Origin of the sequence: Psychrobacter sp. UBA3480 (assembly GCF_002377945.1) — a bacterium.
In the GTDB taxonomy this organism is placed as follows: Bacteria; Pseudomonadota; Gammaproteobacteria; order Pseudomonadales; family Moraxellaceae; genus Psychrobacter.
On sequence record NZ_DFQV01000008.1, the window covers coordinates 1 to 41312 of the forward strand.

Consider the following 41312-nt stretch of genomic DNA (forward strand, 5'->3'; position numbering starts at 1 on the left):
ATCGAGTACTACACCAATGACAAGCAGCAGCGCGCTAACATTGAGTCTGTTGTACTAGAAGACCAAGTAGTAGATTACTTGATCGCACGAGGTAAAGTAACTGACAAAGAAGTTAGCTACCAAGACTTGCTAGCTGCTCAGCAACAACAGCAGCAAGCAATGTAATTGATACGACAAGCTGTCTTTTTAGATATGCTGTAGTCGGTTATCAAAACTAAAATGCGCCCCCGACCTTTTGATCGGGGGCGCATTTTTTATGGCGTTCGCTAGCTAAGTAAGTTCAGCAACAAACATCGTACTTGTACTATAAAGCGCGCTTTACACCAAAACAGGTGCGAATACAGCACTCAATCCTAGCAGCACTAGCCCGCGCTGTAACCATAAGCTATCACTAAAGCGTTGCTGCAACTGCTGACTAATCAGCGTACCAACTGCATATAGTGCTAGCATCGTGACCATCATCCCTGTATAAAAACCTAGCTGACCGCTTACACCGACATTCGCTGGTACTTCCATCGCATGTGCCATGCCATGAAATACTGCCAGACCACCAAAGCCAAATAGTGACACCTGCTGAATACTTGGCGTGCGTGCTGTATGAGTCTGGGCAGAGAACGCTTCTTGTCTGCTTTTCTGGCTCATCAAGACCATAGCCAATACGACCACCGACAGTGATATGGCCACTTCAATCAACCCAGATGATGCAGCAAACCCAACACCGCCAATCAGCACGCCAGCCGTGCCCAATATCGCGCCTAATGACAATCCTGCCGTCAACGACATCATGCCTAAGCGCTGCTTTTGTAGCCCATAAAACAACATGCCCATACCGACTGCCAAAAACAGATGATCAAAGCCAGTCACTGGATGCATCAGTCCTGCTTGCAACGTGCCTAAAAACGATGGCGCTTGCGCGGTAGTTGAGTGAATATGACCTGAATGCGCCTGCGCCAGTGATGGTAGTATTAGTGAGGTCATCATCACAGCCAAACCAGACATGATATGACGAGCTGAGAGCACTTGTGAAAAGCGAGAGCTTTCGGTGTGAAGACCTTTTGTACACTGTGTCATGCGGATTTTCCTTATTTTTTATATTTTAATAGTAAAAGCTCAGCTGTTCTTTAGGCAAGCATGCCATGTTCTTTAATAAAGGCGATAATCTCGTCTAGCCCATCACCTGTTTTCATATTGCTAAAGACAAAAGGTTTGTCGCCACGCATTTTTTTGGCATCGCGTTCCATCACTTCCAGCGACGCACCAACCATTGGTGCAAGGTCAGTCTTATTAATAATCAACAAATCCGACTTGGTAATGCCGGGGCCACCTTTACGAGGTATCTTATCGCCTGCAGAGACATCAATGACGTACAAAGTCAAATCAGACAACTCTGGGCTAAATGTCGCGGCTAGATTGTCACCACCTGACTCAATGATAATCAACTCTAAACCTTCAAAAGTTGCTTGTAACTCAGCAATCGCAGTCAGATTAATAGAAGCATCTTCGCGGATAGCCGTATGCGGACAGCCGCCCGTCTCTACACCGCGGATACGCTCAGCAGGCATGGCATCATTGCGGGTTAAAAACTCTGAATCTTCTTTCGTATAGATGTCATTGGTCACCACTGCCATATTGACCGTATCGCGCAAGTTTTGGCATAGCCTTAACGTCAAAGCAGTCTTACCACTACCAACTGGCCCACCAATACCAAGGCGTAAGCACGATAAGGCAGAAGATGGTTTCTGGCTGTCGCTATCAGTCTGTGCGTCTAATGCAGCGTGAGAGTTTTTTGATTTGAGCGAAGTTAGAGACATATTAATTTCCTAAAACAGTTTGTATATTAACAATTATAAATAGAAATGAAGGTACGGTTACGAGCGGAACAACCGGCTGTATTGCTCCTCATGCATACTCGAGAGGATAGCCAAATTCGGTAAATTATTCGAGATATTAAGCGATTCATAGAGGTCTTGGCATAACTGCTGACAGTCCGACTCTTCACTCTTATCTAAGGTATTCATAGTATTTATCGATGTGATTAAAGCATCAAAAGCCTGTTGCACATTGTCACTTAGAGCATCGACCTGAGCACCTAGATCGCTTTGCAATTGCCAAAGAATACGCTGACCCGCCATCTGTCCTAACGGCACTGTCTTAACAGCAGCGAGCACCATGTTCTCTAATTGCGCAAATCCATAAGTAGTCATTGACTGCGCTAGTGGCAGCTGCCAATGCTGAGCAATATGTGCAAATAGCGGCAAAAATCCATCTTCAGGTATTTCGGCCGGTATGCCAAGACTCAATACTTCGTTGAGCCACGACACCATCGCCTGTGCCAACTGCTGCGACTCCAGAACAAACTCTTTACTCTCGAGGCCAGCGTGATAGTCGTGTGCTAGATTTGCCGCTATCGCTTCACGACCTTGGCTTAGTGCACACATTATTAGCCCTAATACGGGCAGCTCGTAGCCAACCACTGCAAGCGCTAGATAGTCCTGCATAAATGTAAGCGTACTGGCTTCATCAGATACAACCCCTGACTCAATCGCTGACTCCACACCTTGCGAATAGGTATAGCTACCAATCGGCAAATTGCTAGATGCCAGCATCAATAGCTGCCCAAGTTGGGCAGACTGAGTAGGCTGAGCACTGGTATCAACCATCATTTGAACGACCTACAGGCGCATCATGATGATTATGGCTATGTTGATGTCCGTGGCTATGACTTTCATCATGGCTATGACTTTTCTTATGACTATGAGAGTCACTATGCGAATGTGCATGGGAGTGAGAGTGTCCATGTGAATGCCCTTGGCCCTTTTGATAAGCGCCGGTTTCAGGCTCAAATGGCACTGAGGTAGACTCGATATGTAGACCGAGGTTTTCTAACATTTGTGCAAGTACATGATCGTTTTCAAAATACAAGGCATAGCCTGCATCGCCCTGATCAAAACTGTGGTCAAACATCAATGGCACATGACGGTTGCCCAAATGATAAGCGCCTTTCATTAGTAAAAAGTCATTAGCAGCAGTCACCTTAGTCACGGCTTGTGGCTTGGCGATGACTTGCATCAACTCCCCTGATTCATTGATAAGAACATCATCACCTTTCAATACGCCTGTACGAGGTAGGTCAACACCGACTGCCTCACCTGAGACAGTAATGGCTCTAAAGCGGGAATGCTGACGAGTATCAAAGTCTAACAACAGATAATCGTCGGCTTGATACTGTTCTGCCAATTGTGCTTTTTGGATATCGCTAAGCGTACTTAAACGGGTATTAAATATTTTCATAAAAATAAGGCTCTGTTTACTGTTGCTCAAACTATTAAGGTATAAAACTTAAAATTTTAGAATACTAAAACACTTAGAATAACAAAGTGTTTAGAATAAAAAGTAACGCTGTGCCATGGGTAATACATCAGCTGGCTCGCAGGTGAGTGTCTTACCATCAGCACGTACTTCATAGGTCTCAGGATTGATATCCATATCTGGGCAGTAGCTGTTAAAGCGCATATCGCTTTTACGAATTTTACGAATACCGTGTACTGGCTGAATGACTTTGGTCAGCCCGAGCTGCTTATCCACTTGTTTGTCGATCGCCGCTTGCGACATAAAGGTAATGCTAGTTTGGGCAACCGATTTTGGATATGTCGCAAACATAGGACGATAATGCACAGGCTGAGGAGTAGGAATAGAGGCATTGATATCACCCATCGGTACCGCAGCGATGAGCCCACCTTTTATAATGCACTCAGGTTTTACCCCGAAAAACTTGGGCGACCATAGCACCATATCTGCCCATTTACCCACTTCGATTGAGCCGACCATATCGCTGATACCGTGAGTAATCGCAGGGTTTATTGTATATTTTGCGATATAGCGTTTGATACGGAAGTTATCGTTGTCCGCGCTTTGGTCATAGTCTGTCAAAGTGATGTACTGTTGCTCATCTTCAATAGTCGCTGTTGCATCTGGCGCTAGATGGCCACGTTGAACTTTCATTTTGTGCGCGGTTTGCCATGTACGAATGACCACTTCACCCACTCGCCCCATCGCTTGTGAGTCACTACTCATCATCGAGATAGCACCCAAATCATGCAAGATGTCTTCTGCGGCGATGGTTTCTTGACGAATACGACTTTCAGCAAAGGCTACGTCTTCAGCAATAGCAGGACTTAGGTGATGACAAACCATCAGCATATCGAGATGCTCATCAATGGTATTTACAGTGTATGGGCGCGTTGGGTTGGTTGAGGAAGGCAGCACATGCGACTCGCCAATGGCCTTTAGAATATCGGGCGCATGGCCACCGCCTGCCCCTTCAGTATGAAAAGTATGGATACAGCGGTCTTTAAAAGCAGCGAGTGTGCTCTCGAGATAGCCACTTTCATTTAAAGTATCGGTATGAATAGCCACTTGCACATCATAGTCGTCAGCGACACTCAAGCAGTTATCGATGGCTTGCGGGGTTGTACCCCAATCTTCATGTAGCTTTAGCCCTACGGCACCTGCTTCGATTTGCTCAGCAACGGGTTCTGGTACACTTACATTGCCTTTACCCAATAGCCCAATATTCATAGGAATACTATCGGTAGACTTTAGCATCGAGGCAATGTGATACGCCCCCGGTGTACAAGTAGTAGCGAGCGTTCCTTGAGCTGGCCCTGTGCCGCCGCCTAGCATCGTCGTAACCCCTGACATAAGCGCCGTCTCACACTGCTGAGGCGCGATAAAGTGAATATGACTATCGACGCCACCTGCTGTCAGGATTTTGCCTTCACCAGAGATGATTTCGGTAGCTCCGCCAATAGGAATATCGATGGCAGGCTGGATATCAGGATTACCCGCTTTGCCAATGGCACTGATACGACCGTCTTTGATACCGATATCTGCTTTATAAATGCCTGTATAGTCAACGACCAATGCATTGGTAATAACTGTATCGGCAACTTCCGCGCCTAGCAATTGTCCTTGCCCCATGCCATCACGGATGACTTTACCACCGCCAAATTTAACTTCTTCACCTTTGATTTCAATAGGCTTGCTGCTACTTTCACCACTTTGTGACGTATTCGCTTGATCAACAGCAGTATCTTTATGACTGGTTAAATCTGCTTCAACCTGTAGCCAAAGCTCAGTATCGGCAAGACGGACTTTATCACCTGTGGTAGGACCAAAATGCTCAGCATAAATACGACGACTGACTCGCTTCTGCGAAGTAGCAGTTACCTTTTTATCAGTAGTGCTCTCTGATATTTTGTCTGGATGAGCGGCGCCCATAACACGCCCAGCAAAACCATATACATCTTGCTTGCCAGCGTATGCTACCAATTCGACTTCCCGCGATTGGCCCGGCTCAAAACGTACGGCGGTCCCAGAGATAATATTGAGACGAAACCCCCGAGTCTGCTCTCTGTCAAAACTCAAGGCATCATTGACTTCATAAAAGTGATAATGCGAGCCGATTTGGATAGGTCTATCACCAGTATTACTGACACTGATAGTCTGCACCTGTCGCCCTTGGTTTAAGATAATATCGCCATCTTGGATATGGTATTCGCCTGCTTGCATGGTAGCCGCCTTATTTTATAGTGAGCATTTCAGTGCTATAACAATGGTATACAGCGTTACACGATGGGATTATGTACTGTGACCAGTTTGGTGCCATCAGGAAAGGTCGCCTCGATTTGCACTTCATCTACCATCTCTGCAACACCTTCCATGACATCATCAGCAGACAAATACGTAGCACCTTCACTCATCAGCTCGGCAACTCTTTTGCCATCTCGTGCGCCTTCCATCAGCAGCATACTGATATAGGCGATGGCTTCGGGATAGTTAAGCTTAACACCGCGATTTTTACGACGCTCAGCCACCATACCAGCCGTAAATAGCATGAGTTTGTCTTTTTCTGTTGGGGTCAGGTGCATGATGATTCCTTGTTGTACTTATCATTATATTTATAGCAGATTAGAGGTTTTCAAAGCATATGATATCGATTAAAAATAGTCGCAATATATCTTAGTTTCACTATTAAAAGTGGCCGTATTAAGTGTCCCAAATACGTGGACGACAAGGCTCAAGTTGCCACCAATGATCTCGCAAAACTTCTCTCAACTGATAAAACGCTTCAAAACAACCACGTACATCTGAGCCGATGTAGCGGATATTGATCGCTTGGCAATTATGCGTGCAGTAAACAGGCAATTGTGCTTGAGCAATGACTTGGCGCAATACTGCTACGGTGTTATCTAGATAGCGGGTTAATGATTGCTTGATAGTTGCTTGGGCTGTTTCGGTCGATTGCGTAGTCTGTGACGCGGAGAGTGCAAGATTGTCATGTACGTCGCTTAAGCTAGGTACTGCCCAAAACGATCCATAAATATGCTGGTTCGCTAATCCTAAATTTGAGGTAAACCAGCGATTTTGCGCTGCCTGTGCCACTCGCTCAGCAACGATAACCTTACCATCTCGGTAGATGTTCAAACCAGTATGATAACGCCCTTGCAAAAACTGCTCGTCGTAAGCTTGCCGCCCAAATACGCTAATCTCCCATGTCAGTAAGCTAGATGAATCCGTCAAATCGAAGCGACTCACTGCATGCATATTGGCTTCGTTGTAAATAATACTCTCTTGGGGCAGCCATTCTAAACGGGTATGTGCTGCGAGTTTGGCCTGTACATGTTGGCTCGCATAGGCAGCTATTTCATTTTGACCCATACTTTGGTGAGCATCGTCGCTGCCTAGCGAAGATTTATATTTTTGACTGACACTGTCTTTGCCGTACCATTTACCTGCCCCTGGTGTGGTGATAACAGCGTGGCTACCACTATCCAAACTTAGGTCTATGGTCAGTGTATCGCCGCCTGCGATACCTGCTGGCGGGTACAACATCAGTATGTGACAAATACCCTGCTGTACGCTTGGCTCAGGATACAGAGCACGCTGTACCATTAAGGCACCCGTGTGCTTACGATGATAAAGCCGCGTTTTTGAGTTATCAGCCGTACCTTCTTTGGCCGTACTTGTACTGCTAACAGTGTCAAAGCTTAATGCTAAAGAAGAGGCCCAGCTCATTTTATATACTCATTTACCAATTAAATATGTTTCAGTATTTTATATAACAGCTATCATTTGCTAACCGTTAAAAACTCTCTTGCCAATCGTTAACTACAGTTCATTCGCTACAGCAATGTCAGAATAACAGCGAAGAAATACAGCGTACACCATTTGTCGTGCACAGCGCACCATGATAAATCAAAGCGTCAATATTTTTATTGATACAAGCATTGTGCCAACCCTTGATAGCAGATAATCAAATAAAAACCTTAGCAACTCAAAACCTTGATTTGTCTGCGCTTTTTTTTATTTAACTTAAATGATAAAAATAACCGTATATTTCTAGCTATTTTCTAAACGTTTTTTGAGCATTATCTATTTATAAAATCAGCAGATATTTGCACCAAAACAGTACATTTTGTCCATAACAGTGCATTTTTTAGCGTTATTGTTAGCGCAATACCCTCTGAAGACATTAGATAAGCAAAAATACTAAACGCATAACTATTTGCAGACTTAGTCAGTAAGATAGGTGGATTGTAGGGCTATTAATCAGGTATTCTATGTTAGAAAGTCAGGTTAAACATGATTTACGCTATTTGTATCGATACAGATACTGTCGATACAGGTACTATCAATATCTGTACGACTTGATAATAGATAAGATAGTATTTATCTACTTCTAGACGTATTTTTAGTATAAGTTTCAATATAAGCAATGAGTCCTAGACATATTGGAGGGTCACTTTTTCAGCTATTTTATGCACAAACCCGTTTTATAGGCTTGAATAGTGAGCGCAGCCCCCTTATAAACAACCCATTAGTCAAAAACTACTAGACAATAAAATCATTCAATCCATTTTTATTTTATACATTTATCGATAGGACTTTTCTATGACAGATTATGATCGCATCACTGCCAACCCGCATTTTGATATGCTGATGAGTGCGCACAAAGAAGTACAGACCACACAAGCGGCTTTAGTACCTATGGTGGTTGAACAGTCCTCACGCGGTGAACGCTCGTTTGATATTTTTTCACGTCTATTACGTGAGCGTGTTATCTTTTTAACCGGTCAGGTCGAAGACAACATGGCTAACCTTATCGTTGCCCAGTTGCTATTTTTAGAAGCTGAAAACCCTGACAAAGATATCCATTTGTATATCAATTCACCAGGTGGCTCAGTAAGCGCTGGCTTGGCTATTTTTGATACCATGAACTTCATCAAACCTGAAGTATCTACTATCTGTATGGGCGGTGCTTACAGCATGGGTTCATTCCTATTGGCCGCTGGTCAAAAAGGCAAGCGTTATTCACTTGCTAATGCTCGCGTTATGATTCACCAGCCTTCAGGCGGCGCGCAGGGTCAAGCAACAGATATCGAAATTAATGCTCGTGAAATCCTTAAAACTCGTGCACGTCTAAATAGTATCTTAGCTGAGCGCACTGGTCAGCCAGTAGAGAAAATCGAAAAAGACGTTGAGCGTGATTATTGGTTAGATGCACAAGAAGCCAAAGAGTATGGTTTGGTTGACGAAGTATTAGAGCGTCGTCCTGAATCTTTGTAATCTAAGCATTAAAGTGATGCCTCTTCATTGAGAGTGCAATCATAAGACCTTTTATAGTTTATTTGCCGTACAGTAAACCGTTATCAATGTCATACCTGATCTATTAAAAGGTATGACCATTGAATGAATACGATAGTTGACATACTACAAATAAACTAACCAGTTTTAAATTTTAGGAGCGCCTTTTATGGCAGAAGATAATACCCCGCAGTGTTCGTTTTGCGGTAAAGCCAAAAGCGATGTACAGCAACTGATTGCTGCTGACGATGCCAATATCTGTAATGAATGTATCGAGCTATGTACTGACTTAATCGCAGACAGCGCAGAGCACGGTGATGACGATAGCGAAGTAGACACTTCTTGGGTTAATAAAAAACTACCAACGCCAAAAGAGCTGCGTGCCAAGCTTGATGAATATGTCATCGGTCAGGACGCCGCCAAAAAAGCATTGGCTGTTGCCGTCTATAACCATTACAAACGTCTAAAAGTTAGCCAAACGCTAGCCAACGACAGCAAAAAAGCCAAAATTGGCGCTGACGATGCAATGGTAGAATTGGCTAAGAGTAATATCTTGCTAATCGGTCCGACTGGTTCTGGTAAGACGCTACTTGCACAAACCTTGGCTCGTCTGCTAGATGTACCTTTTGCGATGGCTGATGCCACGACCTTAACAGAAGCTGGTTATGTTGGTGAAGACGTTGAAAACATCGTACAAAAGCTACTTCAAGCTTCTGACTATGATGTAGCCAAAGCTGAGCAAGGTATCATCTATATTGATGAAATCGACAAAATCAGTAAAAAAGGCGACAACCCATCTATCACGCGTGATGTGTCAGGTGAAGGCGTGCAGCAAGCGTTGCTTAAGCTAATCGAAGGTACTGTGGCTGCTATCCCGCCGCACGGTGGTCGTAAGCATCCGCAGCAAGAGCTGATCCAAGTGGATACCAGCAACATCCTAATCATCGTTGGTGGTGCGTTTGCTGGACTTGATAAAGTCATTCAGCAGCGCACCGAAAAAGGCGGTATTGGCTTTAACGCTGATGTCAGCTCAAAAGACGACAGCCGTCGCAGCTCAGACTTGCTACAAGAAGTCGAGCCAGAAGATTTGATCAAGTTTGGTCTGATTCCTGAGCTAATCGGTCGTCTACCTGTACTTGCGGCACTGCAAGAGCTAGATGAAGCGGCCCTAGTACAAATCCTGACTGAACCTAAGAACGCACTGGTAAAACAGTACAAGTACTTGTTCGATATGGAAGGTGCTGAGATTAGCTTTACTCAAGAAGCCCTAGATGCCATCGCCAAAAAAGCAATGGAACGCAAGACAGGTGCTCGTGGTCTACGTTCTATCGTAGAAAATGCGCTGCTTGAGACTATGTATGAGCTACCTTCTATGGAAAATGCTAAAACTGTAATGGTTGATGCGGACGTTATCAATGAAGGTAAAGTACCTAAAATTGCTTAATTTATAATTAATATAAATAGTCCGTTATCATTAACGGACTACTAAAGAGCGTCTGGCTAAATTAGCTCAGGCGCTTTTTTTATGCCTATTATTTAACCAATTTGTCTGTTGGATAGCTTGCCTACCAGATAACTCGTCTACTGAAAATTAGGGACATTCATTACTTCTGTCCTGAAATGACAGCAGCGTTTATTAATCGCTAGCAGACATCAGCACAAACCATGCTAATGTAGATAGTCTGTCTTGACCTTTATACTTTATTTCTATATACCGCAAGATATAGTCCGTACAACCCATATGATTAATAAGACAAAGGATTGTTTATTATGTTCAACCATGTGACCGCTATGGCGACTTCATTACGCCAAAACCTACCGTTTTCTTCTAACCGTACCTCATTGGATGACTCAGACGTTGCATCCTACTATCGCAATCATGTCGCTGCCATTACGGGCGCAGGCTCTGGTATGGGGCGTGAGCTGGCCATTCATTTAGCAAAAATGGGCTGTCATGTTGCACTATCGGACATCAATCCTGAACAACTGGCAGCGACCAAACAGTTACTTGCCAATTATGATATCAACGTCACGATGACCGTACTCGATGTGTCAGACAATACAGCCGTAGAAGCATGGGCTGATAGCGTCATGAGCGATCATGGCAAAGTAAATTTTATCTTTAACAATGCAGGTGTCGCACTCTACTCTACCGTCGAAGGCAGTAGTATTAGTGAGCTTGAATGGGTAATGAACATTAACTTTTGGGGTGTGGTTTACGGTACTAAAGCGTTTTTACCGTTAATCAAAAACAGCGTTAAACAAAGCCAATTTGGCGAGCATGGACATATTATCAATATCTCAAGCCTGTTTGGTTTGACCGCTCAGCCATCACAGTCTGCCTATAACTCTAGCAAATTTGCCGTACGCGGCTTCACAGAGAGCTTACGCCAAGAGCTAAACATTCAAAATTGCGGGGTATCAGCGACTTGTATCCATCCGGGCGGGATCAAAACAAATATTGCCAACAGCGCGCGCGGCAATGAGAGCATCCATGATATTGGCATGAGTACTGGGCCCAAAGCTATCAGAAGTTTTAATAAGTTCTTAAAATTCGATGCCAATGAAGCGGCTTGGATTATCCTACAGGCAGCAGCGACCAACCAGCAGCGCTGCCTGATTGGTAACGATGCCAAGATGATTGATGCCATTCAGCGGGTATTTCCCTCACACTATAGCCAAGTGCTTAACGACTTTCATCAATTATCCCGCAAACTAAAACCACGTCGTCATAAGAAGCTAAAGACGGTTGAATAATATTTTCTAAGTATATTTTGCATCATGAAAAATTGATAAATTTATATATAAGAAGCCCAGCTATAGTCGTAGCTGGGCTTTTTGAAAGTTGCCATTATTGATGAAGGATAAGACTGAATTTTGAGACTGGTGATGATATTTTAACTCAATACTTCAAAGATTAAGGCAGCTTCATATCACCAGCGACTAACCAGCCCATACGGCGCATGATATAAGCCACTAACCCTGCAATCACTGCAGGCAATATAAACATCAATAGAATAATAGCTGCCCACAGCTGACCCGTGCTCATAATCTCTTGTGACGCCTCAATCACTCCAAACACACCGACCAAACCAGCAGTACCCATACCCGCGCCTGTCGCGGTACAAGCTAATCCAAAACCAACGGTCGCGATAGGCCCAACGATAGCACTAGCAATGACAGCAGGCAGTAAAACGATGGGCTTTTTAAGCACGTTAGGGATTTGCAGCATACTGGTACCCAAGCCCTGAGAGATGACACCACTAACGCCATTGTCTTTAAAACTTGCAACAGCAAAACCAATCATATGCGCGGCACAGCCTACTACTGCTGCCCCGCCCGCCAATCCACCAAGCCCAATAGCAATACAAATAGCTGCACTTGACGTTGGCAGAGTCAGTAAAATGCCAACTACTACAGCGATGACGATACCCATTAGCAGTGGTTGTAATTCAGTAGCAGCATGAATACCCTGACCGATAGCTGCGACCCCTGCTACGATAGGCGGGTTGAGCAGCGCACAGACTAATAGTGCGACGCCGCACACCACTAAGGGCACCAATAAAATATCAAGCTTCGTCTTCCCAGCGACCCAAGTGCCAGCACGATAAGCAAACACAGAGGTCAAATAAGCACCGATTGGATTACCTGGTAATGCTACAAAGGTTGCAGGCCCACCCACTTGCGGCGTAAAGAGCGTTCCTGCCATTAGTGCTTCAGAATGAGCACCAAGCATACCTGCTACGAGACAGCTAAGCATCACTAGCGTTGGCGCTTTGAGATAATAAGCGATACCTACACCGATGCCAGCACCCATCAATATCGAGGCAAGCTTTCCGACCGCGACTAATGCTGGCAAATCTAACCAACCACCGATTTGCGAGATAATCAGACCTGCGATCAATGTGACAAATAGCCCTAAAGCCATACCAGTAAAAGCATCGATAAAGTATTTTTGAAAGAACGCTTTAATGATGCTTGCTTGCGGTGTTACTGAGTTAGATACTGTCATAGCCATACTCTTAATGGATGTTTAATAGGGTAAAACAGCTAGAAAGCTTTTGATAAAATAAAGAGATAAAAAAAGCGTCATTACGACGCTTTTTTGATAAATACAATAACTATAAACGACTGAATCTAGCGACGCTGTTCAACGATAATAGAATCTATACCATTGTTTTGTAGGCGCTGCTGTGCTGTCGTTACTGCTTGACGGTTATTCAAAGGACGCGAGATGACTTGATAAATTGGCAAGCCATTACCCGTCGTGTTCTTGACCACGCGAGCATCAACACCCGCCATTAGTACTTGCGCACGGCGACGATCCGCTTCATCTGCATCACTAAAGCTATTAATCTGCAAGATATAGGTCGCTGCAGGTTTGGCAGCTTGGATGCTGGCCGTACCTGCTGCTGTATTATTATTGCGGGTTGTAGCGTTGCTAGTAGCAGGCGGCGTACCATCATAAGTTGCATCTTCTTCAACGACAACGATATCCTCACTAGACCCAGCATTATTACTACCAGCAGGTTCGACAGTCGCATTTTCCGAACCACCGAAGCTGCCGGTTTCTGTACTGCCTGCATTGCTCTCTGGTTGAGTAACGACGACGTCTGGTTCAAACGCACCGATATCACCTATTTGATCATTATCAATATCAGCGATATCTTCATCAGGGATGGTTGCCATCTCTTGATTTGGCAAAATATCGTAGAACTCATAATCGCCATTGTCGGTATCAGTATCCACACGTGGCTGTACTTGGCGATCAGGGTCATTCTCAGCACTACCATCAGCGGGGCTGAAATTGAATAATGGTGAGAGGTAGATAAACACCCCGATCATAAGGGTCAATACGGCCCCAACAAACATCCACAATAAGCCTGATACGCTACTTGATTTGCGCTTTTCTGTTGCGCCTTTAGGTTTTTTGGCTAGCATGGATCTCGTTCTCCCTACTGGATTTAACTATCATCATCGAATTAATGCTATCAGCTGTCTATACTCATGTCACATTTTAGAAAAGTACTACATGCTAGACGGTGCAGACAAGCCTAGCAGACTAAGGCCATTTGCTAATACCTGTCTAACGGCTTTTGACAGACGCAAACGTGCTTGCATTAAGTCTAGCTCATCCTGACTTGGCGTTTCACCTGACGTCAAGCTCATTGGCAAGATACGATTGGTGTCATACCAACCATGGAACAATGCCGCCAGCTCTTTTAGGTAGTTGGTCAAGACGTGCGGTTCATAACCAGTCGCTGCACGAAGTAACGTCGCTGGATATCCTGCTAACAGTTTAATCAGCTCGTCTTCGTTTGGCGCACTTAGCAAGTCTTGATGTGCCAAACCAATGGCATCATCTACGGTCAAATCGTAGGTTGCCAATTTTTCTAACACGCGGCAAACGCGCGCATGAGCATACTGAATATAATACACTTGATTGTCTTTGCTTTGTGATTTGGCAAGTTCTAAGTCAAAATCTACATGCACTTCAGGCTTACGCGCTACATAGTAGAATCGTGCAGCATCGTTACCGACTTCTGCACGTAGCTCACGCAAGGTCACAAACTGACCAGAACGCGAAGACATTTGTACTTTTTCACTACCGCGCCATAACGCCACAAACTGTACAAGCACCACGTCAAGGCGTTCTGCATCGATACCAAGGGCTAGTAGAGCGGCTTTTACGCGTGGGACATAACCATGGTGGTCTGCGCCCCAAACGTTAATGACTTTATCAAAGCCGCGATCAAACTTGTTTTTATGATAAGCGATGTCAGAAGCAAAATACGTCGACTGGCCATTGGCACGGCGTACCACACGGTCTTTTTCATCGCCAAAATCGGTCGATTTAAACCAGATGTTGCCGTCTTTTTCGTATAGATAGCCTTTGTCATCTAGTATCTGTAGGACAGGCTCAATCTCGCTATCGATAGATCTTTCGCTAAACCAGCACTCATAGCTCACACCAAAGTCATTTAAGTCATCTTTGATATCCGCCAAAATGCTGCTCAATGCTGCGTTTAAAAATAACGCATAGCTGTCACCTAGCAATGATTTGCTATTGGCAATCAAGCCATCAATATGTGCTTCTTTATCACCTGAGATAACGGTCTTTTCGCCGTCAGCATTAATCTCAAACTGAGCATCTTCTGGCACATCTTTGGCAACGTCTGCAAAACTATGTACATAGCTATCGCCATGTTGTGTTTTTAGCGTCTGGGCAATATCACTGACATAATCACCTTGATAGGCATTAACTGGGAAAGTTATCTCTTCACCATTTAGCTGTAGATAGCGCAAATATGTACTGGTGGCTAAGATGTCCATTTGACGACCAGCATCATTGACATAATATTCACGCGTGATGTCATAGCCAATAGCTTCTAACAAGTTAGCGACGCTCATGCCAAATGCAGCACCGCGACCGTGACCAACGTGCAGACTTGACGTTGGATTGGCAGAGACGAATTCAACTTGGACTTTTTGCCCATCGAACTGATTGCTCAAGCCAAAGCGATCTTGCAATGTAAAGATATCGTCCAATACAGAAAATTTAGCTTCCGAGTTTAAGAATACGTTGATAAACCCTGGTCCTGCGATTTCTACTTGGCGAATATCTTGATTGTCAGGCAATGCGCTGACGATTTTTTCAGCAAGTTGACGCGGGTTAGCCTTGGCCGCTTTCGCTGCCGTTAGCGCGATATTACTGGCAAAATCACCGTGACTTAAATCTTTTGTACGGGTGATTTGACTATTATTTTGCCAATCGCTTGGTAGCGTACCATCTGCTTGTAGGGTTTGAATTGCATCGTTAAATAGGGATGCAAGCGTATCAATTTGGGCTTGTGACATAGGAATTTGAACTCAATTAAATAAACAACAAAAACGGTGCGAATGCGAGCAATCGATAACTGCTTATTATAATAGCGACCGACATTGCAGGGATAGAATAATGTAAAAAGATAAGTAACCTGTAAATATAACAATCTTTGCGCTTTATTGCACCATTTGCGCCAAAATTAGCACTAAAATCTTACCGTTATCAGGATTTGGGCTGACTAATATCAATGATGCAAAACTGATAAATAACTCATAACGTGAATTGTAGCGTTACTGTTGCTCAATACTGGGCAGTCGTTTATACCTGACTGCTTCCACGTTATAATAATGGTTTGTACGGCTCTTCTAAAATATAGAAGACACGTTACTACTCTATTATAGGATTACGCCATGTTTGCTATTGCCGCCAGTACTGTCACCAGTTGGGGACTGTACGTCTTGTTGCCGATATTCATCGCTTTCTTGTTTTTTATTATGTGGGATATCTCTAAAAAGTCTGATGCTGGGCGCGCTGGTACTTTTTGGATCTTCTTAGCCCTAGGCGCAGGTTCTGTTGGTTTTATCCTAAAGATAGTTATGGAAGTCGCGTTCAAAAAATGGTTAATATAATTAGCCATTTTCATCACTATCTTTTGATATCACTTAGGACATGAATAGCAAAACTGAAAATGTAATATACAGCCTATGACTGCTGCGCTTGATAAGGTATCAGTCATTTAAATCAAGGCCTTTTAAATAAAGGCTTCTTAGATCAAAGCCTTTTAAATTAAAAAAGCTACTGAGCCTTAGCATTATTCTCTATGACCTGACTCACATACGTTGGTAGGTCCCACGCTCCACCAGCAAAACCTCGGCACATGCCCCTACTAGACTCTTCACTCTTAGCAAATGTCTCACCATTCCATATCCATGCAGTACGGCTCCAGCAATCACCAATGCCTCGATCTTTATGAGTGGCCGAAATCTCACCATCGAAATAATCATTTCCCGCTGTCGTGATAAGCGTAGGCTTGCTAGGTTTTGCATTATCAATGAGCCAATAGCCATTACTAAAATTGTAAGCGCCTAGCCAGCAACTATGAGTGGCTAACGTATAGCGATCATCAACCGGTATAAAGTCCCAACCAAGCATCGTAGAGCCATACTCTGACATCCGCTGATATGTCTCAGTTTTTGGGTTAATCAGCTCACAATCGCCCATCACGTCCTTGGACCCTATAAGCTGCTCGGCATTAATATCGACCCAGTTATCAATATTTTTCTGAAAATGCGCTAGCTTTGATGGAACAAGTGTTTTGTTGTCTTTTGCTGAATACGCAAATGCTTTTTTAATGATTGGTTTTGGTAGAGCTGCTTTAGGACGTTGACGATTTGGGTGGTTCTTACTAACCAATGCTATCGGCGTCCCTACCCGACCTTGCACATCGTCTAGTTTAAGCAATACGGCTGACATGCCTTTATCGCTGATCTGCCAGTGGTTGTCGCCCGCTCTAATCGCTATCTTGGTCGCTATACGAGCATGATCAAGCAGTGCTTGAGTCTGCTTGGCTGACAGGTCATATAGTAGACTGTCTTCTTTATTAGGTTGCAGCACACCATAGTTTTTGTTGTTCAGCCAAAGCTCAGCAAGCTTAAGATCATCTAGCGGCACTTCTGAGATAAACTGAATTTGCGCTTTTGACAGAGCTACTTTTGGCAACGCTGTGAGCAATATTGAGGCAGGCTCATCTATTAGTGCTTCACTAGCGTAACCAGCCGCTCGACAAGTCCGCGTATTATCACAAACCACTTGCCAGTCGTCTTGTACAAAGCCCCAGCCTTCGGATACAGTTCCATAACCTGCCATAGCAGGTAGCGATAGCAAGCTGATGGTAGCTACAATCAAAGTCTTTGATGTCTTCAATGTCTTCATAGTGCTTTCCTTATGTTAGCTACCACCATCAATGCTATTTTTTGGCAATCAAAGTCGCACGCATGGGAGCAGGATATCCTTCGACGGTCTGAGTAGAATCATTAGGATCCAAGAAATCTGCTAGCGAATGATAGGTCATCCATTCGGTTTTGCGCTGCTCTGCCGTCGAAGTCACTGCCACATCAACGCAGCGTACCTCTGAGAATCCTGCTTTCTCTAACCAGCCAATTAATGCTGCCACCGATGGCAAGAAATAGACGTTATTCATCTGCGCGTAGCGGTCGTGTGGTACCAGCACAGTATTGGCATCACCTTCAATCACCAACGTCTCAAGTACCAGCTCACCACCTTTGACTAACTGTCCTTTAAGTTGTTGTAAATGCTCAAACGGTGACTGGCGATGATAAAGTACGCCCATGCTAAATACGGTATCAAACAGTTGGCTGTGCTCAGGTAACGCTTCAAGCGGTACAGGAATATAATGCGTCCGATAGCTACCTGTAACACTAGCGTCTGCGGCACCAACGAAATGACGAATCGCCATAAACTGATGATAAAACAAACATGACGGATCAATAATAATAACCGTATCCGCGCCAGCCCCTGCCATGCGCCAACCATGATAACCGGAGCCACCGCCCACATCCAATACGCGGCGACCGTCCAATCTACTTAAATGCGGCGCAACACGTTTCCATTTCCAATCACTATGCCACTCGGTATCAATCTTAATACCTGACTCATCATCGCCGATTTGACCGCCAATCTGAAATGGCCCTTTGCGCCATGGCATCAACTGCTTTAATAACGCTGTTGTTTGTTTGCGCTGAGACTCATTTAGATCTGCCTCAATCGTCAATGTATCGCTGTTTAGATCGACATTATTGACGGCCAAGTTTGGCAAACGAGCGACTGATGCTTGGTAAGCAGGCGCGTGCGCATAGTTAGCTTTGTCTTTTATATCACCTAGCCACGTTGGTAATTGTTTGAGCCATTCATAAGCGCTCGGCTGCTGCTGTGCCAGCTCTAGTAGAGTTAGATACAATTCACGTTCGGCGTTGATGATAGTGTCGTTGAGCATAAAAGCAGGTTACCGTATTGATTGTTATTTAAATGAATAAAATTAAAAGGGTTAAAAGAAGAAGATGAGTCTAGATATATAAGTTCTTTGAAAGTCGTGAACTACGCATGTCCTTGCAGAATTTCCGCTTCACTACGAAAGTCCTCATATTCAAAAACACCATCACTATTATCCTGACTTTTGAAAACAATTTTGCCTTCTTCTAACCAATGTAAGACATTTTTAGCATCCTCAATAATCTCGGGATAAAACTCATTTAAGATACTATCCATACTACTGTTTGATACCGATGTATCGATGTCTGTTAGGCGAACTCCATATACCATCCCTAGCCTATTGAGAAAATTATAACCATCGTAATAGAGGTGGTACATCATATAAATCACATCACAACACTTATCATCTCTATCAATAATTGAGTTTAAGTACCCTTTTATGCGATCAGCTTCAAATTTATAAAAATGGACGTATTGCGCAAAACTATCATAAAAACGGTAATAAAAATTATCTTCAGAACTATAATTAAATGAAATCAGTTCAAGATACAAATCAGGGTTGCTAGACTCTAATACATCATCTTCATATAACCATTGCTCAAATGATTGTATGCTCATTTTTTGTGTTAATACTTGATGAATATTTTGTTCAGCTATAGATGGAATCATATTAGTGCCTTGTTAGCTCCCAAAATCAACTCTATTTAAACGCCACAATAGAAACGAAGTTCAAAAACTGAAACCATGTCAGATGACGCGCAAACCCAACTTGATCTAACCGTGCATGATGCTCATCTAATGTGTCAGTAATCAGCACATTTTCTAACGCATTACGCTTGCCACTGATTTCCATTTCGGTATAGCCATTGGCACGTTTGAAGTCGTAATAACGCTCCACCAACCACGCATCATATTGCTCATCAAACGCATGGGTTTTTTCAGTCAGTACCAATATGCCGCCTTCGCTCAATGCCGCATAAATCTTCTCTAGCACTGCTACCCTATCAGCAGCTGGCAAAAACTGTAGCGTCAAGTTCAAGATCACCATGTCGCACGGCTCAAGCTCAATATCGCGGATATCTGCTGTGATTACTTCGATGTCATGCTTAAGATAATTCTCACTCAATAACGTGGTCGCCTCTGTCGTCATCGCTGGTGAGATATCAATTGCTTTAATTTGCAAGTCTTGCGGGTCGAACTCACCAGCTAGCGTCATACTGGCTGCACCCAATGAACAGCCTAAATCATAAACACGACTAACACGCTGACCACTATCGCTCTGCTGGCGATACTTACAATGACGACGGGCAAATATGGGTAACATAGCTAGTACCTGACCATAACCAGGTACACTGCGACGAATCATGTCAGGAAAACAAGCCACCACTTGCTCATCAAATGAAAAGCGTGCGGCCTTATCCAGTGGCGTAGTAAACGGTTTATCAAATAGGGTGTCATGTTTGATAGCAGGCTGGGATTGGCTCATGGGATGACTCATTTTTTAGAATAGAACTGAAATTAAGAATTACTTGGTGAATTTTGCTTGGTAGTTCGCTTGTCATTATCAGTTGATAAAGAAGCAAGATAGCAAAAGCCCATTATAACATTACTGTTTGTTACTTATCGCCTTTGGCTTGCCTGCTAAGCTGAATAAATAGTGCTAAGGGTAATGAGACGTTTGAAAGAAGCATTGAAAAACGAGAGCATCACTACCAAATATAGCGCTTGACCCATATTTATAATAATAGGAAAAAATTATGCAAACGATCGTATTAGGTGGCGGCTGCTTCTGGTGCACCGAGTCTGTATTTTTATCGGTAAAAGGTGTGCAATCTGTCGTCTCAGGCTACATGGGCGGCGATGCTGTCTCTGCTAACTATGAAGCTGTCTGTAGTGGAACGACTGGCCATGTCGAAGTCATCAAAGTCGAATTTGATGACTCTATCGTCCCGTTAGAAGTAATACTCGATGTCTTTTTTGCCACGCATGATCCCACTACGATGGATCGTCAAGGCAATGACGTTGGTAGTCAATATCGCAGCGTGGTCTTTTACACTGAAGATAGTCAAAAACCGACTGTTGACCGTACCATTAACAAATTACGCGATATGGGTGTCAATGTGGTGACGGAAGTACATCCTGCCGTTGAATTCTATCAGGCAGAAGACTCACATCAAGATTTCTTCAACAGAAATCCAGGACAGGCTTATTGCAACTTTGCAATTCCACCAAAGCTCGCCAAACTGCGTAAAGAATTTAGCAAATATATGGTTAGTTAAATGAGGGTTCGCTAAATTGAATAAGACATTATTTATTCAAAAAGTTTCTTAGCCCAATGTTAGATATCAGCCAAACACTTATACTATAGGTGTTTGGCTTTTTATTAGTTATCCCTTTTATATATCAGATCAATATTAGAACCTTATATATAAAAACTTGCAAATAGAGGATCACAGCATGAACCCTGAGTTTTGGCACAAACGTTGGCAAGAAGGTCGCATTGGATTCAATCAATCTACGGTCAATCCATTGCTGACTGAGTACTTTAACCGCCTCAATCTAACTGCGGGTAGCCGCATTTTTGTGCCGCTTTGTGGTAAATCTATTGATATGGTTTGGCTAGCGACGCAAGGCTATGACGTGGTGGGCATTGAGTTGGTCGAAACAGCCGTACAAGAATTCTTTGCTGAGCAGAACATACAACCTACTGTCTATCAACAGGCAGACAACCCAATGATTAAATACTATCAGGGCCAATTGTCGGGACAAATCATCACTTTATGGGTTGCTGATATCTTTGCACTGACCGCTAAAGATATTGGCTCTATTGATGCAGTATATGATAAAGCGGCATTAATCGTCCTACCAGACGATATGCGTGTGAGATATAGTGAGCAAGTGCGGAAACTTAGTAACAATACCAGTAAAGTTGATGGTGCTAACAATGAAATAACACCGCAGCTTTTACTCACGCTAAATTACGATCAGCGTAAAAAGAATGGACCACCCTTCTCTATTAATGCCAACCAACTAGAGCAGTATTATAGCGATCACTACCAAATCTGTGAGCTAGCAAGCGTGCCTTCTTCTATAGGTTCTGCACCTGATATCACCGTCAAAGAAAATGTTTGGCTATTGAGCAGTAAATAAAAAACTCATATAACCTTTAACAAGCTGCTAAATCGCAATGGAGAAGTTGAATGAAAATGATAGTCGGTCTAATGAGTGTAATTGCTATTCTGCTAGTCGCTCTGGCAGGCCCAATGTACAAGTTTGGCATTGTAGAATTAAGCACTGCGTTTGCAGGGTTTAAATTTGGGTTATTTGCTGGTATCGCAGCATTGGTATTGTTAGCTATACAGCTATTATTTAAACGAAATACAGCCAGTATTGGAAGCGCATTAGCCTCAGCCGTACTTGCTGTCACTGCAATCGCTGTCCCGCTTGGCATGATGAATACGGCCAAAAATGTACCGCCTATTCACGATATTTCTACCGATCTGGTGAATCCGCCTGAGTTTGTCGCGATTGCGCCACTGCGTGCAGATGCACCGAATCCCGTAGCGTACGCAGGTGCAGAAGTGGCTGAACAACAACGTACTGCCTATCCTGATTTGCAGACATTGACCTATACTCAGTCAAAGCCTGAATTGGTTGAGGCATCTACCCAAGCCATTGAGAATTTAGGGTGGGAGCTAGTAAATGTTGATGCCGATAAAGGCATCATCGAAGCAACAGAGACGACTGCTTGGTTTGGTTTCAAAGATGATGTGATCATTCGTGTGACTGACAACGATAGCGAGTGCTTAGTTGATATTCGCAGTAAGTCACGAGTTGGACAGAGCGATTTGGGCAAAAATGCGACGCGTATTCAGAGCTTTATAGAAGAACTAGATAGTGTGCTAGCCAAATAAACAGGTTATACCTCTTAAGGATAGTCCTCGAGTTGAAATACTGTTTAACGCTTTGCATTTTCAGCCCTATGAAATCCTCTTCTAATCTCACGGCAGCGTCAATTTATCGTAACCATTTATAACCTTGGTACTTCGACAGCTTTTCTTTACTGTTTAGATTGGTTACTCTACGTTAATATCATTTTTTGCCTTTCGATAACTATTTTAACGTTTATAGGATATTTTCATGCGTTTGACTCCTTTTTCTACTTTGTCGCTGCTTAGTGTTGCTGTCGGCATCAGCCTTGCTACCACTGCTCAAGCCGCGCAGCCGCCAGCACCTGATTTATCCAATAGCGAGTTTCAGCAGTGCTTGGACAATCTAAAGAATTCTAGCAAGTTTAGCGGTGTTGATGGCTATACCTTTAATAACTATCGCCCAAGCCAGCCTGATCCTAGTGTCATTCAGTCACTCAACTACCAGCCAGAGTTTCAAAAAGACGTCTGGGACTATTTATCAGCATTGGTAGACAAAGAGCGTGTCGAGGACGGTATCCGAGCCAAGCGTCAATGGGGCTCGACGCTACGTCAAATCGAATCGCGTTATGGCGTAAAAGCTGAGCATGTGCTCGGTGTCTGGGGCGTAGAGTCTAACTTTGGTCAAACGCTAGGTAAAAAACCATTATTTGAGTCTTTAGCGACCCTATCTTGCTTTGATCGTCGTCAAAGCTACTTTCAGGGCGAGTATGCCAATGCTCTAAAAATCGTGCAAAACGGTGATATCGCACCAAATGATATGACAGGATCATGGGCAGGTGCTTTTGGACAGACACAGTTTATGCCGAGTACTTTCTTAGAGTTGGCAGTAGACTTCGATGGTGATGGACGTCGTGATTTGGTCAATAGCGTCCCTGATGCACTCGCTTCTACCGCAAACTTCTTAGACAATCGCGGCTATCGTACTGGTGAGCCTTGGGGTTATGAAGTCAAACTACCTGATGGGTTCTGGGCCGCATCTAATCGTAAAGACAAAAAATCGATAAGCCATTGGCGCGACCAAGGTCTGACATTGGCTAATGGCAGTCCGTTACCGTATGACTTGAGCAGTGCAGGTTTATTATTACCTGCTGGTATGGAAGGCCCTGCTTTCTTGGTGGGTAAAAATTTCGACACTTTTTACTCTTATAATGCCTCAGAGAACTACGCACTAGCGATTGCACACTTATCAGATCTAATCACTCGCGAAGACAGCAGCAAAACAGACTTTATCACTGCGTGGCCGACCGACGATCCTGGTATCAGCCGCCAGCAGGCCAAAGATATTCAACAAGCGTTGCTAAATGCCGGTTATGATATCGGCGGTGTAGATGGCATCATCGGAGACAATACCCGTACCGCTATCCAGCAATACCAGACTAGTCGCGGTATTTTCCCAGCTGACGGACGCGCAGGTCAAAAATTCTATCGCGCCATCGTTGGCAATGCGGCGCCGAGTCAAACTCAATACGGTCAGCCTGCAAACAGCCAGCCCCTGAATCCTGCACCTGCCGATCGCATGGGGCAATTGATTCAGCAGCAAACGACTGCTCCTAGTAGCTACTCATCTCAACCATCAGTGAGCTCATCGACTTCTGGCAATACACGTTATCGCCGTGTTACTGACGCCGATGGCACTATCAAACTTGTTCGTATAGACCAAGGTTCGTAGTAGCAATATAAATAACGCTATTTAGACGCATTAAAAAAGCCACGCTAACGATAGCGTGGCTTTCTTATTTATAAATAGTTATTAATAGAACTTATCTCATTTTCTCAAAATACGTATCTAGACAATAGGTGGTGGCTTAGGCTGACCATTGTCACCATTCCAATTTTCGCGAGCTTTGTCGTCTAAATCGGCAGCCGTTTTTGGCTCCCACTTACCGTTTTCTTTCCAAGTCGCATCGCCCCAATCTTCATCTTCGGCTTTACTGTCTAAATCTTTGTAGGCCTTGCTAGGATCTATACCGCGACGTTTCATATCTGCTACTTGCTCTTCTAACGTATGAAACTGATCAGCATCATGCATAGACTTTTCTAGACCATCAATCTCTCTTTTTAACTCGTCATTTTTAGCATTGCTCATCGTACGCTCTCCCTAATTATTAATATTATAGTTGTCATTCTAAAATAGTTAACGTTGTTAATACTGCTAACTAACTGACTTTATTATTACGGGTCTGAGGAAGATTCACAAGCATTGCACGTATGCTTTGTATTACAAAACGTAGTCGTGATGCCAAAATGGACGTTTTAGATGGCTATTATTGAGCACGCTAGCGAATAATTACTAGTCTTGTTTATTCGTATTTGAGGTATGATTTTGCAGTAGGTTTTTTGCGTAGAAGGTAAGCTTCCATAGCTCTTGTGATACCCGCGTGCCATAAGTCATCAGTTGTATCCAGTTTGCACCGACTAGCTTACGTTGCAAATTATTGATATCAGCTTGAGAAATTTGGCAGCGTGAGACAGCATGAACGTTTGGCATCTCTTTTTTGATATCTACTTCCGCTTTAGCGGTAATCAAACGATTGATGGCATTTTGCAAGCCATAGCTCGAAAAAGTAGACGGTATTCTCATGAGTGTCATGAGTATCTCGTGCCACGAGAGTGTTAGCGATCTGGTTACGTCCGTTAGATTGCCACCCTCATAAGCCTGAGCACTATATTGAATCTCAAAAAACTCTGTTAACTCAATTGGCTCACTAACCTTATCCGATATAAAATCTTCGTCATCAGGACTATTGTTCTCTACCTCGGTAGTACTAGGTAATATATCGACTGGCTTCTCATACACGACCTTTTTACTAGTCGTATTCTCTTCGTCATTCGCTCTGACCCAGCCACCTACCATTTTGTTATTGGCGACTGCATTATAATGAGCCTGTACTAGCAATGGCTCAATATCTTCTTCCGTATCATAGTAATGTAGCTGATTATCTTGCTTGGTGACTAACTTAATAAACTCTTGAAGCTGTCGGCTGATAACAGCGTCTGGAGAATGGTTTTTGACCAGCACAATTAGCGGCTTAAGCTTCGCTTTGGCATTTAGATAACTTAAGTGCATTTGGCTAACGCCGTTTTTTTGCACAGTCCCGTAGCTGTCGCCAACGATCATGACTGCGTAATCACAAGAGTCAATACACTGGCGGCCATAAAAAGAGGCTTTAGATAATTTACTAGAAACATCATAGGTCAGAAATGCGCGCGCCTGAAAAAATATCGCTAAGCTGTCTAGAACCAACAACTGGTCATTGTCAGCGCATATAATATGAATATGATAGCGACGATTCGGCACAATTACCTCTAAGCGTAGGTCGTGACATAAAAAGGATAGGGTGTGAGATAGAACACAAAAATCTTGTCTTGCTCAGCCTAGCATACTCTTAGCTTGAAAAGATGCACTCAATTTATTTTAACTGAGTCAGCGTTGCATACAGCGTATTGATATCACTAGCTTTGATAATAACTAGTGAGAGTAGTATTGCAATGCCATTTCTGTACCGAGTAAGCGCTCAACTAAAGCGCATAGTCTATCACTATATTTAGTGGCGTGAAAAGTTAATGGCGGTCTAGTAATGGTATTTTTATTACTGGTTTTTTGTGACAGATTTTCTTGTTTTTCACTCATTAATGATGCAGACAAGTTATTTGCAATCAATAGCTGTCTAACCCGCTCAGCAATCGCTTGACCAGAATCAATGACTTGTATTGATAGCTGCTGCTGTGCAATCTCATCTAACAAGAATGTCTTAAAAAACGGATAATGTGTACATCCCAGCACTAACTGATCGACACCTTCATTAGCAAATATCCGTACCTGTTGACGTAATCTCTCGGCTGTCTCGTCTTGTTCTGACATACCTGCTTCTACCCAAGGCACTAGTTGCGGATCAAAATACTTAGTGACTACTGTGTTATTAGGTTGAGCAAAATTGATAATAACATCGTTTAGCAAAGTGCCATTCAACGTCGCTTTGGTTGCTAGTACCGCTACATGAGCACTCTTACTGGCCAGTACCGCAGGCTTTAATGCAGGGACAAGTCCCACAATAGGTATATGTGGATAGCAGCGTCGGGCAGTATCTAGCGCATATGCTGAGGCACTGTTGCAAGCAATAACAATCAGCTTACAGCCTTGCTGATGTAACCACTCTACAGCCTTTAGCGTTAGCGCTTCAATATCTTCGCTGTCACGATTGCCATAAGGTACGTTCAGCGTATCGGCGTAATATACGTAACGCTCAGTAGGCAGCTGCTGTGCTAAATGCAAATAAACAGACAAACCGCCAACACCAGAATCAAACACTCCAATGGGTGCGCTACTGTTTTTATCGCTTACAACTGTATTACCAGCATGTTTATTGACATCTACTAGATCAATAGCTTTGAGACTCTGGTCAACAGATATATCGACACACGGTCTGAGTTTTTCGACTGTCTGGTTTTTGATATCCATCTTTATGCTAATGCCATTATCATATTATTCATCAATTTCATTACCCAGTTAAATGCGCTATATATATGTTGCATGTATGGCGTTACTTTATGTCGGCTCTCTATCGACTACCTTTATACGATAATAATTTTTCAGACTAATAAAATCGGGCGACATTATAAAATTATAGCACTCATCGGCATACAGCAATTAATAGATAAACATAATACCTAATCAGTAGGCATGGATAGTGAATAAGACTGGCTACCACTCTGTAACGTTAATATCGTCTTGCCATTTTCTTCTGATAATGCTCCAATTTCAGTCAGGTGATAAAAAGTATTGCGGCCGATAAGCGCAGTCAATCCATTTCTGACCATCATGTATGGGCGTACCTGTTCTGTAGATGCTAATTCCTGAGAATCTGCAACATCGTCAGCTTTACTCATTTGATTCGCTTGATCGCTTTCACTAAAGTCACTGTTATTAAAGTCGCTGTCATTAGAATCACTTTTATTAGAGTTATACGCCTTTAATACGATCGGATGCTCATCGTCTAAGCGAACCACATCTCCTGTCGTCGTTGTAAACTCCAACCAACTCATATCATCTTCATGGACAATACCAACATCATTGATCAGAAGTGGCGCATCTTCTACTTGGATACGGATTTTCTGTACAGGGGTCTTCAAAAAGTACTCAGTAATGCCATTATTTTCTTCTTTCCATAGTATCGTGGCAAACAAGCTGACCAGTGACTCACGGGTCATTTGCCCGCCTTCATGCCACCACTCTCCGTTTGCCTTGATAGTCAAATCCATATCAACAATATCTTCAGGATGCCATTTTTCAAGCGGTGGTATTGCACGTCCTTCGCGAGTCCCTTTCGTAGACTTAATATACTGGCTTAGCGCATCCAAATTATCTAAGTTATTTAGGCTAGAAGGCTTGCTGTTTGGGACTTCTGCTATTTTCTCACGGCTTTCTTTATTGCCATTATTATCGTTATTCATTATTAATCCCTTTATTTAGTATTCAAAGTTTGGCTTATCTATTATTACTATAAATTTTTGTTTCAGGTATGATGAAACTTTATCGTTATAACAACCTCATTTTCTTAACATTACCTTAGCATCGATACTCATAAATGCGTATCGTGTTTGTAGGACTTTTCTTTTATAATGAGTAACGATTTTTTATTGAAATGGTCAAGTGGGTGTTGTATTGATGACACATCTTACGTTATGCGTTGATATCCTTAGATAAATTGGTATTAACCATGACGAGTCAATTGATGCCGCAAAGACAGTTTTATCGGGCAGCCATATGTCTGAGTGACGTTAGCGCCGCAAGTCTATTATTCAGTTGTTAAGCTAATGATGCCCTGAGATAAGCCACTAAAAGTTTAGGAGTAGGTATGCAAGAGCAAGACAATCAAACGCCAGTTATCGATGGTAATACTGTGAATGCTGACGCACCAGTAGCAACAGAGACCGCAACGCTAGATAAAGCAGAACCAGTCGTAGCGCCAGTTGCCGCGGAACCTGAAGTCGAACGCGAATCAATGGAGTTCGATGTCATCATCGTTGGTGGTGGACCTGCAGGTCTGTCTGCTGCCATCCGTTTGCGCCAGCTCGCTATTGAAGCTGGTAATGATGAGTTTATGGTTTGTGTGGTCGAAAAAGGCTCTGAGTTTGGTGCCCATACGTTGTCTGGTGCAGTCATCGAGCCACGTGCTCTAAATGAGCTGATTCCTGACTGGAAAGAAAAAGGCGCACCGCTTAACGTGCTAGCGACAGAAGATCGTTTTTATTATCTAAACTCTGCCACACGCTCAACTAAAGTGCCTGACTCTTTAATTCCAGGTCCGATGCACAACGATGGCAACTATATTGTCTCCCTAGGTAATGTCGTTCGTTGGTTAGCCGTACAAGCAGAAGAGCTTGAAGTCATGATGTTCCCAGGCTTCCCTGCCGATGACATCTTATACAATGACGACGGTTCGGTCAGAGGTGTGTTAACGGGTGATATGGGTGTGGCCGCCAATGGTGAAGCCAAGCCAAGTTTTGAGCCTGGTTATGAGCTCCTTGCCAAATACACTATTTTTGCCGAAGGTAGCCGTGGACATTTAGGCAAACGCTTAATCAGCCGTTTTGATCTAGATAAAGACTCTGATCCTCAGCATTATGGTATCGGTCTAAAAGAGTTATGGGAAGTTGAACCTGGAAAGCATGAGCAAGGCGTAGTCATGCATGGTCTTGGTTGGCCATTGACTGAAACCGGCTCTACTGGCGGCTGGTGGTTATACTTTGATGAAAACAATCAAGTAAGCTTTGGTCTTGTGGCTGATTTGTCTTACCACAATCCTTACATGTCTCCATTTGATGAAATGCAGCGCTTGAAAACGCACCCTGTTATCAAAAATGTTTTAGAAGGCGGTAAGCGTATTTCTTACGGTGCCCGTGCGTTGACCAAAGGTGGTCTAAACTCACTACCGAAGTTCACATTCCCCGGTGGCGTGTTGGTAGGTGATGACGCTGGTTTCTTAAACCCAGCAAAAATCAAAGGCACGCATACCTCGATGAAGTCAGGCATGCTCGCAGCCGAAGCTATCTTTGAGGCGCTGCAAGCTGACCGTCAGCATGATGAAGTGGTTGCTTATAGCACAATGTACAAAGAGTCATGGTTGTATCAAGATAACTATGAGTCGCGCAACTTCTCACCTGCGATTCACCGTATGGGTCTGTTCATGGGCGGCGCTTTCACCTTTATCGAGCACAACTTGTTGAAAGGTAAAATGCCGTTCACTTTGCATGACAATATCCCAGATTACGATCAGTTAGAGCGTGCTAATCATGCTTATCAACCAACTTATCTTAAGCCTGATGGTAAGTTGGTATTTGATAAATTGTCGTCGGTATTTATCTCTAATACCAACCATGCAGAAGATCAGCCAACGCATCTAAAACTTACTGATCCAACGGTACCTATTTCAATCAACTTACCGTTGTACGCTGAGCCTGCACGTTTATACTGCCCAGCGGGTGTGTATGAAGTGGTTAAAGACGCTGAAGGTGCTAAGTTTGTCATCAATGCTCAGAACTGTGTGCATTGTAAGACCTGTGATATTAAAGACCCTTCACAGAACATCACTTGGGTAACGCCAGAAGGTGGCGGTGGTCCTAACTATCCAAACATGTAAATCAGGATAATTCTGATTTGAGCTGGTACAGTTAATATCATTAAAACTGCGCTCCAATAAAAACCGCCCTTCTCTTTGTAAAAGAAGGGCGGTTTTTTAATGCTTAGAACAAGCTATTTTTACCAATCAATTCTGCTTAATCTGTCCAAGCATCACGGTTGGCTTCATCTCTGAGTTTCACAAAGTTATCAGGATCAAACTTAATCTGATCGCCTGTTTTACCCTCTTTTACCTGACGCTCATAGTCCCGTAGTATTCTTAGCGCTACAGGAGACAAGAGCAAAATAGCCACTAAGTTGACTAAGGCCATCAGGCCCATAGATAAGTCAGCGAAGTTCCATATAGCAGGTAGGCTAGCAACAGAGCCGATAAATACCATACCTAATACCAAAAAGCGGAAAATCATGATCATCACTTTGGCGTTTTTGGCACCAGAGATAAACTCAAGATTTGACTCACCGTAGCTATAGTTGGCGATGATAGACGTAAATGAGAAGAAGAAAATCGCAATCGCCACGAACACCACACCTAGGTCCCCCACATACTGTGATAAAGCTAGCTGAGTTAACTGAATACCTTCTTGCTCGACATTAGGGTCGACCACACCAGACAAGATAATAATCGACGCCGTCGCGGTACAAATGATAAGGGTATCCATAAATACGCCAAGCATTTGCATAAAGCCTTGTACTGCTGGGTGATCAGGATGACTCTTCGCCGTTGCTGCAGCATTCGGCGCTGAACCCATACCTGCTTCGTTAGAGAACAATCCGCGTTTGATACCGTTAATCATTGCCTGCGCAATACCATAACCGATGACACCGCCTGCCGCCTGCTCAAAACCAAATGCTGATTTTACAATCAACGCGATCGCTGCTGGGAATTGACTAAAATTAGTCACGATAATGAATAGTGCTAGCAAGATGTACAAGATGGCCATCACTGGTACGATTTTACCCGCGATACGAGCTACTGAGCGCAAACCACCGAATACCACTGGCGCTACCAGTACTACCAATACCAAACCTGTCATCCACGTTGGCACACCAAAGGCTTCATTGGTCGCTTGAGCGATGGTATTGGACTGTACGCCATTGAACGCCAAACCAAAGGCCACTAACAAACATAATGAGAAAAACACAGCAAGCCAGCGTTTACCTAGACCTTTTTCAATGTAATAAGCAGGGCCACCGCGGTACACATTGTCATTGTGCGGTACTTTGTACGCCTGTGCTAAGGTTGACTCGATAAAGCTGGTCGACATACCGACCAGTGCTGTCATCCACATCCAGAATACAGCACCTGGTCCACCTAGATAGATTGCAATTGCCACACCTGCCAAGTTACCAGTACCAACACGTGCGGCCAACGACGTCATCAATGCTTCAAATGAGCTGATACCACCATCTTTGCGGCCTTGATTGGACACGCGTAGCAACTTCCACATATGACCAAAATGACGAAACTGAATAAAACGTGTCACGACGGTAAAGTAAAGACCCGCACCAATTAGTAAGAACATCAGTAATCCATACCAAGGGTTGCTAGCAATCAGCCAGTCATTGTTACCCCAGATAATACCGACACCATAATTTACGATGTTATTAAACCAACCTACTATCCCTTCGTTCATATGGGCTCCTTATTCATTCTTTATATGCGTTACTTAAATTTCATATCGATATCATATTTTGATTGCCATGGACTATATAAGCCTCTGTGCAAAATACCTGATACCAAAAAGACACGTGCATGATATAGATATTGAGCGACATGTGACCATCACGTTTACTTATCGATTTCATATAATTATTTTTAAAATAAATAATGCTTATGTTTCAGCTTATATAGAATAGATTAAGTGATAATTTAATCGCACAAATTACACGGTTGCCGTACCATTTGCGTAACGTTAGGTTTTTTAATGAATGCCAAACAAACTAATTTTTAGTAATTTCCTTATTACTCATGCGCAGTAGTTTGCAATTATATTTATTAAACCGTGCTAATATAAATTCTATATCCGTTTAGACTGTTTTATGGTTATCGAAGCTATTAAGCAGTACAAGAAGCTATCAAGCAGTACAATAGGTTAGCGTGTTAAAAAGATTAAAACTCTTGTCAGGAAGACGAGATTGTTAAAAAGACACTGGATAGTCCACCCTTCTGTCTTCCTCAAGAAATGTTATTTTTGCCATTCGATGGTTTAAGTCAATACGATGCTTAAATAGTTAACTACTTTTATTTGAAGTAAAGAACTACCGAGCATTCAACGTACTATCACGCATCATCGTTTTCACTATATAAAGCAGTACCTGATTATTTTTTATACTTTTTGTAGTAAGAAATAATCGCAGTTCTTTTTATATTGTTGGTATTTTTTAGGGAAGACAAAAGGAGTTGTCCTATGAAAGATCATAACGATCCATCCGGTTATTGGCGTGCCAATGTCCGTCTCATCTTAGGTAGCCTAGTAGTTTGGGCACTATGTTCTTATGGTTTTGCTATTTTATTGCGTCCTCTTTTAGCCGGCATCAAAGTCGGCGGCACTGACTTGGGCTTTTGGTTTGCTCAGCAAGGCTCTATAGGGGTGTTTATCATTTTAATTTTCTTCTACGCATGGCGTATGAATAAGTTAGATAAACAATATGGCGTAGATGAGGAATAGACCATGAGTCAGTATTTAGTTAATATTATTTTCGTAGGCCTATCTTTCGCTCTGTATTTTGGTATTGCGATTTGGGCTCGGGCTGGGACAACCAGTGAATTTTATGTGGCGGGCGGCGGTGTACATCCAGTAGTTAACGGTATGGCGACAGCTGCTGACTGGATGAGTGCAGCATCTTTTATTTCTATGGCAGGTTTGCTTGCTGCTGGCGGTTATGGCGCATCAACCTATTTGATGGGTTGGACAGGTGGTTATGTTCTACTAGCCATGCTACTGGCGCCTTACTTACGTAAATTTGGCAAGTTCACTGTGCCGGACTTTATTGGAGATCGCTTTTATTCAAAAACGGCTGCAATGATTGCCGTGGTTTGTTTGATTATTGCCTCTACCACGTACGTTATCGGTCAGATGACAGGTGCTGGTGTCGCATTTTCACGCTTCTTAGAAGTAGATAACAACACAGGTCTTATTATTGCGGCGGTTGTCGTATTCTTTTATGCAGTTCTTGGCGGTATGAAAGGGATTACCTACACGCAGGTTGCGCAGTATGTGGTTCTGATGATTGCTTATACCATTCCTGCTGTCTTTATTTCACTTGAATTAACCGGCAATCCAATTCCAGGTTTGGGCCTATTTTCAAACCATATCGAATCTGGTGTGCCTATCCTAACCAAGCTTGATCAAGTCGTGACCGATTTGGGATTCACAGCGTATACGGCTGACGTACCTAACAAGCTAAACATGGTGCTGTTCACCTTATCACTTATGATTGGTACGGCTGGTCTACCTCACGTTATTATTCGCTTTTTCACAGTTCCTAAAGTCGCTGATGCACGTTGGACTGCTGGTTGGACATTAGTATTTATCTCGTTATTGTACTTCACAGCACCTGCTGTTGGCGCAATGGCACGTTTAAACCTTATCGATACTATCTATCCACAAGGCGTTGCAGAGCCTGCTATCGACTATGATCAACGTCCAGACTGGATGAGAACTTGGGAAGATACTGGCCTGATCAAATATACTGACCTTAACAATGATGGTCGTATTCAGATGTATAACGATAGTGGACTGGGCGCTGCAGAAGTTGCTCTAACCAATGCACAGACTGAAGGCGGTGATGTAGGCGCTGCGACGACTGCGGTTGAAACAGCACGTGCTGCACATGACCTCGAACTTGATGGTCGCTTCGCAGATGCCGGCTGGGCTGGTAACGAGCTCGACGTCAATGCTGATATCTTGGTATTGGCTAACCCAGAGATTGCACAACTGCCATCTTGGGTAATTGGTTTGATCGCCGCAGGTGGTCTAGCCGCTGCACTATCAACTGCTGCTGGCTTATTGCTCGCTATCTCGTCAGCGATTAGTCATGATTTAATCAAACGAAACCTCAATCCAAACATTACTGACAAAGGAGAGCTCAAGGTCGCACGTATTACGATGGGTATTGCGATTGTAGTTGCTACTTATTTAGGTATGAATCCACCAGGGTTTGCAGCACAGGTAGTTGCATTGGCATTTGGTATCGCTGGTGCGTCCCTCTTCCCTGCACTAATGATGGGTATCTTCTCAAAACGTATTAACAACCTTGGCGCTATCGCTGGTATGTTGACAGGTTTGATCAGTATCTTGGTTTACATCTTCGTCTTCAAAGGTTGGTTCTTCATCAGCGGTACTGCCAACTTCCCTGATACAGCGGAGTACTGGCTATTTGGTATCTCACCACTATCATTCGGTGTGATTGGTGCCCTGCTTAACTTTATCGTTGCATTCATTGTTTCTTATGCGACCAAAGCGCCACCGCTACATATTCAAGAATTGGTTGAAAGCGTTCGCTCACCACGCGGTGCAGGCGGTGCGGTCGACCATTAACCTGACGAATGATGATATGTCTTCTGTTACTATATATCACTCACAGGCAGTAGCTGCTTGTGGGTGATTTTTTTATCCTATAGCTATAATAACTAAATTTTAGATTTTTACTTTATCTAATAGGTTCAATTAGACACATCTAACGCATTAAGGAATATTTTATGCTTTTTGAGTTTATCGCTACCATCGCTGCCGCATTTGGTATGGCTGGACTAGCACTTATCATAACTCACCTCAGCAAACTGGCAGGCAAACGTGCACCTAAATGGCTGATTCCCTTATTTGCTGCTATTGGGATGTTTGCATTTCAGATAAACCAGGAATACAGCTGGTATGGTCAACAAGTGCGAGATTTGCCAGAAGGCGTAGAAGTTGTCAAAACAGCAGAAAGCACGAAATGGTTCCGTCCATGGTCTTATGCTAAACCACAAATATTACGTTTTATCGCTGCCGATACTGGAAATGCTAGTGTGCATGCTGACAATCCAGATATGCACTTAGTTAATTTGTATTTGTTTGAAAGACGCAGAAGCGTGCAGAAGATTTTACAGGTAATAGATTGCACTACTCCTGCACGAGCGGACTACGTAATACCAGAAAAAGGTAACACACTGACGGTGAATGAACACGTTAAACAGACCACTGCGTGGCGAGAGCTGACTACAGACGATCCTTTATTTATCAAAATCTGTACTGATACAAACGTCTAATCCAATAACGCTTAGTACAACGATGCTGGTTTATTAAACACTGATAGTACTTCGCTTTTAATAGCGTTGAGAAGCGGCTGAATAAGTATGCTTTGAATTGGCTCCTAACAATAGCCCAGCGCACAAACCACCAAAATGTGCCGCAAACGAGATACCTTGTTGCGGCATCAACCCTTGCTTAATGGTCAGCCAATAGCCAGTTCCCATGACGATACAAGCAATCAGATAACCCCAGCGCCGCGCAAATATAGCCCCGCCTATCATATAACCTAACATTGCAAAGCAAAGCCCTGATGCGCCAATATGAATGGAAGATGGCGACCCGATAACCCAAGTGACCAGTCCTGAGGCAACCACCAGTTTAATCACTGTGCGATAAGCATTCTTCTCAAATAGTCCAAACAAAAACAAAATCTGTAATAGCGTCACCGTATTGCCAGTCAAATGCGACAAATTGCCATGCATGGTCCATGAAGCAAATACCCCTATCATACTACCCACATCTAAAGCACGCGGTACAATACCAAAGATATTCCACATACCAAATAAGGCCACTTCATTTAGAAAAAACATGCCCCACATCGGTATAAGTACAAAAGCATATAGTCCGATGACCTGCTTTATCCGTACGACAATTAAGTGAAGCAACTGCTGCCAATTCATATACCATCCTATTCTTATTACCTAGATTTTTTATACCTACTTAATGGTTTACAGCAAACAATGGATGCACAGCAGGTTTGAATAATAACAAAGATGCATCCTCATCAGCAGTGAGATAGTTGTCACCATGCAATAATGACGTCGAATGATACGGAACCAAAGCCGTAGGAATAAAGCGACGTGCTGCATCAATGTGCTTGATTGAATCGTCAAAGAAGATATGCGGCGCAAATGTTCTGAGTACCGCTGTTTTCTCTAATCCTCCCAAAAAAAATGCCATATCAACGTTCACGCCCCACTCTCGCAACGTCTTGATAGCACGCAAGTCAGCTGGTGCATTGCGCGCCGTCACCAGCGCAATTTTTATTGGCGAGTATTTTAAACCAGCAGGAAGGCGCTCTTGCAGATTTGACAATTTAATTAACAATTCAGCATAAGGGCCTTTTTCAATTGGCAAATCACGCATTTGTACTTCACGATCATGAAAGGCTCGTAGCCCTTTTTGTTTGTATAGCAGTTCACCTGAATCATCAAAAAGTACCGCATCTCCATCAAAGGCAATGCGCAGCTGCTCAGTATCCAGCTCATAAGTATTCACAGGCGTCGCATCTAATATGGCACAGGCACAGATATTGGCATCCGCAACTTGCTGGGCATCGTCGCGATTGGTGGTCAAGAACAGATCAACGTTGAAGTCTTTGATATAAGGCGCAACAGGGCTACCTGAAACAAAAGCAGAACGGGAGATATTAATACCATGTTCTAAAATTGCATTAAGCACCTGAATACCTGTATCTGGACTACTTTTTGAAACAATAACGACTTCGACCAATGGTGTTTCAATGTCTGAATCTTGTCCGTCACTATTATCAGAATACTTATTTAGGTTTAGTAACGCTTTAATTAGCGGATAACCTGCACCAATATTCAAGGGATCATTTTCACGTTCGGTCATGTACTCCCTAAACTCTTTTATAGCACTTGTAGGTCGTTGCTCTAGCAGCTCTAGCAAATAGTTTTCCGATTCAGTCAAATCAAAAAGTGCCGTCGCAGAAATTGCGACGATAAGCGTATTACTAAAATCGACAGCCATGACTATCTCTACTTATAAAGTTATATAGGAAAATGAATGAAAACCAGTTTACTACACTCACATGCCTTTATAACATTAAGAAAAGTTATCACCATGCAGCGTCATAGATTGTGAGTTTGTAAAACTGCCCTCTCTTAATTCTTAGTCAAAATATCAGTCAATAAAAAAGCCACACTGCTTTATTAGCAATATGGCTTCATACAATAACGTTATAAGCTATGGTTTAGATTCAGTTTATATTCCGCCTACCCGAGCAACACAAGCGAGATAGCAGGGAACATCACCAAAATAACCAAGCGAATCACATCAGAGACAATGAATGGTGCCACCCCTCGGAACATATCACTCAGCTTAATGTGCGGTGCCATCGCCTTAATCACAAAGATATTCATCCCCATTGGCGGCGTAATCAAACCAAGCTCCACCGTCAATACCGCAATAATGCCAAACCAGACCGGATCAAACCCTAACGCTAGAATGATGGGATATACCACGGGAATGGTGATTACCAGCATTGCTAAGGCATCCATGAACAGCCCTAATAGGAAGTACATGAACAGGATACAGATCAAGACAATCATTGGACTGACCGCTAGCCCACCGATCCAAGATGCTAAGGTATAAGACAAGCGTGAGACTGAGATAAAATACCCCAATGCCTCTGCACCCAGTAGCATAAAGAATACCACTGCAGAGAGGGCTAGCGTCTCAATCAATGACTGCTTAAGACCATCTAAACGCATGCCTTTAGCAAAAGCATAAGCCCATGAGACAAACGCCCCTACTGCGGCGCCTTCTGTTGGGGTAAATAGCCCAAAGAAGATACCGGCAATAATCACAATAAAGATAAAGCTAAACGGTATCAGACCAGTCAGCGACAGTAGCTTGGCTTTCCACGTGGTTTTCTCACCACGTTTTGCCAAGTGTGGTTTCCAGCGTACCATCACCATGACCGTGAGTGAGTACATCACCATACCGAGCATACCCGGTAAGAAACCAGCGATGAACATGTCACCTACCGACTGCTGGGTTAAGATGGCATAGACCAGTAAGGCAATACTGGGCGGAATCATAATACCAAGCGTACCACCAGCGGCTAAGATACCGCAGGCAAAGCCTGGCTGATAACCGTACTTCTCCATTTGCGGTAACGCCACTTTGGTCATGGTAGAGGCAGTAGCAAGTGATGAGCCTGAGATAGAGGCAAAGATACCGGATGAACCGATACCGGCAATACCAAGACTCCCTCTTACCCCACCAAATATGGTTCGGGTGGCTTCAAAGAGTTTACCTGCCATACCGGAGTGAGTCGCAAACACGCCCATCAGAATAAACAAAGGAATGGCACTAAAGTCATACTTTGCTAAGACATCAACTGGAATGTCTTTGAGCATTTGCAGCGCACCACTAGGCGCGGTAACCGCACCAAAACCGACTAAGCCTACCCCTAACATGGCAAGTGCAACAGGTACTCGTAAGACGACAAGCAGGATCATGACAACTAGGCCAATTGCACCGATAATTTCTGGACTCATGCGCCTGTCTCCTCGGCGTCAAAGAATTCGCCTGTCTTAAAGATGTTGATGGATTCGATCAATGAGCGAATGGCGAGTAGGATGCTTAAGAATGCACTAACCATATAGATAGGCATCATAGATATCCGAAGATCCTGGGTGACTTTGCCATACTCTAGAGCATCAATGGCGCTCTCGTAGAGTCCCCATGAGAAGACGATGCCGATGACAAAAAAGCCCATCATAAAGATACCCATAAGGTAGCCTTTGATAGACTGTGGCATTTTCTGGGTGAAGACGTCGACGATGATTTGTGAACGTTCGACAAATGCGGCAAAGGCAGCTAACAATGCAAATAGCATGAAGTAGGAGACAATCTCTACACTGCCTTTGACGGTAAAGCCAAACTCACCACCGGTAAGTTTGAATATGTAGCGTGCGACGACGTCGAGCATGGTGGTTAGGACGATGATGATGAGACTGATCCCACCGATAAACTGGCATAATCTAGAGATTAAGACGCTGAGCTTGACTAAAAATGCCATGTGACACCTCCAATTAGGTTAGACCTTACAGGCAGCACTGACAGCTTTTGCTTTTTCATAGACGCCATCAGCATCTAAACCCAAAGCGTTAACATCACTTAGATATTTTTGGGTCCCTCTTTCAAGTGGCCCTTTCCAATCTGGATCATTGAGCGGATCAGGAATTTCGACAATTTCATCACCTTTATCTTTAGCAGCTTGAATTGCCATCTGATCATGCTTATCAAATACCTCACCAACTTTACTAGCTAACGCCATTCCTGAGTTTTTATCCAAAACTTGTTTTAGATCGTCAGGTAAATTGTCATATTTGTCCTTGTTCATGGTGACCATAAGCGCTGAACTATAGAAAGGAATGTTGGTATGATATTTGGTAATCTCATCAATTTTAAATGCTGTTACCGCCTCCCAAGGGAAACTCAAACCATCAACGACGCCGCGCTGTAGAGAGGTATACATATCGTTTGCAGGTAGACCTACTGGTGAAGCGCCTGCACTTTCGATAATGTCACCTGCCACAGCTGAAGGACGGCGAATACGCATACCTTTCATATCTGCAGGCGTACGAATTAACTTATCCGTTGTATGAAGTGCACCAGGTCCGCCGCCGTACATAAACAGTAAATGCGTATCTTCGTACTCACTCGCCAAAGTACCATCATCATATAGGGTCTGTAGCATACAGCCCATTTGAGTTGCTGAATTTGATAAACCTGGAAGCTCAGTAATCTGAGTCAAAGGAAAGCGACCGTTGGTATAACCATGCGCTTGTGAACCGATATCGATCGTACCTTTGGCAGCAGATTCGTAAGTAACGTCTGCTTTAGCAAGGCCCGCCGATGGATACAGCTCAACCTTTAGGCGGCCGTCAGAATCTGTTTCTATCTGTTTTGCCCAAGGCTCAAAGACTTCTTTACTGATAGATGAGGTTGCTGGCCAAAAATGCGAAAACCGTAGCACGGTAGTTTCTTGAGAAGTGGCTGATGAGCCATCAGTCGTATCAGCAGATTGGTTAGAACAGCCAAGAAGACTAATAGCTGCTAAAGCACCAATTGAAAAAAGAGGAGCTAACTTCATTATCAATTCCTTTTGATAATTATGAGAATAGGAGTAAGGTATTACGAGCAGACAATCTGATTCATCCTAGATTAAATTATCTACAAGATTTAGATATATTTTTTACATACCTGTAATAAAAATACAGTTTAAAATTAGCAGCTATAATGATAGAAGTCAAATCATTTTGAGCATATTATGAAGGATATATTCATATTATAGATGTATTTCTGACACTTGAAATTTCTATATAGATGATAGTAAAAGTAAGCAGAATAAAATAATTCTTCATAAAAAAAGCTCTCAGCCTGTTATCCAGTTGAGGGCTTTTTATATAGATACTATATGAATTCATAGAAGCTACTCTAGGCAGTTATATAAATCATAATATTAAAGCGCTACTCTTCCATCTGCCACTTATCATCTACCCACACAGCATCGTTATCATCTAGATGTAAATGCCACTCTGCATCAGTTACCGCAAGGCGAATCTGGGTCAAACACTGTAGCCAATGCTCTAGGGTATGCATAAGATCTTCTACATCCATACTAGCAGGTAGCTTTGTAGCGCCTGCTAATATGACCTCAGACTCACTATCATCATATGCATAGAGATCGAAAGTCTCTGCATCATCTGCATGCTCGAAATTTTCATTATATTCATCGACTATTGACGCGATCTTTTCTTGCTCCTGTTGAGTCAAGAGAGTAGAACGTTCAGCAGTATAGTAGAGTGAAACGCCCATAGTGTGCTCCAAAATAAATGACAGATTGTAGATTCTAGAAGTGAATAAATAATATCACATCAAAATGGTACATAGGAAAGTTTGAATTCTTGAGCGAAGCAGCTAGCGCTAAACTTTCTTACATCAAGCACTGTCACCAAACCGCACACAAAGAAAAGCCCCCTCCGCGTTAGCGAAGGGGGCTTTATCTAGAATAGAGAGCTGACGATGACCTACTCTCACATGGGCGAACCACACTACCATTGGCGCTACGATGTTTCACTTCTGAGTTCGGGAAGGGATCAGGTGGGGCCATCGCGCTATTGTCGTCAGCAAAGGGGGTTAGATATGAGTCTGTTGTTTTTATTGTTTGACTATAAATGTTTAGTTTATGGTCGATCAACTTGTAACCT

The 41312-nt window shown here is 43.3% G+C and carries 37 protein-coding genes, 1 rRNA gene and 1 pseudogene; 13 read left to right on the forward strand and 26 right to left on the reverse strand.

The features are described 5' to 3' along the window. A pseudogene (locus tag B2863_RS02515) lies at positions 1–165 on the forward strand (trigger factor); the annotation flags it as partial. 153 nt (positions 166–318) lie between these two features. Here B2863_RS02515 and B2863_RS02520 read toward each other — a convergent pair. The 7 genes from B2863_RS02520 to B2863_RS02550 all read right to left on the reverse strand — a co-directional run bounded on the left by B2863_RS02520 (position 319) and on the right by B2863_RS02550 (position 7077). Then, the gene (locus B2863_RS02520) at positions 319–1071 is read right to left on the reverse strand and encodes a HupE/UreJ family protein (RefSeq protein ID WP_296207282.1); all 753 of its coding nucleotides are present in this window, start codon (positions 1069–1071) and stop codon (positions 319–321) included. Positions 1072–1121: 50 nt separating this feature from the next. After that, positions 1122–1811 carry an urease accessory protein UreG gene (gene ureG / locus B2863_RS02525; RefSeq protein WP_296207283.1) on the reverse strand — a complete coding sequence of 230 codons (690 nt, stop codon included), beginning with the start codon at positions 1809–1811 and terminating at the stop codon, positions 1122–1124. 57 nt (positions 1812–1868) lie between these two features. Next, positions 1869–2663 carry an urease accessory protein UreF gene (locus tag B2863_RS02530; RefSeq protein WP_296207284.1) on the reverse strand — a complete coding sequence of 265 codons (795 nt, stop codon included), beginning with the start codon at positions 2661–2663 and terminating at the stop codon, positions 1869–1871. Beyond that, on the reverse strand, positions 2653–3291 hold the full coding sequence (gene ureE / locus B2863_RS02535; RefSeq protein WP_296207286.1) for an urease accessory protein UreE: 639 nt from the start codon (positions 3289–3291) through the stop codon (positions 2653–2655). Before ureE ends, B2863_RS02530 begins: the two co-directional genes overlap by 11 nt. A 90-nt stretch (positions 3292–3381) precedes the next feature. Next, positions 3382–5571 carry an urease subunit alpha gene (gene ureC / locus B2863_RS02540; RefSeq protein ID WP_296207288.1) on the reverse strand — a complete coding sequence of 730 codons (2190 nt, stop codon included), beginning with the start codon at positions 5569–5571 and terminating at the stop codon, positions 3382–3384. A 56-nt stretch (positions 5572–5627) separates the two neighbouring features. Continuing rightward, positions 5628–5930 (reverse strand): urease subunit gamma, encoded by a 303-nt coding sequence (gene ureA, locus B2863_RS02545; protein ID WP_057761815.1) that lies wholly within the window; start codon positions 5928–5930, stop codon positions 5628–5630. Positions 5931–6048: 118 nt separating this feature from the next. Next, on the reverse strand, positions 6049–7077 hold the full coding sequence (locus B2863_RS02550; protein ID WP_296207289.1) for an urease accessory protein UreD: 1029 nt from the start codon (positions 7075–7077) through the stop codon (positions 6049–6051). Positions 7078–8001: 924 nt separating this feature from the next. On the opposite strand from B2863_RS02550, the gene clpP reads away from it, so the two are divergent. The 3 genes from clpP (at position 8002) to B2863_RS02565 (ending at position 11403) form a co-directional block, all read left to right on the forward strand. After that, complete coding sequence (clpP, locus tag B2863_RS02555; RefSeq protein WP_197411852.1) at positions 8002–8628, forward strand: ATP-dependent Clp endopeptidase proteolytic subunit ClpP; 627 nt, start codon at positions 8002–8004, stop codon at positions 8626–8628. 187 nt (positions 8629–8815) lie between these two features. Continuing rightward, on the forward strand, positions 8816–10090 hold the full coding sequence (clpX, locus tag B2863_RS02560; protein ID WP_057761822.1) for an ATP-dependent protease ATP-binding subunit ClpX: 1275 nt from the start codon (positions 8816–8818) through the stop codon (positions 10088–10090). Between the two features lie 326 nt (positions 10091–10416). Then, positions 10417–11403 carry an SDR family NAD(P)-dependent oxidoreductase gene (locus tag B2863_RS02565; RefSeq protein WP_296207290.1) on the forward strand — a complete coding sequence of 329 codons (987 nt, stop codon included), beginning with the start codon at positions 10417–10419 and terminating at the stop codon, positions 11401–11403. A 160-nt stretch (positions 11404–11563) separates the two neighbouring features. Here B2863_RS02565 and B2863_RS02570 read toward each other — a convergent pair whose 3' ends face one another. The 3 genes from B2863_RS02570 to argS all read right to left on the reverse strand — a co-directional run bounded on the left by B2863_RS02570 (position 11564) and on the right by argS (position 15504). Next, the gene (locus B2863_RS02570; protein WP_296207293.1) at positions 11564–12658 is read right to left on the reverse strand and encodes a PTS transporter subunit IIC; all 1095 of its coding nucleotides are present in this window, start codon (positions 12656–12658) and stop codon (positions 11564–11566) included. A gap of 125 nt (positions 12659–12783) precedes the next feature. Next, positions 12784–13587, reverse strand: coding sequence for an SPOR domain-containing protein (locus tag B2863_RS02575; protein WP_296207294.1), 804 nt, complete (start codon positions 13585–13587; stop codon positions 12784–12786). Between the two features lie 87 nt (positions 13588–13674). Further along, a complete protein-coding gene (gene argS / locus B2863_RS02580) occupies positions 13675–15504 on the reverse strand; it encodes an arginine--tRNA ligase (RefSeq protein WP_296207297.1) in 1830 nt (609 codons plus the stop codon). 378 nt (positions 15505–15882) lie between these two features. Between argS and B2863_RS02585 the strand changes: the two genes are divergently transcribed. Then, positions 15883–16101, forward strand: coding sequence for a DUF2788 domain-containing protein (locus tag B2863_RS02585; protein WP_057761830.1), 219 nt, complete (start codon positions 15883–15885; stop codon positions 16099–16101). Between the two features lie 166 nt (positions 16102–16267). On the opposite strand, the gene B2863_RS02590 is transcribed toward B2863_RS02585, so the two are convergent. From B2863_RS02590 to cmoA, 4 genes are all read right to left on the reverse strand, one after another. Then, positions 16268–17404, reverse strand: coding sequence for a DUF1176 domain-containing protein (locus B2863_RS02590; protein WP_296207299.1), 1137 nt, complete (start codon positions 17402–17404; stop codon positions 16268–16270). Positions 17405–17438: 34 nt separating this feature from the next. Further along, positions 17439–18485, reverse strand: coding sequence for a tRNA 5-methoxyuridine(34)/uridine 5-oxyacetic acid(34) synthase CmoB (cmoB, locus tag B2863_RS02595; RefSeq protein ID WP_296207300.1), 1047 nt, complete (start codon positions 18483–18485; stop codon positions 17439–17441). Positions 18486–18586: 101 nt separating this feature from the next. Further along, the gene (locus tag B2863_RS02600) at positions 18587–19150 is read right to left on the reverse strand and encodes a hypothetical protein (RefSeq protein ID WP_296207301.1); all 564 of its coding nucleotides are present in this window, start codon (positions 19148–19150) and stop codon (positions 18587–18589) included. A 31-nt stretch (positions 19151–19181) separates the two neighbouring features. Beyond that, entirely contained in the window at positions 19182–19979 is a 798-nt protein-coding gene (gene cmoA, locus B2863_RS02605; protein WP_296207302.1) for a carboxy-S-adenosyl-L-methionine synthase CmoA, read from the reverse strand. Between the two features lie 259 nt (positions 19980–20238). Between cmoA and msrA the strand changes: the two genes are divergently transcribed. The 4 genes from msrA to B2863_RS02625 all read left to right on the forward strand — a co-directional run bounded on the left by msrA (position 20239) and on the right by B2863_RS02625 (position 24082). Continuing rightward, entirely contained in the window at positions 20239–20760 is a 522-nt protein-coding gene (gene msrA / locus B2863_RS02610; protein ID WP_296207304.1) for a peptide-methionine (S)-S-oxide reductase MsrA, read from the forward strand. Between the two features lie 178 nt (positions 20761–20938). Then, the gene (gene tmpT / locus B2863_RS02615) at positions 20939–21631 is read left to right on the forward strand and encodes a thiopurine S-methyltransferase (protein WP_296207306.1); all 693 of its coding nucleotides are present in this window, start codon (positions 20939–20941) and stop codon (positions 21629–21631) included. A gap of 50 nt (positions 21632–21681) precedes the next feature. Then, positions 21682–22395: a DUF1499 domain-containing protein gene (locus tag B2863_RS02620; protein WP_296207308.1), complete on the forward strand. Its 714-nt coding sequence runs from the start codon at positions 21682–21684 to the stop codon at positions 22393–22395. A 226-nt stretch (positions 22396–22621) separates the two neighbouring features. Continuing rightward, the gene (locus B2863_RS02625) at positions 22622–24082 is read left to right on the forward strand and encodes a lytic murein transglycosylase (RefSeq protein WP_238069820.1); all 1461 of its coding nucleotides are present in this window, start codon (positions 22622–22624) and stop codon (positions 24080–24082) included. 117 nt (positions 24083–24199) lie between these two features. Here the strand turns inward: B2863_RS02625 and B2863_RS02630 are convergent, their stop codons facing one another. The 4 genes from B2863_RS02630 to B2863_RS02645 form a co-directional block, all read right to left on the reverse strand. Further along, positions 24200–24499, reverse strand: a complete 300-nt coding sequence (locus tag B2863_RS02630) for a hypothetical protein (protein ID WP_057761845.1) — start codon at positions 24497–24499, stop codon at positions 24200–24202. A 204-nt stretch (positions 24500–24703) separates the two neighbouring features. Continuing rightward, positions 24704–25711 carry a DUF4062 domain-containing protein gene (locus B2863_RS02635; protein ID WP_296207316.1) on the reverse strand — a complete coding sequence of 336 codons (1008 nt, stop codon included), beginning with the start codon at positions 25709–25711 and terminating at the stop codon, positions 24704–24706. Between the two features lie 171 nt (positions 25712–25882). Next, positions 25883–26872: a glutamate racemase gene (gene murI / locus B2863_RS02640; RefSeq protein ID WP_296207318.1), complete on the reverse strand. Its 990-nt coding sequence runs from the start codon at positions 26870–26872 to the stop codon at positions 25883–25885. 209 nt (positions 26873–27081) lie between these two features. Then, on the reverse strand, positions 27082–27864 hold the full coding sequence (locus B2863_RS02645) for a DUF1285 domain-containing protein (protein ID WP_296207319.1): 783 nt from the start codon (positions 27862–27864) through the stop codon (positions 27082–27084). A gap of 551 nt (positions 27865–28415) precedes the next feature. On the opposite strand from B2863_RS02645, the gene B2863_RS02650 reads away from it, so the two are divergent. Next, positions 28416–30053, forward strand: coding sequence for an electron transfer flavoprotein-ubiquinone oxidoreductase (locus B2863_RS02650; protein ID WP_296207337.1), 1638 nt, complete (start codon positions 28416–28418; stop codon positions 30051–30053). Between the two features lie 136 nt (positions 30054–30189). Here B2863_RS02650 and B2863_RS02655 read toward each other — a convergent pair whose 3' ends face one another. Beyond that, positions 30190–31686, reverse strand: coding sequence for an alanine/glycine:cation symporter family protein (locus tag B2863_RS02655; protein WP_201608209.1), 1497 nt, complete (start codon positions 31684–31686; stop codon positions 30190–30192). 774 nt (positions 31687–32460) lie between these two features. On the opposite strand from B2863_RS02655, the gene B2863_RS02660 reads away from it, so the two are divergent. The 3 genes from B2863_RS02660 to B2863_RS02670 all read left to right on the forward strand — a co-directional run bounded on the left by B2863_RS02660 (position 32461) and on the right by B2863_RS02670 (position 35303). Beyond that, positions 32461–32721 (forward strand): DUF4212 domain-containing protein, encoded by a 261-nt coding sequence (locus B2863_RS02660; protein ID WP_057761855.1) that lies wholly within the window; start codon positions 32461–32463, stop codon positions 32719–32721. Positions 32722–32724: 3 nt separating this feature from the next. Next, on the forward strand, positions 32725–34593 hold the full coding sequence (locus B2863_RS02665; protein WP_057761858.1) for a sodium:solute symporter family protein: 1869 nt from the start codon (positions 32725–32727) through the stop codon (positions 34591–34593). Between the two features lie 161 nt (positions 34594–34754). Then, positions 34755–35303: a hypothetical protein gene (locus B2863_RS02670; protein WP_296207325.1), complete on the forward strand. Its 549-nt coding sequence runs from the start codon at positions 34755–34757 to the stop codon at positions 35301–35303. Positions 35304–35360: 57 nt separating this feature from the next. Here the strand turns inward: B2863_RS02670 and B2863_RS02675 are convergent, their stop codons facing one another. From B2863_RS02675 to rrf, 7 genes are all read right to left on the reverse strand, one after another. Beyond that, positions 35361–35966 carry a rhomboid family intramembrane serine protease gene (locus B2863_RS02675; RefSeq protein ID WP_290178843.1) on the reverse strand — a complete coding sequence of 202 codons (606 nt, stop codon included), beginning with the start codon at positions 35964–35966 and terminating at the stop codon, positions 35361–35363. A 40-nt stretch (positions 35967–36006) separates the two neighbouring features. Next, entirely contained in the window at positions 36007–37059 is a 1053-nt protein-coding gene (locus B2863_RS02680) for a 5'-nucleotidase (RefSeq protein ID WP_296207328.1), read from the reverse strand. 245 nt (positions 37060–37304) lie between these two features. Further along, positions 37305–38594 (reverse strand): TRAP transporter large permease, encoded by a 1290-nt coding sequence (locus B2863_RS02685; protein ID WP_101204395.1) that lies wholly within the window; start codon positions 38592–38594, stop codon positions 37305–37307. Then, positions 38591–39118: a TRAP transporter small permease gene (locus B2863_RS02690; RefSeq protein ID WP_296207330.1), complete on the reverse strand. Its 528-nt coding sequence runs from the start codon at positions 39116–39118 to the stop codon at positions 38591–38593. Before B2863_RS02690 ends, B2863_RS02685 begins: the two co-directional genes overlap by 4 nt. 18 nt (positions 39119–39136) lie before the next feature. Next, positions 39137–40195 (reverse strand): TRAP transporter substrate-binding protein, encoded by a 1059-nt coding sequence (locus tag B2863_RS02695; protein WP_296207332.1) that lies wholly within the window; start codon positions 40193–40195, stop codon positions 39137–39139. Positions 40196–40572: 377 nt separating this feature from the next. Beyond that, a complete protein-coding gene (locus B2863_RS02700; RefSeq protein WP_296207334.1) occupies positions 40573–40920 on the reverse strand; it encodes a hypothetical protein in 348 nt (115 codons plus the stop codon). A gap of 199 nt (positions 40921–41119) precedes the next feature. After that, positions 41120–41233: ribosomal RNA gene (rrf, locus tag B2863_RS02705) — 5S ribosomal RNA — on the reverse strand. Positions 41234–41312 lie beyond the last annotated feature (79 nt).

Excerpts from the sequence above, each read along its gene's own strand:
- B2863_RS02530 (WP_296207284.1), bottom strand. The coding sequence starts at position 2,663 with ATGATGGTTGATACCAGTGCTCAGCCTACTCAGTCTGCCCAACTTGGG.
- tmpT (WP_296207306.1), top strand. The coding sequence starts at position 20,939 with ATGAACCCTGAGTTTTGGCACAAACGTTGGCAAGAAGGTCGCATTGGA.
- B2863_RS02655 (WP_201608209.1), bottom strand. The coding sequence starts at position 31,686 with ATGAACGAAGGGATAGTAGGTTGGTTTAATAACATCGTAAATTATGGT.
- B2863_RS02550 (WP_296207289.1), bottom strand. The coding sequence starts at position 7,077 with ATGAGCTGGGCCTCTTCTTTAGCATTAAGCTTTGACACTGTTAGCAGT.
- B2863_RS02675 (WP_290178843.1), bottom strand. The coding sequence starts at position 35,966 with ATGAATTGGCAGCAGTTGCTTCACTTAATTGTCGTACGGATAAAGCAG.
- clpP (WP_197411852.1), top strand. The coding sequence starts at position 8,002 with ATGAGTGCGCACAAAGAAGTACAGACCACACAAGCGGCTTTAGTACCT.
- ureC (WP_296207288.1), bottom strand. The coding sequence starts at position 5,571 with ATGCAAGCAGGCGAATACCATATCCAAGATGGCGATATTATCTTAAAC.
- B2863_RS02625 (WP_238069820.1), top strand. The coding sequence starts at position 22,622 with ATGCGTTTGACTCCTTTTTCTACTTTGTCGCTGCTTAGTGTTGCTGTC.
- B2863_RS02570 (WP_296207293.1), bottom strand. The coding sequence starts at position 12,658 with ATGACAGTATCTAACTCAGTAACACCGCAAGCAAGCATCATTAAAGCG.
- clpX (WP_057761822.1), top strand. The coding sequence starts at position 8,816 with ATGGCAGAAGATAATACCCCGCAGTGTTCGTTTTGCGGTAAAGCCAAA.
- B2863_RS02590 (WP_296207299.1), bottom strand. The coding sequence starts at position 17,404 with ATGAAGACATTGAAGACATCAAAGACTTTGATTGTAGCTACCATCAGC.
- B2863_RS02600 (WP_296207301.1), bottom strand. The coding sequence starts at position 19,150 with ATGATTCCATCTATAGCTGAACAAAATATTCATCAAGTATTAACACAA.
- ureE (WP_296207286.1), bottom strand. The coding sequence starts at position 3,291 with ATGAAAATATTTAATACCCGTTTAAGTACGCTTAGCGATATCCAAAAA.
- B2863_RS02520 (WP_296207282.1), bottom strand. The coding sequence starts at position 1,071 with ATGACACAGTGTACAAAAGGTCTTCACACCGAAAGCTCTCGCTTTTCA.
- B2863_RS02645 (WP_296207319.1), bottom strand. The coding sequence starts at position 27,864 with ATGAATAACGATAATAATGGCAATAAAGAAAGCCGTGAGAAAATAGCA.
- B2863_RS02695 (WP_296207332.1), bottom strand. The coding sequence starts at position 40,195 with ATGAAGTTAGCTCCTCTTTTTTCAATTGGTGCTTTAGCAGCTATTAGT.
- B2863_RS02620 (WP_296207308.1), top strand. The coding sequence starts at position 21,682 with ATGAAAATGATAGTCGGTCTAATGAGTGTAATTGCTATTCTGCTAGTC.
- B2863_RS02575 (WP_296207294.1), bottom strand. The coding sequence starts at position 13,587 with ATGCTAGCCAAAAAACCTAAAGGCGCAACAGAAAAGCGCAAATCAAGT.
- B2863_RS02680 (WP_296207328.1), bottom strand. The coding sequence starts at position 37,059 with ATGGCTGTCGATTTTAGTAATACGCTTATCGTCGCAATTTCTGCGACG.
- B2863_RS02650 (WP_296207337.1), top strand. The coding sequence starts at position 28,416 with ATGGAGTTCGATGTCATCATCGTTGGTGGTGGACCTGCAGGTCTGTCT.
- msrA (WP_296207304.1), top strand. The coding sequence starts at position 20,239 with ATGCAAACGATCGTATTAGGTGGCGGCTGCTTCTGGTGCACCGAGTCT.
- cmoB (WP_296207300.1), bottom strand. The coding sequence starts at position 18,485 with ATGCTCAACGACACTATCATCAACGCCGAACGTGAATTGTATCTAACT.
- B2863_RS02630 (WP_057761845.1), bottom strand. The coding sequence starts at position 24,499 with ATGAGCAATGCTAAAAATGACGAGTTAAAAAGAGAGATTGATGGTCTA.
- B2863_RS02565 (WP_296207290.1), top strand. The coding sequence starts at position 10,417 with ATGTTCAACCATGTGACCGCTATGGCGACTTCATTACGCCAAAACCTA.
- B2863_RS02660 (WP_057761855.1), top strand. The coding sequence starts at position 32,461 with ATGAAAGATCATAACGATCCATCCGGTTATTGGCGTGCCAATGTCCGT.
- B2863_RS02690 (WP_296207330.1), bottom strand. The coding sequence starts at position 39,118 with ATGGCATTTTTAGTCAAGCTCAGCGTCTTAATCTCTAGATTATGCCAG.
- B2863_RS02700 (WP_296207334.1), bottom strand. The coding sequence starts at position 40,920 with ATGGGCGTTTCACTCTACTATACTGCTGAACGTTCTACTCTCTTGACT.
- ureA (WP_057761815.1), bottom strand. The coding sequence starts at position 5,930 with ATGCACCTGACCCCAACAGAAAAAGACAAACTCATGCTATTTACGGCT.
- B2863_RS02685 (WP_101204395.1), bottom strand. The coding sequence starts at position 38,594 with ATGAGTCCAGAAATTATCGGTGCAATTGGCCTAGTTGTCATGATCCTG.
- B2863_RS02670 (WP_296207325.1), top strand. The coding sequence starts at position 34,755 with ATGCTTTTTGAGTTTATCGCTACCATCGCTGCCGCATTTGGTATGGCT.
- murI (WP_296207318.1), bottom strand. The coding sequence starts at position 26,872 with ATGGATATCAAAAACCAGACAGTCGAAAAACTCAGACCGTGTGTCGAT.
- B2863_RS02665 (WP_057761858.1), top strand. The coding sequence starts at position 32,725 with ATGAGTCAGTATTTAGTTAATATTATTTTCGTAGGCCTATCTTTCGCT.
- ureG (WP_296207283.1), bottom strand. The coding sequence starts at position 1,811 with ATGTCTCTAACTTCGCTCAAATCAAAAAACTCTCACGCTGCATTAGAC.
- argS (WP_296207297.1), bottom strand. The coding sequence starts at position 15,504 with ATGTCACAAGCCCAAATTGATACGCTTGCATCCCTATTTAACGATGCA.
- B2863_RS02585 (WP_057761830.1), top strand. The coding sequence starts at position 15,883 with ATGTTTGCTATTGCCGCCAGTACTGTCACCAGTTGGGGACTGTACGTC.
- cmoA (WP_296207302.1), bottom strand. The coding sequence starts at position 19,979 with ATGAGTCATCCCATGAGCCAATCCCAGCCTGCTATCAAACATGACACC.